Raw genomic sequence first — 57,671 nt, forward strand, 5'->3', positions numbered from 1 at the left:
AGACCTCAATTTACTAATTTATTTAGTTATTTCACCCCCCTATCTCTTATTTGTAAATGTTCTACCTAATCCTAAAAATAAATTAAAATATTTAATCTAATGATTTAAATAAATACTGTAAAATCCAACCGGTGAATGAATTGTGTTGAAATGGTTCATGATTTCAAAACATTAATAAAAAATTAAAGCATCAAAAATAAATGCTTTAAAAGGGTTTAATCAACATCAAAAACATTCATAACATAAAATTCATGTGTGGCGGGGTTGAAAGCAGGGGAATATTAAGATTTTAAACTTTTTTCTTAAAAAAACATTGCAACAGCAAGGCAATGCTTATCTTAACAAACTAAACTACTGTCTATGCGAAATTTTGCGCTTTACATCCTATTCTGTTCCTTATTTTTTGCAGGCATTCAACAAACCCTATTCGCTCAAAACACCAACAAAGTGCAAATTAAACTCACTAAAAAGCAGGCTCGTATGCAGGCTAAATTTGAGAAATTAGCCATTCATCCATACATACAAAGCAGCTTATGGACGGGTGTTATTCCTGTAAAAGACATTACAGAAAACATTGATGTAAATATGCCTTATAAACTTTTATTCAACGTAACGGTTGGCCCAAACGATTCGCTAACTGCAAAAACTGAAAACCCCGGTTTTACCGAAGTGGGCAGGATAATGAACCTGCATGTGGCTTCCGGTGTACCTGCTAAAAATTTAGAAGTAGTGGTATTGGTGCATGGGCCTGCATTGTTTTCCCTTTTGAAGAATAATAATTATAGGTTAATGTATAAAGTTTCCAACAGCAATCTGCCTTTGATAGAAGAATTACAAAATAAAGGAGTAAAATTTATTGCCTGTGGCCAGGCATTAACCATGTTAAACCTGAACATGGATGAATTGATACCGAATATTGGGTTGGCTTTATCAGCACAAACCATGTTATCCTACTACCAGTTGAAAGGCTATATTTTGTATAATGAAGATAAGGCGGAATAGCATTTTGAAATAAATAATATAGCAAATAAACGAACTGTTCACCTTGAAATTGAGGGTAGTGGAAGGGCTTCTATAAAAAATATTCTATCATTAAAAAATGGTTAGAATTTGAAACCTTCATTCCCTTACCTTTGCCGCAAATTTTAAAAAACTGTCTATTTATGGCCGCTACAGGTAATATTAAGCAAATTATTGGAGCCGTTGTGGATGTTCATTTCCCCAACCTGAACGATTTGCCCGAAATTTACAATGCATTAGAAATAAAAAAGCCCAATGGAGATACCCTTGTTTTGGAAGTACAACAACATTTGGGTGAAGATAGTGTACGTACCATTGCAATGGATGGTACCGAAGGTTTGGTACGGGGTATGGAAGTGATTGATACCGGAAAAGCCATTTCAATGCCCGTTGGCGAAGGTATTAATGGTCGTTTATTCAACGTTACCGGCGATGCCATTGATGGTTTGCCGCAGTTATCAAAAACAAATGGCCGCCCCATTCACAACAAACCACCATTGTTTGAGAATTTAAGTACTGCAACTGAAGTTTTATATACCGGTATTAAAGTAATTGACCTGATTGAACCCTATGCAAAAGGTGGTAAAATTGGTTTATTTGGTGGTGCTGGTGTAGGTAAAACCGTGTTAATTCAGGAGCTGATTAACAATATTGCCAAAGGCCACGGCGGTTTATCTGTATTTGCCGGTGTAGGCGAAAGAACCCGTGAAGGAAATGATTTGTTGCGTGAAATGATTGAAGCAGGCATTATGAAATATGGTGATGCTTTTAAACATAGTATGGAAGAAGGTGGTTGGGATTTAAGCAAAGTGAATCTGGAAGAATTGAAAGACTCAAAAGCCACTTTCGTATTCGGACAAATGAATGAACCCCCCGGGGCCCGTGCACGTGTGGCTTTAAGCGGATTAACCATTGCTGAATATTTCCGCGATGGTGATGGTACCGGAAAAGGAAGAGATATCCTATTTTTCGTTGATAATATCTTTCGTTTTACACAAGCAGGTTCAGAAGTATCAGCTTTATTAGGACGTATGCCTTCTGCGGTAGGTTATCAACCCACTTTGGCCACTGAAATGGGTTTAATGCAGGAAAGAATTACTTCTACCAAAAACGGTTCTATTACTTCTGTTCAGGCAGTATATGTACCTGCGGATGACTTAACCGATCCGGCTCCTGCCACTACTTTTGCGCACTTAGATGCTACAACTGTATTAAGCCGTAAAATTGCCGACTTAGGTATTTATCCTGCGGTAGATCCGTTGGATTCTACTTCCCGTATTTTAACCCCTGCAATTGTGGGCGATGCACACTATGATTGTGCCAACCGGGTAAAATTAATTTTGCAACGTTATAAAGAGTTACAGGATATTATTGCCATTTTGGGTATGGATGAGCTGAGTGATGAAGATAAATTAGTAGTAGCCCGTGCAAGAAGGGTACAACGTTTCTTATCACAACCTTTCCATGTGGCTGAACAATTTACCGGTTTAAAAGGGGTATTTGTTGATATTAATGATACCATTAAAGGCTTTAATATGATTATGGATGGCGAAGTTGATGAATATCCTGAAGCTGCATTTAACTTAGTAGGTACTATTGAGGATGCCATTGAAAAAGGTAAAAAATTACTGGCACAGGCCCGAAGTTAAATTGTATACCTTGTTATAATTGAAAATTTATGATGTTAGAAATATTAACACCCGAGAAAAAAGTGTACAGTGGCAATGTATATGGTGTTCAGTTACCCGGCATTTCAGGCTTATTTGAAATTCTTGAAAAGCATGCACCGCTGGTAAGTGCCTTGTCTAAAGGTAATATTAAAGTGTTGGTTGATAAACAAAAAACCGAACATTATACCATTACCGGTGGTTTTGCCGAAGTTTTCAATAATAAAGTAACTGTACTGGTAGAAGGTGTACATTAAGCTTAACTATAAAATAAAAAAATAATTTTTAGCACCCAATCGGGTGCTTTTTTTTGTTACCTGCATCCTGTTAATGTCAATAAAATCATAAAAAAGTATTTTACGTTTAACTATTAACAATCAAAATTATCTAAAGCATCAACTACAAACTAATTTTATATCATAAAAAAAATTTCTGTATGAAATACAATATTAAACTGACCTCCGGTTTTTTGGCGCTTGCTATTTTTGGTTTGGTAAGTTGTACCAAAAACAGCGCAGTAAATAATTTAAGTAATCCCGATACCCGAATTTACATTACACAAAGAGACTCAACAGTAAATTTTAGCAGTTACAAAACTTTTAGTATAGATGATTCAGTAACGGTGGTAGACAATGGGCAATCATCTAAATCGCTTACACCCACCGGTCAGGCTTTTATTGATGCCATTACTAAATACATGCAGCAGGCCGGCTATACCTTGGTGCCTAAATCTGCCAGCCCTGATTTAGGAATAAATGTAACCTATATTAACACCACCACTACCGGAATAATTGATTACAGTAGTTATTATGATTATTACGGGGGATATTATGATCCTACTTATTGGGGCTATGGCGGATATGGTTATTATTCTCCTTATATGTATGGTACCTACCAAATTAATTCCGGCGCACTTTCTATTGATATGTTAGATTTAAAAAATGCAGCGGCGAATGGAAAAATAAAGATTATTTGGAATGGCTTAATAAGAGGGGAAGGTATTGCTGATGCTACTACCGCCGACAGTCAGGTGTATGCTTTATTTAGCCAGTCGTCTTATTTAAAAGCCAATTAATACCATTCATTATGTTATTGTATTATTCAACCATTAAAAAAAATATATGAAAAAATATATAATATTAACGCTGTTATTGTTTAGTTTGTTGCCTGCCTCATCTTTATTGGCGCAAAGAGGCATTGTAAAATTGAATGCTGCTTATGATTTAGGATTACCATTAGGCAATTTTAAATCGAACTATGTTTCCAATATATCACCACGGGGTTTAATGGGCGATGTCTCATTAGGACTAAACAATAAATGGGCAGTTGGACTTGGATTTGGTTATCAGGATTTTTATCAGAAATACCCGAGAACGGTGTATAATCTGGCACCCAATCAACAGATATCAGCCGTTCTTTCTAATTCTATTCAGGCAGTACCGGTTATGGCAAAAGTTACTTTTACACCTTTTTTGGGAACTACAAAACTAATACAGCCTTATGTTGCAGCCGGAGCAGGCATTAGTTTTATAACCTATAATCAATATCTGGGTGAGTTTTCTTCCAATAATACTTCCAATGGTAAGTTTACCGCGATGGCCGATGCCGGTGTGCAATTACCATTTAGCCGTTACAATTCAAATACCGCTTTTCAATTTGGAGTATCTTATAATTACACCAAATTTGGCATGAGCGATGCCATGAATATGAATATGGTGGGTATACATGCCGGACTTATATTCCAGTTGCATTAGACTTTTTAAAAATATTTTTGGTAAGCAAAATAAAAGCCATTTCTTTCGGGAAATGGCTTTTTTATTTTACTATCATGTAGCACTTAGGGATTGTGCGATAACTGCGGCTTTTTTCTCGGTTTTACCGTTCTGTGCGAATAGTTTTTTGATAGTACACTAATGTTACCATCTACTTCTAAAATAGCGAGGTCAACATCTTCAATTTTATCTACACCATGTTCGCGAATAGCCCTTTCCAATTCATCTATATTAAACATAGATTTTTCCATTCCCTCTTTTAATACAATGCCATCATGTATCAGTAATATTTTTTCACCCTGCACCATTTTACTAAATATGCTATAGCGTTTTAAAAAGAGCTTTAAAATATAGTTACTAATGAATAATCCGGAAGCTGCAGCAAATCCACCAGATAGGGTAGTATTATTGCCCACCATTGCATTTTGTACACTATTACTAATGAGTAAAATAAAAACTAAATCAATTACCGATAATTGCGCCAATTCTTTTTTCCCGAAAATGCGTATGGCTACAATAATAAATAAATAAACAGCCGTAGATTTTACAGCAATAAGCAGGTAGGGGGGTAGCGTGGAGAGCATAAGTGAATAAGGTATTAAATATTTATAAAATAATGTATTTAAACTATTTGAATTTTTAAGCGACTATTCAATAACGACTGATTAAATGTAGTTCTAAATTCTATACTCTATGGGTTTTAGTTGAAATAGTAACCCGCTTTTACTGCCCCACTGAAATGAACGTATAATATTAGCCTCGATTAAAGCGTATCTGCTTTTTCAAATAAATTGAACTAAATTGTTAAACTTAGCCCACAAAAAAATGCAGTTTTAATGATTGAAGGTATTAAAACGCATCGTTTAAATAAATGTATTTTCGGTGTATCATTGATAAATAAACTACCATGCAAAAAATTTTCTACGCTTTCATTTCCTTCTTTTTTGTTTTATATGCCGAATCGCAAACGGCAAAGCAAAAAAATGTATTGATTCATACCATCGATAGCATCCTTCAATCACAAGTAAAACAGCAATTCATACCGGGTGCAGTGGTGTTGATTAAGAAAGATGGTAAAGTAGTGTACCAACAGGCATATGGTTATGCAAGGATGTACAGTAATGACCATCAACTATTGGCAAAACCTGAAAAAATGCAGTTGAATACAATGTTCGATCTGGCCTCACTTACCAAAGTTATTGGCACTACTACGGCCATTATGTACCTGGCTGATCGGCATTTATTATCGGTAAATGACCCGGTTTCAAAATACGTTGCTGATTTTAATACTCCCGACAAAAAAAATATTACCATCCGTAACCTGCTTACCCATACCTCGGGCATTGATGAATGGTACCCCTTATTTTATCGTGCCCATAACCGCCAACAGGTATTTTCGCTCATTGCTCAATTACCCTTACGGTACCCAATTGGTGCACAAAGAAAATACAGCGATTTGGGCTTTACCATTCTTGGCGAAATTATTCAGGTGGTTTCCGGTATGCCCTTTGAGCAGTTTGAACAAGAAAAAATATTTCATCCCCTTAACATGTATCATACTACTTATAATCCTCTAAAAACCGGCAAGTTCAAAAACTTTGCTGCCACTTCTTTTGGTAATCCTTATGAAAAAAGAATGGTGTACGATAATACGCTTGGTTTTACGTACAAAGAAATTAATCCGCAATCGTGGAATGGCTGGCGCCATTATGTTTTAAATGGTGAAGTGAATGATGGGAATGCATGGTATGCCAATGGTGGGGTATCAGGCGCAGCCGGTATATTTTCAACAGCCGATGACGTGCAAAAACTGATAGATATACTCATGAATGATGGCAAAGTAAATGGAAAGGATTTTATTAGTGCCAATACCTTAAAAACATTCTTTACGAAAGATGCTTTTCAAAATGGATTGGGTTGGATGATGGATACCAACGATTCATTTATGAAACATGCACCCGAAGGTAGCTTTGGACATACCGGCTTTACGGGAACCAGTATTGTAGTGGTTCCACAATACCATACTTCTATTATATTGCTTATTAACCGCCAGCACATGGGCTTTTTACCCAATGGAAAATATTATGATGTTACGCCCATTCGCCAACAAATATTTGAAGCCGTACTGAATTTTTGTAGATAGTGATGTGGGGGTAATAATATGTTTGTTTAACATAGTAATCCGAACTCATCCCGCTTCGATACAAATTCGACTCAACAGCGTTGCGCAACGCTGTAAATAGGTAGAAGGGTAGGTGCCGTATGGTAATTAATTACTGCTAAAATTGTGCATTTTTCGCTAAAAAGAATTTGGAAACCCCCTATTGAAAGTTGTATATTGAAAACACAAAAAATCAATATGCCATGGTAACTGTTTCTTCGTTTTATATTAGTGCAACTTACGGCGGACTTACTTTTTATACGGTAAAAGGCCGCCAGTTGGTGCGTAGTAAAACTTCCATCAATAAAAAACGTTTTCAGCAGGATCCTGCATTTGTTGCACAGCGCCAATAAAGCGAATGGCTAAAAATAGCATCTCCCATTACCAGTAAAAATTACCGGCAATTACAATTACCCAGGCAAAAGGGTTTACAACAAAAAATGACGGGCATGGTTATGCGTTGGTTAAAACAAGGATGGAGTGAACTAGCCGCAACCGAAAATTTGATTGCTATATACTTAAAGCCGAAGGCTGATGAAAGTGTACAATAATGCATGTATAGCAAACAACTGCTTTTTCCGGACGATGCTGTTGGGAAGATGCAACAACGCATACATCCTGTTGCTTTTGCCAACTTTTACAGTATACCATTACGCATTTAGGAATGCATCCATTCCATGTGTTATTGCATGAATGGCTATTGGTTGATTAGTCCATCTGTGTAGAAAATGCTTACCATAGTGGGGTTGATGCAATTCATGCCATGACAGGAAATGCCGGCATGAAAAAAAACAAAAATGAGGCTTTCTAATCATTACTATTTTTTGGGAGGCGCTCCTGCAGCTTTAAACTGATAGAATAAATCAACTTTTCCGTCTTTATTAAATCGCCAGGTTTCCTGAATATAGGCAGAGTCTTTTTTTCCTTTTTTATCTGTATCTACTTCCTTGCCCCATATCAAAGCCCAGTTTTCATTTTTATCAACGCTTTTTACGGGCATAATGGCATTAATAGAACTAACTGAAGATGCCAGATTGTTTCTTTCGCGCTGGGCATGTGCCAAAGCACTATCATTACTGGTATGGATAGTATTCCCATCTGCAAATACCATGGTTACTGAATCAGCGAAAAAGTGTTTATGCGCTGCTAAATTACCATCATCCCAGTCTTTCCAAAGTATCAATAAGTTTTCAGCGTTTTTGGGATTGCCCATGGTGAAATTAGATGAATAAAGAATGGGATAGGGTGATTGAATGACCAGTCCCGTAGAATCTTTTGCCAATGTGGTGGTAACCTCTTTTGAGGCATCTTTTGGATTGCAGGAAATTAAAAAGGCCAAAATGGCCAATGTAAGCATTGTTTTCATGGTTGTTGTTGTATTAAAGGTTAAAAAAAATAAGAATAAAAATGGCGAAAGGCTTCGTGGGATATGAGATGTGCTGTTCGTTGGTTAAGATAGCTAAATAATTGAATAATACAAACCTTTTAGCTATTTTTTTTATGAATAATATTTTTTATTTAATAAGGTACATTTCTATGGGGTTCATGAAGCGTTGGCCCATTCATGACTAAAATGCTCCAATATATCTGTTTCGTCGCAACATTTTCTAATATGGTCGCAATTCAATTTTATTGGTTGAGTGGGTGAATAGTTTTGTGTATTATATCAAAAGATTATGAAACAACTTTTAATTTTTATTATCGCTGTTACACTCAGTTTTTCTGGTTTTAGCCAAATGCCGGGTATGGGTAAAGCGCAAGCTGCTGCAAACATTGGGCATATTTATGGCCGGGTGTTAGATAGTGCCGGAAAAACTATTCATGATGCTACCGTTTTGTTATTACATACCCGAATGGATGCTGCCACCAAAAAAATGAAAGAAGTGTTGTTTAAGGGTATTACTACAAAAGCCAATGGCGACTTTAGTTTTGAAGAGCTGCCCATAATAGGCACTTTGAAATTAAAGATTTCAGCAACAGGCTTTAAATCAATAGAACAAAATGTAAGTTTTAGTATGCCCAAACCGGCAACGCAACCTGCAATGGGCGATATGAGCCAGGCATTGAATGCTTTTGATAAAGATTTGGGTAATATTAAATTGGCTGAAGATGTGAATCAGTTGCAGGGTGTAGTGGTAACCGCCATCACAAAGCCTACTTTGAAAATGGATATTGACAAAAAAGTGTACAATGTAGAGAAAGATATTGTAAATGCAGGTGGTACTGCTTTAGATGTAATGAAGAATGTGCCTTCTGTAAATGTTGATATTGATGGGAATGTAACACTGCGTAATGCCACACCGCAAATATATATTGAAGGAAGGCCTACTACTTTAACCCTTGATCAAATACCGGCCGATGCTATTGAAAGTGTGGAAGTGATTACTAATCCTTCGGCTAAATACGATGCATCGGGTGGCGGTGCAGGCATTCTGAATATTATTTTAAAAAAGAATAGAAAAACCGGCTATAATGGCAATCTGCGTGTCGGTGTTGATAGTTATGGTGCTATCAATGGAGGTGCCGATTTTAATATTCGTCAGGGAAAATTCAATTTTAATGCCTCGGTATTTGTAAACCAAAACAAAGGTAAAACTTTTGGAACAACTTACCGTAACAACTTTGGCGATACAAGTACTGCCGTGCATCAAATATCAACCGATAAAGACAATGGGGGCTTTATATTTGGAAGAGTAGGCTTGGATTATTTTATGACCAACCGAACATCTTTTTCGGCCGGCATGGTTCGGGTGCATGCAGATATGAGCCCTTATCAGTTCTTAACTACAAACATTGATAGTTTACTCAATACAGGTACTACTACACAATATAGCGAACGATATGCTAATACCAAACGAATTTTTAATGGAACCGGTGCGCAGTTTGGGTTTAAGCAGTTATTTAAAAAAGAAGGTGAAACCCTAACTGCCGATATGAATTATTTCTCGGGTAATAATTCTAATAACGTATTGTACAACACCAATTATTATTTGAATGGAGCAGGAAGTGCAATCAATAATAACTCACAACAACAAACCATTGGTACGGGCTACAATCAGTTTCTTACTGCACAAACCGATTATGTAAAACCATTTGGTAAAAAATCGAAAATAGAAACCGGTTTGCGTTTTCAACAGCAAAAGTTGACCAACGGAACTGATAATTATTATATGGATAATACAAGTAAAAATTTTATATTATCTAATGCAGCCTCTATTAATTATAAAAACACCAATAATGTATATGCGGCTTATGCATCGGTTACCAGTGCCATTAAAAATTTTGGTTACCAGATAGGGTTGCGTGCTGAACGTTCAGATTATTCGGGCGATTTATTGAACACACAGCAGCATTTTAGTAATAGCTATCCCATTAGTTTATTCCCTTCTGTTTTTTTAAGTCAGAAGTTTAAAGGTAATAATGAAGTGCAATTCAGCTATACACGCCGTATTAACAGGCCCAACTTTTTTCAGCTTATTCCGTATACCGACTATTCAGACAGCTTAAACATTACCAGAGGTAATCCTAACCTGGTGCCTGAGTTTACCAGCTCATTTGAACTATCCTATTTAAAAACATTACCTCATAATAATACTTTCCTGGCTTCTTTATATTATAAACATACCGAGGGCTTGATAACAAGATACCTGGATACTGCACAAAACTATTTAACCGGTAAGCAGGATATTATTAACACCTATGTAAATGCCAATTCAAGTTATACAGTAGGTGCTGAATTAACAGGTGTAACCAAGTTAACCAAGTGGTGGGATATGACGATGAATGTAAACATTTACAACTCTCAAATCAATACCAATAACATTATTGGTAATTCGCAAGCTGCATTATGGAGTTGGTTTGGTAAGATGAATAATAATTTTAAATTACCCGGTAAATTCAAATTGCAATTAACCGGATTGTATCAATCAAAAACAAATTTACCGGTAAATAACAATGGCGGTCAGCAAATGGGACCACCTATGATGCAATCTCAGAGTGCTTCACAAGGGTATATCCGTTCTTTTTATAGTGTAGATGCTGCTATTAGCCGTAGTTTTTTAAAGAACGATGCGGCTACAATTAGCTTGAGTATGAGCGATATTTTCCGTACAAGATATTCTGATCAATATTCTGTAAGTAACTTTTTTGTACAGGATTATAATAGGCTGCGTAACCCGCAAATGTTGCGTTTAAACTTTACTTATCGGTTTGGTAAAATGGATGTATCCTTATTTAAAAGAAAAAATACTAATACCTCGGGTATGGATGCTTTACAGGGAGTTCAATAATCTGGAGGATTGTTTCAAGCAAAAACCGCCTTTCCATTTTTGGAGGCGGTTTGTTGTTAGTTTGATGTATATTTTTTTCAATAAAATAACAAAGCAGGCATTTGTAAGCGTACTTGCTAAATGATAGTTTGTTGAATGAAGAAAAAAGTTAGGATGTTTTGCCGGTTAAAGCCGTAACAACTTCTTTGTAATTATCACCAACTGGAAGTTCAATGCTGCCAATAAATACACTACTTTTTTTGATGGCAGTAATATGTTCAATAGATACAAAGTAAGATTTATGAATTCTGATGAATAGTGAAGCAGGCAATTGCTCTTCCATTGTTTTCATGCTCATTCTGGTAATAACCGGTTTTGATGAGCTATGCAGGTGTATTTTAATGTAATCTTTTAACCCTTCTATCCAAATAATGTCGGTAAATGTAATTTTCAGAAGTGTATAATCAACATTTACAAAAAAATAGTTAGGCGTATTGGCTGCAGGTGTAGGCGTATTTTTGAGTTGGTATAACTCCCATGCTTTGTTACAAGCTTTCACAAATCTTTCTAACGATACCGGCTTTACGAGATAATCTACCACATCCAGATTAAAACCTTCCAGTGCAAATTTTTCATAAGCAGTTACCAATATAATCATTGGTTTTTTGGGTAGGCTTTGAATAAATTGAAGGCCGGTAAGTCCCGGCATTTGTATATCTAAAAAAATAAGGTCAATAGGCTTCTCTTGTAATACTTTCATGGCTTCCATGGCATTATTGCAGGAAGCTTCTAATTGTAAATAGGGCAATTGGCTAATATTATCTGCCAAAAGCTCAAGTGCTAAGGGTTCATCATCAACAGCAATACAGTGTATCATCAATGAAAGTTTAATTGTAATGACACCATAAACCAATCGTCATTTTTTTTAATCAAAAGTGAATGACTTCCACCATATAACAAGTTCAATCTTCTTTCAACATTCGTTAATCCAATACCGGAGGTTTTATCTTTTATTTCATTTGAAACAGGATTGAATTTGTTGCTTACCATAAAATGAAGCAAATTGTTTTTTGCTTTTAGTTCAATATTTATCGTAGCGTTATCAACAATGCCTGTGCCATGTTTAAAAGCATTTTCAACAAATGGAATTAAAAGCATTGGTTCTATAGTATAACTTTTATCAGGCACTTCCGTATAAAAATTAACGGCCACATTATTTCCAAAGCGCTGTTGCTGCAAATCAATATAGCTTTGAAGGTACTCTGTTTCTTTTTCAAGTGGTACTTTTTCTTCATCGGCTTCGTATAACATATAACGCATTAAAGAGGATAATTTAATGAGTGATGGCTCCAGCAGGTCAGACTTTTTTCTTGCCAGGGCTACCATGTTGTTCAGTACATTAAACATAAAATGAGGGCTAACCTGCGATCTTAAAAAGGAAAGCTCTGTAGTTAAATTTTCTTTTTCTTTTTGTTGGAATATATGGTCGTATTTTATTTTATCGCTAATCATTCTATATGCGGTACTGGTAGCCAAAATAAAAATATAGGGAAAGAATACGAAGAGGATGGCCGGTTTTAATTCATATGTTCTTTCTGTTAGAAAGGTTTCAAATAAAATCCAGTCAAAAATAATTTGTATAATAAAAATGATGAGTTGTAAAAGTGCAAATTCCCAATACCTTTTTTTGTAGATAAATTTGGGCATTAAGAAGTAAGCATTCAAATAAAAGAAACCTGCCCAAAGTGCACCGGTGATAATATATTTAATAAGGGAAAAGGAATCGTTATGGTTATGGGCATTTTCGTAGGAAGGACGAAGTAAAAATGGCAAAGAGAATAGGAGGGTCCATGCAGCAATATGCATCGCAATGACTACCCATTTTTTTGCATACCACTGTTGTTTCATGGTACTAAAATAATGTAGTTATGATAGAATGTTGATGTAGGTGCGACAAAAACTTGTTTTTTAGCGACCAAATGCCAAATGATAGAAAAAGGCAACCTTTTGCAAGATTGCCCCCATCTCAGTAGTTTGTTCTTTTATAACCATACTCTCACCTTATGTTTTCAACTACGCCGTACTTTTTTATAGCATTGGCTACTTTGCACACATTCAACTCGCATAAAACGAATGTACAAATTTTGTAAATCTTATATCATCATTATTTAATGTAGCATTTGCTACTAAGAAAAATGGCGTAGGCACAGCGATAAGTCTGGTAAAATTTCGTTTTATTGGAGTAAACTACGATTAGTTGGGCTGTTTCAACTACCCTGTTGCTGACCCTACTTTTCCAAATGTAAACCATGTATATTATGCGGAAGTAACAGCAACACTTCTAAAGGATGCAGAGAAATACAAATTGCTTTATAGGCGCTATCATTTAGAAGTTACTTTACTGAACTATTTCAAACTATTGAAACAAAATAATTAAAAACATCCCCTCATATGAGCAAAATCATATTCATATTGAAATAAGACGTTCACTTTTGCATCAAAATATTTTGAATTGAAGGTTACTGTATCTATATTCTTAATTGTTATTGTGTTCGTACAAACATTTAGCACTTATTTCATTAAAGCTGATTTTTACTGGTACAGAGCCTATATTGTCAAAAATTTATGTGAGAACCGGGATAAGCCTTTGATGCACTGCAATGGTAAATGTTATCTCAACAAAAAAATAAATGAGCAAGAAAAACAGGATACTCAGGCACCTGAAACTAAAAATGAGCTTGTTGAGCTTTCACCCTGTTTTGTTGCAACAATATTTACTGTACCCGACCTGATAATCCCTCTTAAAAATCATTTCTTTCTTAAAAACGACACCAGGATATTTTGTATTTCCCGGACATTCTTCCATCCACCTACAGTCTGATAATAACTACTATTCTATTGATCAGCATTTGAATTACTCAAACAGGGTAATCTATTTTTCAATTTTAATTTATTAATGAATGAAAAAGCATCTATGCTTAATTGCATTGCTATGCATGTCAGGCAGTGCAGGATATACGCAATCAACCATGTCTGGTACTGTTTTGGATGCAGTAACCAAACAGGCATTACAAGGCGCAACCATTACTGACTTTGCAAATCATCACATATACCTGACAGATGCCAATGGCAATTTTTCAATACCGACAAAAACAGATAGTATATCTGTAACCTGCATTGGTTATTACCCCAAAAAAATAAAAACAACCAATCAAGGTAGAATTTTATTAACACCCTCGTTCAGCAACCTCAATGAAATAATCATTTCCGGAAGCAGGGAAACACAAAAGCGTACGGAAGTGCCGGTAGCTATAAATGTAATTTCAAAAACACAAATTAACGACACCAAGGCTACACGTCTGGATATGCTTATCAATAAAGTACCCGGAGTGTTTATGGTAGATCTTGGCAACGAACAGCACAGCATGGCGGTGCGGCAGCCTATAGGCACCAGTAATATCTTCCTGTATCTGGAAGACGGTATTCCAATAAGGACGGTTGGAGATTTTAACCACAATGCATTAATTGAAATTAATCAGGCTTCGCTGCAACGTATTGAGGTGATAAAAGGACCGGCATCGTCCTTATACGGAAGCGATGCGGTAGGTGGCGCCCTGAATTTTATCACGCAATCGCCATCGCCATACCTTACAGGTAAAATTCAGGCTGAAATAGGAAGCTTAGGTTACAAACGCACAGATGTTGCGGTTAGCAATACATATAAAAAAATAAGCATTTATGCTGCAGGTTATTATGCCAACCAGAATCAAAGTGTAAATGAACATAATGACTTTTACAAAGCAGCCTTTACTGTAAGGGGTGATTATACTTTTAATAAAAAATCAAAATTAATCAACGTTTTGGATCTGATTCATTACAAAACCGATCAAAAAGGAGGTCTGGACAGTCAGCATTTTTACCGGAAAGATTATTCCAGTTTTTATAGGTTTACCTATCGCAAAGTAGATGCATTAAGGTTTCGGAGCACCTTAAATCAGGAATGGAATGACAACAACCAAACCAGCTTCACCATCTTTTATCGTAATTCCTCTATAGGGCAAAATCCATTTTATGCTATTAAAAATGTGACCGGAAATTCCTTAAAAGCAAATGGACAAATTAATGTCGATGCCTTTCAAAGTTTTGGAACCCTGGTGCAGCATACTACCCAAATACCATCAGTGCAAATTAAATGGATTTCCGGTATTGGCGCAGATTACAGCCCTGCTATCTATCTTGCTAAATACATAAATATAGACAAAGATGCTAACGGTGTATTTTATCAATATCATTTGAGCGACAGTGTGCTAACTGATTATAAGATCGGGTTATTCAATACAGCTCTTTACACACAGATAGAATACCAGCCTGTACATACGCTGCGTCTTGTAGCCGCTGCACGATATGACAGGCTTGATTACAATTTTGACAATCATTTACCTCCAGGGGCATATTCAGGAGCGCCGGATGCTGTTAACCACTTCGATCATTTCTCTCCGAAGCTGGGCCTCACTTACAATTTTGGGAACCAAAAAGGAATTTATTTAAATTATAGTGTAGGTTTTGCGCCACCTAATATAACCGATTTATACAGTGGAGTACTGATACCCACTTTACAACCTTCCTCTTACAATAATTATGAAATAGGCGGATGGCTTGGATTTGCCGGTTCAAAAGGATCTGTTGAAGCATCTCTATACAAATTGAATGGAAAGAACGAAATTGTAAGTGTACGCCTTCAGGATGGAAGTTACCAAAAACAAAATACAGGTATAACCAGTCACAAAGGAATAGAATTGAATATAAAATATGCACCCACGCAGGAGTTGATGTTTCGCATAGGTGGTACCGTTGCCAAACACAAATACATCAATTACCTGCAGCAGGGAAAAGATTTTTCCGGGAACGATATGCCCCAGGCACCTGCTTATATTATAAATGGCGAAATAACCTACAAGCCATTATTTGTAAGAGGTTTCAGGATTGCTGCAGAATGCCAGAGTCTTGGTTCCTATTTTACAGACCCGCAAAACACTTCGAAATATAATGGGTTTACAGCTTTCAACATCAGGATGGGATACCGCTTAAAAAACTATGAAACATGGATGAATTGCCTGAATGTTGCGAATGGAAATTATGCTGTAACGGTGGAGAAAAGCGCCTATGGTACTTCGTACAGATCAGGGCAATTGAGAACCCTGCAGGTAGGGGTTGCTTACCATTTTGATAAAAACAAAAATTAACCTTAAGAATATTTCTAAACAATGATTTATACAGGCAGATAAATAACAGCATTGTTACTTCAACCAAAAAATTAAAAAATGAAAAAAATTATATATATTATATATTACAGTTTGTCCGGGATTATCCTTTCCTGTAATCAAACAAACCATGCTTCCAACCTTGTTGTTTCAAACGAAATGAATACAGATACTACTGAAGGCTCCTGCCCATACCTTACAAAAGATATCAATGGAAACCTGGTGATGAGTTGGATAAAAAAAACGAGTGATTCCACCCGGGTAGTGTGCTATGCCATTTCAAGTGACCATGGAAAAACGTTTGGTAAAGAAACCATCATTCCACAAAGTGCAAATGTTTTTCCACATGGAGAAAATATGCCTAAAATAATTTTTATGCCCGCAGGGGAGGTTATTGCAGTTTGGGGAGCTGCTAATCCCAATCCTATAAATTCTTATGCAGGCATCGTTTATTATTCCCAATCGTTCGATGGAGGCAAAACATGGAATGGAGCAGTAAAACTGGTTAAGGATTCTTCGGGTATTGATCAACGTTATTTTGATGTAGCACTGTTACCGGATGGATCGGCAGCCATTACGTGGTTAGACAATAGAAAAAAGGGCACAGGAGATGGATCTTCTCTTTTCTTTGCAAGTTCTCATGGTACTTCAGGATTTGAAAATGAGAAAAGAATTGAAGGGCCCTGCTGCCCCTGTTGCAGAACGGGTATTTTTATGGATCATAACCATAATATTCATATCATATACAGGGCTATCTTAAATGACAGCATTCGCGATATGGTACATATTTTTTCTACAGATATGGGTAAAACTTTTTCACCACCACACAGAATTAGTAATGATAACTGGGTGATCAACGGCTGTCCGCATAGCGGGCCGGCCATGACGGAAAATAACAATGGATTGCAATTTTCCTGGTTTACCGCCGGGGGACAGGCGGGTATATATTATTGCCACGCAGATATGGATGGAAAAAACTTTTCTCAGCGAGCATTAGTCAGCGGGCCTTCGGGCCGACATCCTCAAATGACTTCTATTGGCAATCGTGTTATAATGGTTTGGAATGAAAATATAATCAAAGGACAAAATGTTGCCACACGAATTGGTCTGGAGATAAGAAATCCTCAGGGAACTAATCCTGAAAAACAATTTATAACGGATGATATCGGCCTGGCCACCTTTCCGGTTATTAAAACAATAGATGAAACCACAGTCTTAATTGCTTATACTAAAAGCATCGGCAATAAAGATTTCGTAAAATATAAATTGATACATATTAAGTAGCTGTAAGGTAAATTTAAGTAACCACTTAAATTTAATAGAATCTCTCTTCAGCATAGTTTATTCTTATCTAAACAAACACTCGGTGTATGTTTTCAACTACTGTTGTCCGGTAAAAGAATTAAGAAAAGCAAAAGTATTAATGCTGCCTTATTTACTATACTAAAACAGATGTTTTATATGGCAGTTTGATTTTACAGGACAACAGTAGACACAGACATACGCCAGGATAATCTTGTTTTTGCACAAACAAATGATGATGCGATGCCCATCACCACTGCATTACAGCACAAAATAAAAAAAGCAATCCTTGTTAATGGATTGCCTTTTTGAAGCTTCTGTCGGGAGGACAGGATTCGAACCTGCGACCCCCTGGTCCCAAACCAGGTATTCTACCGGGCTGAACTACCTCCCGAGCCCTATGGATAAAAAAACGCACTTTGTTTGTGCGTATATTTTGCGGTGAGGGAGGGATTCGAACCCTCGGTACAGTTTAACCCGTACGGCAGTTTAGCAAACTACTGGTTTGAGCCACTCACCCACCTCACCATTCCCATTCTTTCGTTTGGGGTTGCAAAAATAGGAACACCAGTTGTAAAATCCTAAAATCAGCTTTGCTAATTCTTAAAATATTTTTTGGCCTTTATTTTTTTTGACCCATTACATAGCAGCTAACTGCACTTTTTGCGTTAATTCCATTACATTTTCTCTGAATATGGTATCGGTATCCATTAAATCTTTTACCGTTTGGCAGGAGTGAATAACGGTTGTATGATCTCTTCCGCCAAAATGTTCTCCAATGGTTTTTAATGAGTTTTTGGTAAAAGCTTTGGCTAAGTACATGGTAATTTGCCGGGCCTGTACTATTTCACGCTTTCTGGTTTTATGTAATAAACGTTCATAAGGTACATCAAAATATTCGCATACCATTTTCTGAATGGCTTCTATGGTAATTTCTTTACTGCTGGTTTTTACAAAATTGCGTAGTACCTTTTTAGCCAACTCTAAATCAATCTCTTTCTTGTTTAAAGACGATTGTGCCAATAACGATATTAAGGCTCCTTCTAATTCTCTCACATTGGTATTAATATTGTAGGCCACATATTTTACTACCTCTTTACTCATGTCCAACCCGTCGTTCTTCATTTTATGTTCTAAAATTTCAATACGGGTATCATAATCGGGTAATTGCAAATCGGTGCTTAAGCCCCAGCGGAAACGGCTTAACAGGCGTTCCTGCATGCCGTCTAAATCTTTCGGCGATTTATCGGAAGTAAGTACCAATTGTTTGCCACTTTGGTGTAAATGGTTAAAAATGGCAAAGAAGGCATCCTGCGATTTTTCAGCACGATTAAAAAATTGCACATCATCAATAATCAATACATCTATTAACTGGTAAAAATGAATGAAATCGTTGATGGCATTATTACGGCTGTGGTCCTGAAACTGATTAATAAATTTTTCACTACTTACATATAACACTACTTTACCGGGATGCAATCGTTTCACTTCATTTCCAATAGCCTGTGCCAAATGTGTTTTACCCAAACCCACGCCACCATAAATTACCAATGGATTGAATGAATTGGCGCCTGGTTTTTCAGCTACGGTTTTTCCGGCCCTGCGGGCAACACGATTACAATCGCCTTCAATAAATGAATCGAAAATATAAGATGCATTCAACTGAGGGTCTATTTGCATTTTCTTTAACCCGGGAATAATGAAAGGATTTTTTACAGGATTATCTATTACCAGCGGAAAACTCATTTCATTGTTGGCATAAATTTTCATGCCGCTGGCGGGTAAGTCCATACTGCCATTGCGACCATTGCCACTGTCTACCATAATACGGTATTCTAAACGGGCATCTTTTCCTAATTCACGCTTTAGCGTTTTTGCTAATAAATTAACGTAGTGTTCTTCTAAATATTCATAGAAAAATTGGCTGGGTACCTGAATCAGTAACACATTATTTTTAAGCTCAATAGGTTTGATGGGTTCAAACCAGGTTTTGTAATGTTGCCATTCTACAATGTCTTTAATAATTTTAAGGCAATTGTCCCAGATTGATTCAGCAGTTTTTACCATACTATTTGCAACAATTTATCAATAAGTTTAAGAAATATTTTTTTTCGAATGCCCGATATAGTACCTCAGCATCAAACTGCACAAAAAAAGTATAGACGGACTGCGAATATGTAGACTTTATGTTGAAAAAAAAATTTTTTATTCATTCTTTTTTTCCTTTAGGAAAATGTTTCGCGTTCGAATTAACTTTTTATGGGTTGTATTGGTGAATACATAATCTAATTGCCCCATTTGTATACCGCCCCATCCTGCCTGATTTACAAGTGTATGGCCACTGCTTTTGTTTTGATATACACGTGGTTGATTAAAAAATTTATGTGTATGTCCGCCAATAATTACATCAATACAATCATTATTTTTTGCCAGTACTTCATCGCTGATTCGGCCATCAGCATACCGATCACCTAAATGTGATAAACAGATGATGATATCACATTGCTGCTGTTGTAAAATGTTGGCTGTTTTATTGGCTTGTTCCACCGCATCAAGGTAAACTAAATTTTCTATCCCTGAAATAGAAATTTTGTCATGCAATGGCAGTAATACACCCAGGACTCCTATTTTCAGGTTTTCTCTATGAATAATGGTGTAAGGCTGATAATAATTTTGAAGCGCAGTATAGGTAAAATCATAATTGCAAATGGTAGGTTTCATGCCCGTGGCCTGTATTTGTGTAGCAAGATTGTCAATACCTCCTGAAAAATCTTTTTCACCTAAGGTAAAAGCATCATAACCCAATAAACGCATGGCTTCTAATTCTGCTTTTCCTTTAAAAGCATCATAAATGGGTCTGTCACCGCAAAAATCGCCTGCATCTAATAATAAAGTCGGTTGTCCTTTACTTCTTATTTGCTCAATCATTCGTTTCCTGCTTTCAATACCACCCATACCTGCGTAGTGGCCGCTGTTACTTTCAAATGGAAATATTTGGCTATGTGTATCGTTGGTATGCAGCAGGGTTAAATAGGTTTCGTTAACCATTTTTTTTGCCAATAAGCTACTGGCCGGTAATATGGAAATGCCGGTGAAAAGTCCGGCCTTGAAAGTATTTTGTATGAAGGTTCTTCTATTCATAGATATTGAAAATAGGCTCATTTTTGTTGATGGCTATTGGCACATTATTTTTAGTAAATGATAGAATATAATTTTTGCAGGTTTCTATCAGGTTAGTATGTAATGCGATGGAGGGTAGTGTTCGCAACATACCACAATTACTTCCACCATTAGCCATATAATCAGTTACCACAATGCAATATACTGCGCCGGGTACAATAGGTTGTTGTTGTATCATAATTTTTTTTGCCTTACCATGAATATCAATAGCGTATTGAACGCCGGCGGCAGGCCAACCGCCATCGGTTGCCATCCTGTCGAAAAATAATTGTAAAACATCTCCTCTTATTTGTTGCACAACTAAACGATTGGTGTAGGGAAACATAGCATATAATGTGCCAATGGTTATATTGCCTTGCGGAAGAAAACCTTTAATACCGGCAGGATGCATAAATGCGGCATCAATCTTCGTTCCGGTTTGTAAGGTTGCCTGCTGTAACATGGCTTCCGTAATAAAATTTCCCAATAGCCCTCCGCCACTTTTTTTATAAACTTTTTCTAATGAAAAGCCTATAACCTGATTCAGGTAATTGTGTACACTATCGGCATAGGGTTGTAACCATTGCTGCACAACTGTATCCTTTTCATTAGTAGAATATATGGCATGATATTGATAATTGACTTGTATGGCCTGTGCAGTAAGGCTTTGTGTGTATAATAAATAAAAAAATAGAATACTTAAAATAGAGCGCATCATAGAACAGTAGTATTGGAAAAAGTAAGGTACAAAATTTATTTTGCGAAAAGAATAAATTTTAGATAAGGTATTGCATTTGTAAAAAGCTACTTTTGCCGCAATAAATTATTTTTTATGAGTTACGAGATTACAGGAAAATTAGTGGCCCGCTTTGATATTGTGCAACGCACTGAAACTTTTAAAACACGTGAGTTTGTAATTGAAAAGTCGGAAGATATTGGTGGACGCATCATTACAAATTATGTAAAATTTCAATGTGTACAGGATAAAACTTCAATGCCCGATAGATTTACCCTTGGCGAAACTGTAAAAGTGCTGTTTAATATTAAAGGCACCAAATGGGTAAAAGATGGTAAGGAAAATTATATTACCAATTTAGATGCCTGGAGAATGGAATCGGCCAAACTATCTGAAGGTAATACTGCAACCGGCGATTATATTCCCGATGCACCGGCTGCTGATATGATAGCAGATGATTTGCCGTTCTAAAAAATGTACATGGTTTTATAGGGTAAAAACCTATCAACATGCAAAAAAGTATTTCGCTTCGTTTAACACCTGCACAGGCAGCCGATGCCTTATTTGTAGAAAATTATCTGGCAAAAGAACTGGCATTGCACCTGAACGCCTGAGTGGTTTTTTTGTTGAAAAAGAATCAATTGATGCCCGAAGCAGACAACAGGTATGGATGAATAAAACCATTCGGGTATATGTGGATGAACCTTTTATCGAAAGGCCACGCCATATTATTCAATTTCCTTCTGTACATCATGCCACAAAAAAAGTGATTATTATTGGCGCTGGCCCTGCAGGTTTATTTGCAGCGCTTTCATTAATTGAAAAAGGCATTCAACCCATTATCCTGGAACGGGGAAAAGCAGTTAGAGAAAGAAGAAGAGATTTAGCCAGGCTCAATAAAGAAGGTATTGTAAATACAGATAGTAATTATTGTTTTGGTGAAGGGGGAGCCGGTACTTACAGCGATGGTAAATTATATACCCGAAGTACGAAGCGGGGTGATGTAAACAGAATTTTACAATTGTTTGTACAATTTGGGGCAGATGAAAAAATTTTATACCAGGCCCATCCGCACATTGGTACCAATAAATTGCCACATATTATTACTGCGATGCGGCAGCAAATTATTGATGCCGGAGGCGCTTGCTATTTTGAACAGCGTGTGGTTGATTTTTTGATAGAGCACAATCAAATAAAAGGCGTTCTCACAGCAAACAATGCAGTTTGGAAAGCAGATGCGGTAATTCTGGCAACAGGCCATTCGGCCAGAGATATTTTTCATTTGTTTTTCCAAAAAAAAATAGGGATAGAAGCTAAACCGTTTGCATTGGGGGTTCGAGTAGAACACCCCCAGGCATTAATAGACGCCATTCAATACCATTGCCCCATTTCAAATGGGCATGTGGCTGAAAGTAACCGAGATCTTCATTTGCCGCCTGCCGCTTATAGTTTGGTAGAACAGGTAAATGGAAGAGGGGTATTTAGTTTTTGTATGTGTCCCGGCGGCATTATTGCACCTGCAGCAACATCACCCAACGAATTGGTGGTGAATGGGTGGAGCCCTTCTAAGCGCAATAATCCATTTGCCAATAGCGGTATGGTAGTACAGGTTGGTTTAAAAGATGCAGCGCATTGGTTGCTGCAACATGAAAATTGGTATCGGGAACAACAGGTTGCATTATCTATTCCTTCTAAAGTAATTCCACCTGAACAGCACCCATTGGCACTGTTGTATTTTCAGCAATGGGCTGAGCAATTGGCTTTTACAGCAGGTGGTGGTCATTTTGTTGCACCTGCTCAACGATTAATTGATTTTACAAATAATAAAATGTCATCCTCTTTACCCGATTGTAGTTACATACCCGGCCTGCAATCTGTAGATTTAAAAGGCGTTCTTCCTGATTTTATTCATCAATCATTACAACAAGGGTTTAAAAATTTCGGTAAAAAAATGAAAGGTTACTTAACCAATGAAGCAGTGGTGGTAGCTACTGAAAGTCGTACATCTTCACCGGTACGTATTCCCCGAAATTCCCACACATTGCAACATCCGCAAATTCAATATCTATATCCTTGTGGGGAAGGTGCCGGATACGCCGGAGGTATTGTTAGCGCCGCCATTGATGGTGAGTTGGTTGCGGCTGCTATTGCACAACGGTATGTATAAAAGGTATTGTATACCGATTGCTCAATTATTCATAACACTTAAAATATTTAATACGTTATTTCAATAAAATATATTAAAATTGCTAATGGTTGTTTATTCCAATCAATCATAAACCCAACATTAATTATTACAATGTTATGAATGCTATTTTACAATTACACCATTTAAAAAAATATTATGCTATCCAAAAAGCGGTAGATGATATTAGTTTTGAAATTGAGGCTGGCAGCATATTTGGCTTGCTGGGCCCCAATGGTGCCGGTAAAACCACTTTGCTGCGTATGATAACGGGCATCATTTATCCGGATGAAGGTGATATAACATTTGATGGCAAACCATTTAGCCCCTTAGATGATACGGTTAAAATTGGGTATATGCCGGAGGAACGGGGTTTGTATAAAAAAATGAAAATAGGAGAGCAGGCTTTATACTTGGCACAATTAAAAGGATTAAGCAGGGCAGAAGCACTTTCCAAAATTCGTTTTTGGTTTAAGAAGTTAGAAATGGAAAGCTGGTGGAATAAAAAGGTGGAAGACCTGAGTAAGGGGATGAGCCAAAAACTACAATTTGTTACCACTGTTTTACACGAACCTAAATTAATTATATTAGATGAACCTTTTAGTGGCTTAGATCCGGTGAATGCTAATTTGATAAAAGATGAAATTTACCGGCTGGCACAACAAGGCAGTACCGTTATTTTCAGTACGCATCGTATGGAGCAGGTAGAGGAAATTTGTAATCATATTGTTTTAGTTAATCTGGGTAAGAAAATTCTGGATGGTAAAGTACAGGATATTAAACAACAGTTTAAACAGCATACCTTTAATATTGCTTTTGACACTGCTCCTGCAAGTCTTATACATCCTTCTTTTGAAGTTGTGCATCAGAAAGGCAATGATTTTACCCTGATTATTCATTCCGGGTTTAGGAGCAATGATGTATTGCAGTTTTTTATTGCACAAAATGTAAATGTGGTTGCTTTCAATGAAATATTACCATCACTGAATGATATATTTATTCAGTTGGTTGAATCAACACATAGTGCTGCAAGAAGTTTTGAAACAGTACAATAATTAATTTTTATTGATTCATTACAACAAAATGATTCAACCGTATTTTCAAAAGTTTATGCATCATCTCATCTATTCCATTTAAAACGATTTAAATTAACAGTATGAATAAAACTTTTTTAATAGCCCGCCGCGAATTTTTAAGCCGGGTGCAAAAGAAAACTTTTTTATTAACCACAATTCTATTGCCGTTGTTTATTTTTGGTTTTTATGCATTGATAATCTATTTCTCTGTAAAAACCAGCGATAATATTCAAATTGCAATTGTAGACCGTGCACATATTATGGATGATATTTCGACCAAACAAAGTGGTGATGTGCAGTTCAGTATCTTGAAAGATGCATCGGTAAACGATTTGGATAAACAAATACAACAAAAAAAGATTACCGGCTATATTGTTGTACCTGAGCATTATAATATTATGGGGTTTGATACCCTCTCATTAAAATCAGATAAATCAATTGGATTGCTGACACGTGATAAAATTCAAAAAAAATTTTCTGATTTATTGGAAGAAAAAAGGTTAATAGCATTGAACCTGAATAAAAGACAAATTGATAGCATACAAAATGCAAATACTTTACAGTTTACAAGTCTGGAAGGGAAAAAAGACTCTGATGCCAAAGCCGGCGTTAGTTATGGAGTAGGCTATTTTAGTGGGTTCTTAATATATATTATTCTGTTTATTTATGGAACAATGGTTATGCGTGGTGTAATGGAAGAAAAAATGAATCGCATTGCAGAGGTAATTGTAAGCAGTGTTAAACCATTTAAATTAATGATGGGAAAAATAACCGGTATTGGTGCCGTAGGTCTGGTTCAATTTATTATTTGGATTGTGTTAATTCTCGGATTAACCATGTTACTTCCTTTTATTTTTCCGCAGATTGGTCAACAGACAAGTGAGCTACCTATGCAACCGGGTGCTATGCAGGCTGCTGCTTCCATGAAAAATAGTGGCGGGTTACAGGAAGTAATGGCCGGATTAAGTACCATTAATTTTCCTTTCATTATTGGCACATTCATATTTTATTTTCTTGGTGGTTATTTACTGTATGCTTCATTATTTGCGGCTGTGGGTAGTGCCGTGAATGAAGATCCGCAGGATGCACAAAGTTTGTTATTGCCGATTACAATGCCCATTATTTTTGCAATGGTTATTATGACAAAAGCAGTGAATGAGCCCAACAGTTCATTGGCGGTATTTGGCAGCATGTTTCCACTTACATCGCCCATAGTTATGATGGCCCGTATTGCACATGGTGTGCCTGATGGTGTTCCACTTTGGCAATTATTGATGAGCATGGCATTATTGATTGGAGGCTTTTTGGCCACTACCTGGCTGGCTGCAAAAATTTACAGAGTGGGTATTTTAATGTATGGTAAAAAACCTACATGGAAAGAGATGTGGAAATGGGCATTTATCAAGAATTAAAAATATTTTGTAATGATGAATCAGGCAGCTTTTGGGCTGCCTGTTTTTTATATAATATTATCGGAAAATACCAGTGGCTGTTGTAATGCAACATTAAATTCGTTCCATATTTCATGGACAATATCAGCGGCTGGTTTTATATCGTCAATTAAAGCACTTACCTGGCCAATTTCTAATTCACCTTCTTCCATATCGCCTTCAAACATACCTTTTTTAGCACGTCCTTTACCTAGTAGTTGCTGTAATGTGGCAGCATCGGCTCCATTCATTTCTGCTTCATGAATTTGTTGGTAGAACGGGTTTTTTAATAGTCGGACAGGTACGTGTTTTTTCAGGCTTAAAACAGTATCACCCTCTTTTGCTGCTATTATTTTTTGCTTGAAGTTGATGTGTGAGGAGGCTTCAGGTGTGCATACAAACCTACTTCCAATCTGTACTCCATCGGCGCCCAATACCATGGCAGCAAGCATTTGTCTTCCAGTAGCAATGCCTCCTGCAGCAATTACCGGAATGTTGATTGCTCTACGAACCAAAGGGATTAAAACAAAGGTGGTTGTTTCTTCTCTTCCATTGTGCCCACCTGCTTCAAAACCTTCTGCAACTACCGCATCAACACCTGCAGCTACTGCTTTTTGTGCAAACAAACTGCTGCTTACCACATGAACAACGGTAATGCCTTTACTTTTTAAAAGTGGGGTAAAGGTTTTTGGATTTCCTGCACTGGTAAAAACAATGGGTACCTGCGCTTCAATAATGGTAGCAATATGCTGGTCAATATCCGGATACATTAAAGGCAAATTCACTGCAAAAGGTTTTCCGGTTGCTTTTTTGCATTGTTGTATATGTTCTTTTAAAACTTCAGGATACATGCTGCCTGCGCCAATAATTCCTAATCCACCTGCATTGCTTACGGCAGCTGCTAATTTCCACCCACTGGCCCATACCATACCTGCCTGAATGATGGGATACTCAATGGAGAAAAGCTTTGTAATCCTGTTCGAAAACATAGCATACATTAATTCATTATATAAAATATCGGATAAATATTAATTATCATATTGTCGTTATCCGAAATCAATTTCAGTATTATCGCCAATATTTAAACTTCGGCTTAAACCTTTTACTGAAGCATCGCTTCCAATCAGCGAATTATCGAGTACTACTTCAAATAAATGTGTATAAGAGCCAATAATGCTATCACGCAAAATAGAAAATTGAATATGGGTATTGGCACCAATCGCTACATGCGGGCCTACAATGGCATTTTTTAAGGTACAACCTGCACCAATACTAACCGGTGGAATAATAATGGTATTTTCTAATTTAGCTGTATCATCAGTTTTGCCGCCAAATTTTTTTAATAATGTGGCATTACTTTCTAAAAGTGTTTCTTTTTTACCACAATCGAACCAATTTTTTACTTTAAAAGATTGAAATTTTGCACCCCTTGCAATCATACATTCCAATGCATCAGTTAAATTATATTCACCTAAGGTTCGGATGTTTTGTGTAAAAATGTGATGCAGACATTCATACAAAAAATTGGTTTCTTTAATTTTATAAAGACCCACCAATGCCATATTGCTTTTAGGGATAGCAGGTTTTTCTACCACTTGCTCAATAAATCCATTTTCATCAATTGCTGCTACACCAAAATGTCTGGGATCATCTACTTTTTTTACACCCAACATGCTATAAGGGCTGTTTAAAACTTCTTTTACATCAAATTCGCAAATTGTATCTCCCAGGGTTACAAACACTTCATCATCACCTACAATATTTTTAGTTAATTCAATGGCATGTCCGGTTCCCTGTCTTTCATTCTGGTAAACAAAGTGTGTGATTAAATGAGGGTAGGTTTGGGCAACATATTCTTGAATTTTTTCCCCTAAATAACCTACTATAAAAATAAATTCATTGATGCCGGCTTCATGTAATTGGTCAACAATAAAACTTAATATGGTTTTACCTGCAATGGGTATTAATGCTTTGGGTTGTGTATAGGTGTGGGGCCTTAATTTAGTACCAGCACCAGCAACAGGTATGATTGCTTTCATTACTAAAGAGTCGGTTTTGTTTCGTTGATTAAACGATTCTGCTCATTAAAACTATGCATTCGAATTGGTTTCGTAAAAATTTGTTTGGAATGCGGGATGCTGAATTACAGGGTAGTTGCATCTTTACAAACCTTTCCAACCAATATTTTGGGGTGTGAAAATAGGGAAAACTTTTTTTTATCAGCAAATCATCTTTTTTTACAGTGTTATAAACAAGTTATGGCAAGCTAAATATGAAGAACTATTTTTGCAGGAAATATTATTTGTTTCATCATTTTACCCCTTATTTTAAATACGCCAATTTATGCAAAGAGATACCTTGGTTTTTAACCTTATACAGCAGGAATTAGAAAGACAGCGCAGAGGCATTGAATTAATTGCTTCAGAAAATTTTACCAGTTTACAGGTAATGCAGGCCATGGGTGGGGTAATGACAAATAAATATGCCGAAGGATACCCAGGCAGAAGGTATTATGGTGGTTGTGAAATAGTTGACCAAACTGAACAATTGGCTATTGACCGTTTAAAGCAAATATTTAATATTGAGTATGCAAACGTACAACCACATAGCGGCGCACAGGCCAATGCTGCATTAATGCTGGCTGTTTTGCAACCTGGCGATGCTATTTTAGGATTGGATTTAAGTATGGGCGGCCACTTAACCCATGGTGCGGCCGTGAATTTTAGCGGTAAGTTATACCAACCTCATTTTTATGGAGTTACCAAAGAAGAAGGCTTATTAGATTATGCCATGCTGGAAGAAAAAGCCCGCAGCGTTAAACCTAAACTCATTATTTGTGGTGCCAGTGCCTATAGCAGAGATATTGATTATGCCCGTATTAGAAAAGTGGCCGATGAAGTAGGTGCTTTTGTAATGGCAGATATTGCACATCCGGCAGGATTAATTGCCAAAGGTTTGTTAGGAAACCCATTTGAGCATTGCCATTTTGTAACATCAACAACCCACAAAACTTTAAGAGGTCCGAGAGGTGGTGTGATTATGATGGGAAAAGATTTTGAGAATCCGTTTGGATTAAAAGATATGAAAGGAAATATTAGAATGATGAGCCATTTAATTGATATGGCGGTATTTCCAGGCACACAAGGCGGTCCGTTGGAACATGTTATTGCAGCCAAAGCAGTGGCTTTTGGTGAAATACTTTCAGACGAATTTACACAATATGCCAAACAAGTACAATTGAATGCACAAGCCATGGCAAAGGCTTTTGTGGACAAAGAATACAAGATTATAAGTGGCGGAACCGATAATCATCTAATGCTCATTGACTTGCGTAATAAAAATATCAGCGGAAAAAAAGCAGAACAGGTACTGGGCCGGGCTGATATTACAGCCAATAAAAATATGGTACCCTATGATGATAAAAGTGCTTTTGTAACTTCCGGTATTCGTTTTGGCGTGCCTGCTATTACAACCAGAGGGTGCAAGGAAGAGCACATGCAATTTGTGGTAAATGCCATCGATACGGTATTAATGAATGCTGATGATACATCCACTGTTGAAAAGGTGAAAAAACAGGTGAATGATTGGATGCTGCAGTTCCCATTATATCCTGAATTGGGTTAAAGGAGTTTATATAATCATTTCTGAATGAATCAATTACTGTTTTATGATACAACGTATTCAATCTTTTTGGTTACTGTTAACCGCTGTTTGTGCTTTTGCCACTTTAAAACTGCCATTTTACAGTGGAAATAAAATTGCTGACCAGGCCGGCAGTTATCAATCAGTTACCGGCAATACAACCATATTGTTGAATATTATTACGGTAGCAATTGGAATAATAGCCTTGGTATTTATTTTTCTATACAAAAACCGTAAGCAACAATTGTGGTTAACGCTACTATTGTTTCTGGTATCACTTTTACAGCTATTTCTGCTCTACCTTCAAACCAAACAATTTGTGCAAGGCGCTTATGAAATTTCGGTACTGGTTTATATCGCTATGCCTGCTTGGTTAATATTGGCCATGCGTGGCATGTATAAGGATGAACAATTGGTGAAAAGTGTAGACAGATTGAGATAAACGTTAGTAGAATACTTATTTAATTTCCTAATTAGTTGACTATTTAAAGGTGGATTGGTGATAAAGAACCTTTTTATATTTGCAAATAAAAATATTTGATTGATAAATTTGTTACATTTCAGTTTCAATACTGTTTAAAATTTTATAGTATTAATTTAAAAACAATTGTAAGAATACTACTACAAATTCTTCAATTTAACTTTAAATTATTATTTATCAATAATTTATATATTTATATTAAATTTATTTTGTTTTTCTTTTAAATCAGACTAAATTCCTTTTAAAATCTTTCCATTAATGTATTACTAATTTTGTTTAGTTATTTTTTACCTGCAATTGATAAAATGGAATAAATCCGAGTTCGCTTATTAGTGTTATTTGCTTTATTATTAACTATTTTTAATTAATTAAAAATTTGAATACTATTTTGACAATACAAATGAATTGTCAGAGAAAATTTAAATAAAGTTTTAGTGATTGAATTTTATTTAATATAAAATAATTAAATCATGAATTAAATGAGGTTATTAATTCGCCATCTTAATTCAATATCTTAATCCTGCAATATGCCTAATAGATGTATTTACAATTTCATAATGTGGATTATACTAATATTAGCTGGAGCCGTTAACAGTGCCAATGCACAAGATCCGCATTTTTCGCAATACTTTACTTCACCCATGACTATTAATCCATCCCTAATGGGAAAAGATGTGGAAGATTGGCGTTTAACCAGCACATTACGGCGCCAATGGTGGGGAGGAACCGTAGCACCTTATAATACCTATACTGCTTCCATTGAAAAACGGGTAGCCACGAATAGCACCGGCGATAATCAGTTAGGTATTGGCATGATGGTATTCAGTGATGAGTCGAATAACGGTTTATTGAAAGATACTTATCTAAGTTTGGGTGCAGCTTATAATATAACATTGGATGGAGCAGGCCATCATCATTTAGGTGCCGGTTTAACCGCCAATTATGCAGGCCGATTGGTTGACCCCAGTAAGTTTGAGTTTCAGTCGCAGTTTGGTAGCATGGGTTTTCAAAGAAGTGTTCCTTCTAACGATCCGGTAACCATACAAAGCAACCATTACTTAGAAGTGAATGCCGGTTTAAACTACAATTATACAGATACGAAGTGGGGTTTTAATGTAGGTGCAGCAGTATTTCATGCATCCAAACCCAAAGATGGCGTGTATTTAAACTCAACCTATACTGTTGAAGCAAGGTATAGTATACAGGGAAGCGTGTATTTTAATTTAGCGAACCACAACCAGTTGTTGTTTAGTGAAATATCGGAGATGCAGGGTCAGAACAGCATTCATTCCTTAGGAGCTGTTTATAAAATTAGCGTGAAGGACAAAACATTAAGGAGTTTTAATGTGGGATTATGGGATCGGTTTGGCGATGCAGTGTATCCATACATTGGATTAGAATCAGAAAGATGGATAGCGGGTTTAACGTATGACGTGGTTACTTCAGGCGTAAAAACAGCATCCAACAGTGTACAGAGTATGGAGTTGAGTTTTGCCTGGCAGTTCTTTTCTGCCAAACACCAACCAAGGCCCGTTAAGAAGATTATACAGTATTAAACAATGCTGCTAATAACAAATATATGCAACTAAACAAATTACAGGGGAGTATAACATAATTATAAACCGCTTGAAACCAAAACAAATGCCGGTATGCATCATGTATTTACCGGCATTTTGTTGGTACTAATGAAAGTGATCAGATTGTAATTTTATTATTTCTGTCATTTTTATTCATCTCCGAATAATAAATAAAAATATAGTATATAAATTAAGTTTTATTTTTTTGTGCTCCTGTGTATGATTGCTAATCATATGTAACATAGCATCTTTGATGCTACTGCCTGTAATAGATTGTCAAGGTGAGGTTAATTCAATGAAGCCAAATTTGAATATTACTACAAAACCTGTATTGCTTTTATTATTCTTTTGAAAAAAAGCATGGATACGCCATTTTTTTGATTGAATTCAATTTCTTTCAAATAAAATCCATTAACTAATTTGAAATAATAAATAATAGAAGCCAAAATTTTTACTGCATTCCACTATTATTATTACTACACAATATTATCAAAAGATACGACTTTTCTTTACTTCCCTTTGTTACAATGTCTTTGAATATGCATAACTACTTTCATTAGAGTGAACGATGTTCCCTGTCTGATTTCCATGAAAACCGTGAAAAACCATATAATTTTTCAAAGACTACCATTCCTGTTGAAGTATATGATGAGCTTCATGGGAATGGTGGTTTTTTTTAGTGCAGGCGCACAGTCTTTTCAGTTTGAAAAAGGGTTTGCTGATTTTCCTTTTACCTATAACAACATTACAGTTACATCTTTTGGTTCCGGTTCTTTTGTTGATTATGGTGCTGCCTGGAGCAGTTGTGGTGTGGCAATCAAACCGGGCAGTATATGGCTGGGTGCTTATGGGCCTGCTTCTTTTACCAATACATTTTCACAAGGGGTAAATGATATGGTGTACAATATCAATGCTGCTGATACTACTGAAACCTTTACTTTTTCAGTAAACAGAGGGAACGTTCAAATTAGCATACTTTCCGGTTGTGCTGATAAATGGACGATTGCCGGTAATCAATTAATTTGTAAAGGAATAAATGCGGGTGCACGTATACAAGTGCATGCATCAGAACCTTTTACCAATGTTACAATAGAACACAACGGATTAATGGATGGTTCTTTAATTATAATGGTATTCGATGAGGCTTTAGAATATGCCGAGAGCCATGCCGCTATCAGGGTACAACCCATCCTTTCACAAAAAATTTGTTTGGGGGATGCTATCTCTGATATTCCCATTCCCATTACCGGAGATGCAAATGAATTAGCAGATATTGTTTGCAGCGTAACTTCTTCAAATCAAACTTTTTTACCCGATAATGCTATTCAAATAATTGAAAAAAATAGTAACAAACTGCTTCATTTTACCGCTATTCCTGCATATGTAGGGATGGTACAGTTGCAATTAACCATCAGCAATAAAGATGGATTATTCATGCAAGTGCCCATTGTATTAGAAGTAATAGGCATGAAAGGAAAAGTTACTATTGATGCGAAAAGTAGTATCTGTAAAGGTGAAAAAATTGCGTTGAAAGGCACTCCATCTAATGGCGTTTGGGGCATAAATAATCCAACCTTTTCAGACGCTGTTAGCAATAATTTGCTTGCTAATATAAATACTGATGGTACATTAGTAGCCAATTATCCGGGTATACTTCAAGTCTTCTATACAGTAAAAGACAGTAGTGGTTGTACCGGTACTACCACAGCTAAAATACAGGTGCATGATATTCCGGTAAACAAAGTAATATCTCCTAAGGGAACTTTGCTGTGTGAAGGTAGTCAGCTACAATTAATGGCACCACAAGCTGAATCCTATCAATGGTTTAAAAATCAACAACCTTTGCAAGAAAAATCAAACATACTACAGGTAAATACTGCCGGTAATTATGGTGTACAATTAACCGATTCTAATGGTTGTAGTAATCCTGCTATTGTGCAGGTAACCATTGCCGGCATTGCAAAACCTAAAGCTGCTTTTAACTTTACAACTTATTGTACCAATTTACCGGTACATTTTCAAAACTTATCAGAGGTAAGTAATAGTGGTCCTGTAAACTTTGAGTGGACAGATAATAGGGGGAATATCAGTTATGAAGCCAGTCCTGCATTTACTTATAACGTAGCCGGTGAAGTGAAAGTGCAACTAAAAATTACTTCTCAGGTTTGTATAGCATTAACAACTGAAGCTATTAAAACCATTCAAATTGAACGCCCGGATGCAGGAAAGCTATTGCCTGTTATAGAAACAGAACAAACTGCCATCCGTTTACAGACCGGCAGAGTAGGGGTTCAGTACCAATGGCAACCTGCTACAGCTTTTGTAAATGCCAATACTGCTAATCCGTTATTGAATGTAACTGCCGGCCGTCAGCAATATACCGTTATGGTAACTGCCGCATCCGGTTGTACTGTTACTGATACAGTAGCAGTAAATGCCACAGCCAATGCCGGCATTTATGTGGCCAATGTATTTTCACCCAATGGCGATGGGCAAAATGATAGATTGTTGGTGAATTTAATTGGCTACAACCGTTTGAATTTCTTTAGAGTATACGATCGTAAAGGCAGGCTATTGTTTCAAACAGCCGATGAAGGCAATGGATGGGATGGCACCGTAAATGGTACTTTACAGCCTCTTGATACCTATGTTTGGGTAGCCGAAGCTTCTAATGAAAAAGGCCAAAGAATTTACAGGGAAGGAAGCACTACTTTATTACGATAAAAAATCTATTGGTTTTAAATTTTATTGATTTTAAGAACATCTCATAGTGGTTCCGTATTTGTGTAGTTTAAAACATAATTTACAGCCTGCCGAACGCTTATTAAATTCTAACACCCAATCCAAAGGTAATGTAAAACAAATTTTTACCATATTCCCCCGGAATAAGATTCATGGGTATGGTATAGGAGGGAGTAATATTAATATTAAATTTTCCTGCTACAAAAACAATCGGCACTGAAAATTCATATGAAAGTAAATTAAATTTTACACTATTATCTGTAACAGTTTGTTGAGAAATGGGGATAAATAATATTGAACTTTTTTCAAGATAAGTTCTTGAAAAATTTTGAGTACCAAAATATGCATAGGCTGTTGGATCAATTGCAAGTGCCATTGGAATTTTATTTCTTATTTTTAGAATAAATATATGGTCTAAACCTGGAGAAATTCCAATATCAGTTTTGTTACTAAATTTTAAATCTGCACCGAAATTAAAATTAATTATCTTGTTTGTATAAGCCGCGTTTAATCCACTCTGGTATTGTAAAGCCGATTGTACTAAAGTGCTATTTTCATTGTAGAATAATTTAGTAAAAAAAATATTGCCACTAAAATTTTTGGTAGATTGGAATCTATAACCAATTTCTCCCAATGCTCCTGTATAGTTTAAACTGGTGGTAGAATTTTCTAAAAATATAAAGCTTCCCTGTGCATATAAGCCACATTTGAGTTGATAACCTATATAAGGTACCATACCGCTGCTCTGTAAACTATCTGTTCTTCCAAAATATTGGAATCTGGAAACACCATTTATTCCGAAAGAGAATTCATTAGAACGTGTGGTATCATTCTGTGCATAAAGTTGCACAATTGATAAAATAAAGCTGAAAGTACCCAACATTGTTATTGCAATTTTATTAATCATATAAATATTTATTAAAATTAATAAAATAAAACACTTTTATAGAACAGATTGCCTGAAAACCGTTGAAAACCTAAAAATTTGTATGCGCATTATATTAAGGAAAAGAGGCTATTCATTTTTTTAAGTAGCCTCTTTTCTTTGAAATTAATTTAATTATGGATGGAAGTTTCTGAGTTGGCTTTAGCAGCAACTTTAATTTTTGCTTCTTTCTTTTCTTGGGAAGATTTATCTCCTACCTTTTGAATAGTCTGATTAGCCTCGTTTTCTTTAGATTTCACATACTTTTTTGCTGGTTTAGTATTAAGATCTGCATTAACATGAGCAGAATTGTCTGCATTTAAATTATTTTGTAGAGAACCTTTATCAGAACCACTCTTAAAGGCAGCATTTTCATTTGCATTTGTTTGAGCACTTGCATTGGCATGTGCTGAAGACTCTATAATGCCCTTAATATTGGTAGCTTCTTTTGTAGCATCGCTTTTGATTGTATTTGCACTGCCTGCCATATTTTTGTGTAATTCGCTATTCCCTGATACCCCGGTGTTACTTTCTATTGAAGCATTCATATTGGTATTGCTGCCTTGATGTTCAGTATTCAAATAGCTATTTGAATTTGTACTTCCTGAAACATTATTGCTTGATTCTGCTTTCAGTTGTTTTGAAGTACGTCTGGCTGCACTTTTTGATTCTTTTGTTGCAGCTTTACTTTCTGTATTGACTGCATTAGAAGTATTGATAACGGCTCTTGAAGCAGCAGTTGTTACTCTTTCGGCATTAACAGTTGCAGCAGTAGTGCTTCTTATAGTTCCTCCTACATTAATAATTTGTGCATCTGTTCTGATACAAAAAAACAGGGCAGTCATGAAAATGGTTGATTGAATCATTGTTTTCATAATTGTAATTTTTAAAGTTTGAAAATAGAATTGAATGAATATTTATTCCAAAGACAATTTTTATGCCAGAAATAATTTTTATATTGCTGTTTCCTCAGCCAAACCGGTCAGGTGATAAATACGAATAATTTGGAAATTTAGATGGAAATGCAAATAAATAGTGGCATAGAGCCTGATTTTATTATAAATTAGATGGCTTAGGTGTTGATTTTTAAAATTTAAAATTGTATTTAGAGTAAATTCAGTAAGATTAATTTAAAAGTTTTTTTAGTACTTTTTTTCACATATTTCGATGAAAGAATTAAAAATTAAAGCGAAAAAATGTTTCATTTTCATTTTTCAACCCATCATAAAGTATTAATTATCTGCATCGCCATCTGTTTGTTTACAGGTTTTCTGAATTATTTTTTACTGCAGCCCAATATTTTTCTGTTTCATGTGTTGCATCTTTCCATTCATCCTGTTTTTGTGATTCATTCCACTTTTATCAGGAATTTTTTGCTTGGTTACTTTGCAGACGGGTTGTGGTGTCTTGCCCTATGCCTCCTAACCTTGCTATTAAAAGAATTAAATTATTTGAAGAAAGCCGGAATAATAACTATATTAGTAGTACCATTTTTAACGGAAATATTACAATACTTTGGCATTATTGGCGGTACGTTTGATTGGTTGGATATACTGACTTACCTGCTCATTATTTTGGCCTTTCTGCTTTTTTCAACCTTGCTAAAAAAACAATAACATGAAAAGGTTTACCTCGCTTATTGCACCAATGCTGGTCATTGCTCTATTTTTGTGTATGGCTATAGCCAGCACCCCTCCGAAAGCACCTTCCCCGGTTGTTTTTGACGGTATTTTTAGTTACAAAGCTGATAGGGATGAAGTAGTAAAAAATGCCGCCAAAGTGGGCTTTATTAAAAATAGTGTTAGTCCGAGTATTGTATTAAGGGTTCCACATGCCAACCAGCAGATTCTGGAACAGGATAAAAATACAAATGCCAATAACATTAGCTCTTCCGGAATCTTTGATCCGAATAACAATTTGTATGATTTAAATGTATATAATACTATTGAAAAGGAGTTGCTAAAAGGGGGCTTTACGGTTCGCGACAGGGCATTGTTTGATAAAGTGCTGGGCGACAAAAGTGTGAGTGATTATTCTAAAATAAAGGAATTAACAGAAACGGATTTGATACTGGAATTAAGCAATATTCAGTATGTGCCTTATGCCTTTAATGCATTCAGTTACCATACCAAAGGCCGGCATGGTGTTATCAATACCAACATACACAACTGTGCCCATACCATTTATTTATATGGGTTAAAACTTGAGTTTAAGTTAATCAGGGTAAAAGATAACGATTATATTGGTTCTTTTACCTATAACTATTCACCCTGTAATAATGCACCCTGCGATTATTTGGTGAGTTGTTTGGGTGATGATTGCAGTGAGCCTTATGTTCAACAGGGAGATGTAAAAATTACTGCACAAAGATTAATTACCCGTGAAATAATTACCCGGTTTGTGAAAGAGTCATCACAAAATTTGGTAAAACAAATTTTAGAATAATAAGTAAATTAAGAGGGGAAAGTACTTAAAACTTTCCCCTCTTTTAAGTGTAGAATAATGTTTGATTTTATCTATAAGTTTACACCTGCCAGTTCTAAACTTCTTTTTTTCAATTTTACAATTTCTACATTTTCAATAATGGGTTCGGGCATTACAATCAAAGAGGTTTCATTTTCCTTCCACCATGTTTGGCCATATAAATGACTGGCATGAATAACGCCAATCAAATATTTTCTTTCTTCGCCGGCATGCCATTCTTCTATCCACTCAAAATCATCTTTTTGAATAAAGTGCCAATCGGTAAAACTAAGGTATACTTTCAGGTAAAAATCATGCGTAAGGGTATGCGGCTGGTGGTGGTATAGTTTCTTATATTCATATTTGTACTGGTAGCGCAGAGCGGCAATATCGCTCAAAACAGCCGATGCTGTTGGGAAGCTGCCTGCTCCTTTTCCATAAAAAAACTGTTTGTCGGCAAAGCCGCTTTCAATGACTACACCATTGTATTCATTTTTAACAAATGAAAGAGGTTCGTCTGTTTTTGTAAATTGAGGTAACACAAATGCGGATACGTTACCATCTTTTAATTTCTTGGCTTGTGCTACTAATTTTATTTCATATTTTTTTTCCTGGGCTACCTGTGCATCTGCAGTTTGTATGCTTTGAATGCCTGTAAACAGAATATTTTTAGGATGCTCTACAATTCCGTAAGCATGATTTAATAAAAGCGACCATTTGTTTACCGCATCATATCCTTCCACATCCAACACAGGATTGCTTTCTGCAAAACCCGATTGTTGCGCCAGTAAAAGTGCTTCCGAAAAACTCAGTTGATCTTCAAACATTTTGGTTAAAATAAAATTGGTAGATCCGTTGACTATAGCTTTAATGGCATGCAACAAATCATTATCGTAGTATTCCTCTAGATTTCTGATTACAGGTATCGATGCACAGGCAGCACTCTCATACAATAAGGAGCAACCGGTTTCCAATTGTATCTGCAGCAGCTCAGGTAAATGTTCTGCCAGCATTTTTTTATTGGCACTTACCACTGCCTTTCCATTGCGCAATGCAGTAGCAACAATTTCAAATGCGGCTTCAGCATCATCGGTTACTTCTACAATTACGTTGATGTGTTCATCAAATAATAAACTGTTTTTATCGGTTGTAAATAACTGGTCGGGCGCATTTCTTTTTTTCTGCAGGTGTTTAATACACACTTTTGTTAACTCGGCCTTTAATGAGGGGGTTTGCTGCAATACTTTGTATAAACCTTCTCCTACTACCCCAAAGCCAAATAAACCAATGTGTAATGATTGATGTTGCATAATAAATTCTAGTTATAATTAATTAAAAATCATCTGGACAAAAGAACCGGTAACAAAAAAGCCCGCCATTGATAAATCAGGCAGGCTTTATATAATACATCTATATATTAGGGGGATGTAAATAAAAATTGACTGACTTATCTTTCCCATTGGTATGGGATGGAGTTGGCACCTTCATGTTATAAAAACATGGGTTGCCAAGGCTTCATTGGGCCAATTCCCTCTGCCTTTCTTGATAAGTGATAAAAAAGAACTGGCGCAAAAGTACAATAAGTGGTTTCAAATCTCCAAATATTTTTTTAATCGGGTGGAATTAGCTTTCTATGCTGTTGCAAAACGTGTCAACAATTCCTTCAAAGGCTTGTTCCTATCTTTGATACAATTTTATGGCAAAAAAAATGAAGAATAAGATAGTGACAGATGGTGCCGGTGTTACCGATGCTATTGAAATAATGGGTGCAAGGGAACATAATTTAAAAAATATAGATGTTTCTATTCCTAAAAATAAATTGGTAGTTATTACCGGTGTAAGTGGCAGTGGTAAATCATCCCTGGCTTTTGATACCATTTATAATGAAGGCCAACGCCGTTACATGGAGAGTTTTAGCGCCTATGCCCGCCAGTTTATTGGCGATATGGAGCGGCCTGAAGTTGATAAAATTACCGGTTTATCGCCCGTTATTTCTATAGAACAAAAAACTACTAATAAAAATCCGCGCTCAACAGTAGGTACGGTAACTGAGGTGTATGATTTTCTACGTTTGTTGTATGCACGTGTAGCAGATGCCTACAGTTATGAAACCGGGAAAAAGATGGTAAAATTCTCTGAAAAAGAAATCATTGATCATATTTATACTTCATTTCCCAATCAAAAAATTTCTATTCTTGCGCCATTGGTAAGAGGCCGCAAGGGGCACTATCGCGAATTATTTGAAGAAATAAGAAAAAAAGGTTTTTTAAAGGTACGAATTGATGGTGAGATAAAAGATTTAACGGCTAAACTGCAGGTTGACCGGTATAAAGTGCATGATATTGAAGTGGTAATTGACCGTATGCCGGTTTCAACGGATATGCACTTGCGTATTACAAAAAGTGTGGAGCAGGCTTTAAAAATGGGTAAAGATCTGATGTTTTTATTGATAAATGATACCAATAAATTAGTGCAATACAGCAGCAGGCTTATGTGTATGGATACCGGTATTAGCTATGAAGAGCCATCGCCCAATGCATTTTCTTTTAATTCGCCTTATGGTGCCTGCCCGGTATGTAAGGGCCTGGGTTCCATTTATTCAGTTAGTTTAACGCAAATTATTCCTGATAAAAATGTTTCAGTGAAAAATGGTGGAATTGCCCCCCTGGGTCAGGAGCGAAACACCCAATTGTTTCAGCAAATGGCTGCATTTGCAAAAAAACATAAAATCAATATTGATAAACCTATTGCCACCCTCAGTAACACTGAACTGAATTTATTGTTATACGGTACCGAATTGCCGGACGATGCCGATACTTTATTGAATGCCTCAGACGATGCATTCATAGCAAGCCAGGGATATACCGGATCTTTTGAAGGTATAATTCCTATGTTGAAGAGATGGTTTACTTCTTCTGGTAGTACTGAAACTACCAGAGAATGGGTGGAGCAATTTATGGAGCTGAAAACCTGCCCCTCCTGCAATGGTGCCCGTTTAAAAAAAGAAAGTTTATGGTTTAAAATTGATGGTAAAAATATTGCAGAATTGGGTGATATGAGTTTGGATTTATTAACCCAATGGTTTCAGCAACTACCCAAAAAATTAAGCGAAAAGCAAAGCGTTATTGCCAAAGATGTTTTAAAAGAAATTAATGATCGTTTAGGGTTTTTAACCAACGTAGGCTTAACTTATTTGCATTTAAACCGACCATCCCGATCATTGAGTGGAGGAGAAAGCCAACGGATACGGCTTGCTACACAAATCGGTTCACAACTGCAGGGTATTACCTATATTTTAGATGAACCATCTATCGGATTACATCAGCGGGATAATCACAGACTCATACAGGCTTTGCAAAATTTAAGAGATATAGGTAATAGTGTGCTGGTAGTGGAACATGATAAAGACATTATGCTGGCTGCCGACTATTTAATAGATATTGGACCGCGTGCCGGTAAAATGGGTGGTAGTGTGGTTGCTGCAGGCACACCTGCAGAAGTAATGCAGTTACAAACACCCACAGCCGGTTATTTAAATGGAAGCATTCATATTCCTATACCGGCGGCAAGACGAAAAGGGACTGGCCAATTGATTGAATTGAAAGGTGCATCGGGTAATAATTTAAAGAATGTTTCGGTACATTTTCCTTTAGGTACTTTAATATTGGTTACCGGTGTTAGTGGTAGTGGTAAATCTAGCCTGATTAATGAAACGCTTTATCCGCTATTGGCGGCACATGCTTACCAGTCGCGCATAAAACCCATGCCCTTCAAAGCCATTAAAGGGTTGGAATATATAGACAAGGTAATTGAAATTGACCAATCGCCCATTGGTCGCACACCACGCAGTAACCCTGCTACTTATTGTGGATTTTTTACAGATATACGTACCTTGTTTGCATCGGTACCGGAGGCAAAAATACGCGGCTATAATGCCGGACGATTTTCTTTTAATGTAAAAACAGGCCGTTGTGAGGTATGTGAGGGCGGCGGGATGCGTGTAATTGAAATGAATTTTTTACCTGATGTATATGTGCCCTGCGAAAAATGCAATGGCAAGCGGTACAACCGCGAAACACTTGAAATAAGATATAAAGGCAAATCTATTAGCGATGTGTTGGATATGTCGGTAGATGAGGCCTGTGATTTTTTTCAACCTGTTCCCTGGATTTATCGTAAAATAAAAATACTACAAGAAGTAGGGCTGGGTTATATTACTTTAGGGCAAAGTGCTGTAACATTGAGTGGGGGTGAGGCACAACGGGTAAAATTAGCAACCGAGTTAGGAAAAAAAGATACCGGTAAAACCTTTTATATTTTAGATGAACCTACTACCGGTCTCCATCTTCAAGATATTATGTTGTTAATGGATGTATTACAAAAATTAGTGAACCGGGGTAATACTGTATTGGTGATTGAACATAATCTGGATGTAATTAAACAAGCAGATCATGTTATTGATTTAGGTCCGGAAGGTGGTGCAGGTGGCGGAAAAGTATTATTTGAAGGAACGCCAGAGGGTTTGTGTACTGTAAAAGACAGCCATACGGGACATTTTCTGGCATTAGAATTAAAACAATTTATTCAAACTACTTCAAAGAAAACAAATAAAAGAGTAGGCGGATAATACTTACAACTGTTTGTATTGGCTGTGTTTTCATCTATAATCAGATGCAATATGCTGCAATTTAAAAATTCTAATCCACTTCTAATCTATTCTTTGCATTTCTAACAAAAAATTTTATTGTTCCTGTTTAGCTTTGCAGTAAAAATAGCAGTAACCCATGCATCGCTTTTACAAAGCATATAATTTAATTGTTAAGTTACTTTTTTTTATCCTGTACATACTTTTTTTTGGGGTACAGTTGCTATTTAATTTTGATGCAGTACCTGAAGATCAAATTATTTATACACAGCTTCATTTACATGAAACTTATCAGCCGCATCAATATTTTAAAAAAGCAGTTTACACGCACAATAGTTCTCAACGGGGAGATAATATTCGTTTAAACAAACGTTATCAGCCCGAAACTGTAGCAGCTTCTACTTTCTTTGTATTAGCCATTATTCCGCTATTATTTATTTGCATTCCCTATTGCAAATATAGGGAATCTTTTGTATCTTACTTTCAGCATACTCTGGCGCTGAGAGGGCCACCCGTAGGTATGTAAACCAATCATTTCTTTTATTTCATTTTAAAAACCAACAGGTTATATGTTTGTATTAAACAGAAAGTCAATAATTGGCTGTATGCTAATTGTTGTATGGATAGGTAGTAGTGTAACTGTTACCGGCCAAACAATCCAGCCATTTTACTCATTACCTCAATTAACAGATTCTGCATTGCAGTATTATCCATCTATTATGAGTAAGCAGGCTTTAATAGCCAGTGCTAAAGCGGGTATTATGGATGCCAAACATGCTGCATTGCCATCACTTCAGGTACATGATCAGATAACAATGGCCACTGCCAATGGTGTTACCGGAACATTTCTTCCTTTGGGAATTGCTATTCCAACAGCAGGTGGCATAACCGCCGATAATAATTCACAAGCTGCTTCAGGCAATCTGGGTATGATATACAGCCAGTATGAGTTGTATAATTTTGGATTGAATAAAGCACGTGTAGAAGATGCAAAGGCCAATGAAAAATTTAGTGAAGCAGATTATGCAAAAGAATCATATCTGCTGAAACTAAATGTTGCGAATTATTATCTGGCCTTATTAAAAAATATACAACAGTTAGGTGTAGAACAAGATAATGTTCGGCGTTATGAAACCTTATTTAGTGTAATTAGAGCACAAACTGCCAGTGGGTTAAAGCCCGGTGTAGATTCTTCTTTAGCTAAGGCAGAATTAGCCAAAGCGCGTATTAATTTAAATAATCAGTCAGATGTGGTGCTTCGCTTACGCGAACAACTCTCTATGTTAACCGGCATACCCATGCAACGGTTAAATATAGATACGGCAGTAGATCGTTTTAATACCTTGATTAATCAAAATAATTTTACCAATCAGATAGATACCTTAGGTAATCCATTGATAGATTATTATCAGCAGATTAAGAACAGGTATATTTCTCAGGGACGTTTGATTCAAAAAACCTATCAGCCTAAAATTTATCTGGCAAGTGGTTTTTGGGGTCGCGGTTCCAGCATCGATTATCAGGATCAATACAAAGCTATCGGTACCGGATTTGGGTACCAACGGTATAACTACGCACTGGGTTTGGCATTTACCTATAATTTATTTGATGGTATTCATCGCAAAGATCAGATGGCTGTGAACAAGTTTGCTACACAATCCAGCGACTATGATTTGCAACAGCAAAAATTATATTTATCGAATGCCTATCAAAAGTCATTGGCTTCTATTGACATCATTCAGAAAAATTTGCAGGAAATACCCATTCAGTTACAATCGGCTCGCGATGCCTATCATCAAAAAGTTGCGCAATACAATGCCGGTTTAATTAATCTGATTGATTTAACCAACTCTGCTTTTGTATTATACCGCAGCCAAACAGACTATATTCAAACCATTACCAACTGGTTGCAGGCTAACTTAGATAAATCTGCCGCAGCCGGAACAATTGATTCATTCATCCAAACAATAAAATAATTTATATGGTACGAGCAGCCCTTAAAAGGCCCATTACGGTAATTGTATTGTTTGCAGGGTTATTGCTGTTTGCAGTAATGGCTTTACGAACCATACCTATTGATATATTCCCTAAACTAAATTCTCCTACCATTTATGTAATTGAACAATATGGCGGTATGTCTGCCGCACAAATGGAAGGTTTTTTTGCCACCCGTATGGCCGACCAGTTTTTGTATATAGATGGTGTCAAGAATATTGAAAGCAAAAATATTCAGGGTTTAACTTTAATTAAACTTACCTTTTATGAGGATGCAAATATGGCGGAAGCCTCAGCACAGGTTGCTTTGCAGGTAAATAGAACCATGGCATTCTTTCCACCAAGTGCCTTACCACCTACCGTTATTCGGTTTGATGCCTCTTCATTGCCGGTTGGTGAGTTAGTGTTTAGCAGCAAGACACGTCCGTTAAAAGACATCTTCGATCTGGCTGTTACGCGGATACGCCCTTTGTTTGCAACGGTACCGGGCTTGTCTGCACCACCACCTTTTGGTTCTAATGCACGTACCGTATTAATTAATATTGATCCTACTAAACTAAGTTCATTTAACCTATCTGCTGATCAGGTGGTAGAAGCCATTGCTAAAAACAATGCCATTTCACCATCAGGCAACATACGGATAGATAGTACCATGTATGTTACTTCGGTAAACTCATTGGAAACCAAAGTAAAAGATTTTGAAAATATACCTATTGTAAGTAATAATGCTACTTCCATTTTTGTAAAAGATGTAGCAAAAGTTACCGATGGGGCGGATATTACGGTAGACTATGCATTAATTAATGGCAAACGTTCGGTTTATATACCGGTAGTAAAAACAGCCAGTGCATCAACCTGGGGTGTGGTGCAAGACCTGCGTTCAAAATTACCTGAAATGCAAAGTTTGTTGCCCAGCGATGTACATATTCAATATGCATTTGACCAATCGGTGTTTGTAATTAACTCGGCCAAAAGTTTAATGACAGAAGGCATATTGGGCGCCATACTTACCGGGTTAATGGTACTACTATTTTTACAAGATTGGCGCAGTAGCGTGGTGGTAATTATTACCATTCCGGTAGCTATTTTGAGTGCTGTTTTCTTCTTAAAAATCGCAGGGCAAACCATTAATATCATGACACTAAGTGGTTTGGCTTTGGCCATAGGAATATTGGTAGACCAGGCAACGGTTACCATTGAAAATATACACCAGCACTTAGAAATGGGTAAGCCGAAAAAACAAGCCATTTTAGATGCCTGTCAGGAAATATCGTTCCCGCTTTTATTAATTTTATTATGTATCCTGGCGGTGTTTGCCCCTGCATTTGTAATGTCGGGTGTACCAAGAGCCATGTTCCTTCCTTTATCATTGTCCATTGCTTTTGCAATGATAGTATCTTATGTAGGTGCTCAAACTTTGGTGCCGGTTATTTCAAACTGGTTGTTGAAAGAAGATATGTTCAACAAATACAGCCATACCAAACAACATGCACATGCAGGTTTGGCATTAGACCAGCAGGAAGATGCCGAAGTAATTGAGCATACCAAAGAAGACGAAGAACACCAGGAAGAAGACAACTTCTTTCAACGGATTAAAGTGGCATTAGCCAGCCGCTTAACCAAGTGGATACCCAAGCGTAAACTGATTGTAATTGTTTATTTGATATTGGCATTTGGAGCAGCCGGATTTTGTTTTGTGATTATAGGTAAAGATTTATTGCCTAAAACCAACACCGGAGAATTGCAACTTCGGTTAAGAGAACCCGATGGAACCCGTTTAGAAGTTACAGAGCGGGCTACCAAAGGTGTTTTGAATATTATTGATTCAACAGTTGATAATAATGTTGAAATATCTTCTGCTTACGTAGGTTTGGTACCCAGTAATTTTGGTACCAGTAATTTATATATTTTTAATAGTGGTACGCATGAAGCCGTTATTCAAATTAATTTGAATGAAAAGTATAAGGTGAATATGGAAAACTTAAAAGAAAAATTACGGTATGCCATTGCCAAAGCATATCCTGATATTAAAATTTCTTTTGAGCCCATTGAATTAACCGAGAAAATTATGGCACAAGGTGCATCAACACCCATTGAGGTTCGCGTAGCGGGTAAGAATATGACCGATATTGAGAATTATGCCAATCGGGTAATGGGAAATATGAAGGCAATTCCTTTTCTGCGCGATGTGCAAATTGCAGAGCCTTTAAAATATCCTACCATCAATATAAAAGTAGATCGTGAAAAATTGGCGTTAATGGGTTTAACCATTGATAATGTTTCGCGAAGTATTACTGCCAGTACATCTTCCAGTCGTTATACCAATAAAAATTTCTGGTTAGATCCCAATAACTCTTATACCTATCAAACACAGGTACAAATTCCGGAATATGCCATGAATTCATTGGAAGAATTACAGGCTACTCCGCTGGTAAAAGGACAGGCCAGACCGGTGCTATCAGATGTAGCTACGCTTTCAGTAGATAGTTTACCGGGTGAATATGACAGAAGTGGCCCCAGACGTTTTGTTGTAATTAGTGCCAACATTTATAAAAAAGATTTAGGAGCTGCTACTACTGCAGTGCAGGCAGCGATTCATCAATCTGGCACACCGCCATCCGGATTAGTTACACAGGTAAAAGGAATGTCTTCGCTGCTGGTTGAAACATTAGATTCATTGCAAAGTGGATTGTTAGCAGCCATTATTGTAATATTGTTGTTATTGGCAGCAAATTATCAATCATTTGGTTTAGCAGTATCAGTATTGGCAACTGTACCTGCAGTATTGCTGGGTTCCATGCTCATGTTGCTGGCCACAGGTGCAACGCTGAACCTGCAATCCTATATGGGTATTATTATGTCAACGGGTGTATCGGTAGCTAATGCCATTCTTATTGTAACCAATGCTGAATCTTTACGGTTAGAATATAAAGATCCGTTTAAAGCAGCAGTAGTAGCTGCCAGTATCAGGCTAAGACCTATCTTAATGACCAGCCTTGCCATGATAGCAGGTATGATACCTATGGCAAGTGGTTTGGGTGAAGCAGGCGATGAATCAGCTCCATTAGGTCGTGCGGTGATAGGCGGATTGGCTGCATCTACAGTAGCTGCCTTATTCATAGTGCCTTTGGTATATGGATGGGTACAGCAAAAAGCTTCATTCAGGGATGTATCTCTGTTGCCTGAAGATGAGGTAAAAGATGATCATGCACCCAATCCCGCATAACATAAAATAACTATTTTATATGCAATTCATGTTATTCAATAATTAACTATAAAATTTACCACAATGAAATATTATATTGTTCTTTTCGGTACTTTATTGATGCTTGCATCCTGCTCTTCTAAAAAAGTAGAAAAGCAAAAAGACCCGCCTACAGTAGATACCACCACACATTATACGATAGCAACTGTAAAGAAAGGTGGCGTAAGTGTGGCATTAAAATTACCGGCCAAACTTGCTGCCTATCAGGAAGTAAGTATCTTTCCCAAAGTGAATGGCTATGTAAACAGTGTTTTGGTGGATATTGGTTCCAGGGTTTCAAAAGGCCAGCTTTTAATGGTATTGGAAGATCCGGAATTAGAACAAGCCATGTTACAAGCCAAAGAAAGATACGAACGATCTAAGGCAGATTTGTCTATTGACAAAGAAAATTATGTTCGTTTGTTAGAAGCAGCTAAAACACCCGGTGCTATTTCTCCATTAGATGTATCTGCAGCGCGAACCAAAGTGCAAGCCGATAGTTCATTAAGTAATGCCGAAAAAGCTAACTGGAAATACCAGGAAACCATGCTGGGCTATTTAAAAGTGTTTGCACCTTTTTCCGGAGTGATAACTGAAAGAAATGTGCATCCCGGTGCGCTGGTAAGTGCAGCCATTAAAGATCAACGTATGTTAGAACTGAAAGATATAGCACACCTGCGTTTACAAATTGATGTACCGGAAGATATTGCTGCTCATTTTAAAGATAAAGATACAATTGCCTTTTATACCAGTGCTTTTCCGGGAAAAAGGAATATTGGTTTTGTAAGCAGAAATTCTTATAATGTTAATCCTCAATTTAGAACCCAACGGATGGAAGTTGACGTATACAATAATAATTACCTGCTTTCTCCGGGTATGTTTGTAGAAGTGCAATTATTTACAAAAGGTAATCCGAACGCTATGTCTGTTCCTAAATCAGCAGTTGTTACATCTACTGAAAGAAAGTATGTAATTGTTGTCAGAAATGGAAAAGCAGTTAAAGTAGATGTACATACCGGAAATGATGATGGCACTCAGATTGAAGTGTATGGTGCAATACAACCCGGTGAAGAAATAATTAGTAATCCAAGTGATGATATTAAAGATGGAAGTACCATTCATGCATAAATAGCATTACTGATATATAAAAAGCGACCGGGAAGTAATTTTCGGTCGCTTTATGTTTTATGATACTTATCTTATTTGGTATATGATTCTATGTTAGTTTTGGTTGCAAAGCGCATGAATAAAACAGTAGCTGCATCCGGTTGTCCGTGCAGATGTATAAAAAACTGTACCCAACACAATAATCACCAATAATGCCAGTATAATGATAAATCCGTTTTTACGCATATATTTTCTTTATTTTCAACTATACAAAATTACCCGGGATTCTTGCTTTACTCATATAATATCCTTTTATGCACTATAACTGTTGGTAATCACTATGCTTATTTAGTAGGCTAATTCCCATACATTTAATCTGGCTGTTTAATCATTTCTATGTGATCTATTCCATCTTCATCATATACATCACTGCTTTGTACAAAACCAAGCGATTCATAAAACTGTTTTAAATACAATTGCGCACCAATTTGTATAGGAGCTTTTCCAAACAATTCATAGCAAGATGCAATTGAATGTAGCATTAATGCACGCCCTATTTTCTGTTTACGAAAATTTGGTGCAGTAACCACTCTTCCTATACTCATAAATCGGTATACCTTGCCCGGTGCTATTAAACGGGTATAAGCGGCCAACTGATTATTCACAAATCCCATGCAATGGTAGCTGAATTGGTCTTTATTATCCATATCTAAAAACACGCAATTTTGCTCCACTACAAATACTTCACTTCTTAGTCTTAGCAGGTTATATAATTCATCGGGTGTTAATGTATGAAATGCTTTTATCTGCCAATCAATACTTTTATTGCTATCTTCCATTCTAAAATTATTTTTTGTAGGTTTAATCGGGCATTATTTGTTGTAAAAACTGGATGCTTTTGTTGTATGTGTCAATTAAGTTTACTCCTGTCCACCCATGTCCTGCACCTGCATATTGATTATATTGATGGGTTATATTGTACTGAATCAGCCGGTTATTTAAACTATCACTTTGGCTAATGGGTATCACATCATCAGCCGTTCCGTGAAAGATAATGGTGGATGGCAGGTTGGCTGTGATAACTAAATATAACGGGTTGGAACTGATGTGGCCTGGTATGTTAGTAGCAGGTGTTCCACTCATGAAAATAGATATCAGTGCCGGATATGTTGGATTCGGCGCATTATAATACAACGCAGCTAAATCAGTGAGGTCAAATAAATCAACCACTGCTTTTATTTTATTGGGATGGGTATAACCTAATAGTAAAGCTAATTGAGCACCTGCTCTGGCGCCAAATACAGCCGATTTGCCGGTATTGATAATATACTTTGCTTGTTGCTGTTGAATGAATTGAAATGCGCTGTTGATATCTGATAATTGTGCAGGCCATACATTGGCTCCCTGAATGGTTGCCAAACGGTAATTGATATTGCACAATGCAAAATTGGGTAAACTGTTTTGTAGGGTTTGTATAGCGGTATCAAAATCAGCTTTATCTCCTGATGTCCATGCGCCTCCATGAATGAGGATTAATGCTTTGGTATGGAGGGTATTTCTTCCGGCAGGTAAGTAAACATCCATTTTTTGTAACGGGTCATTTCCATAAGATACATTCTTGATAGTTTGAGCTGTTAATGACCCATTATTGGATACCATATTTTTTTTGTTGCAGGCCATGAAACCTGTTAAGGTAAATGCAACAAAAAAAAGATAACAGCAACTATTGTTGATTTTCATGCAGCTATGTTGATGGCAATAAAATTAATTAAAACTTTGGTTGCAAATAGGCTACAGTTTTCAAAACAGTTTTCTATTATCTATTGCTGGCTGGTATTCACACGCTTTACTGGTTATAAAAGTATGCCACTGAATACTAAAATAATTAAGAAGCTTCAATGTTTATCTTCCTTCAATACCAGGCACCACAGGCAGACTTTCATTCCCAGCTTCACCAACTGATTGTACTGCAAAAAAATAATTGTCCTTAGAATATGGCAGATCAGCACTGGTAGCAGTGGTAAATAATTTCTTTTGCCAGAAAGCGCTGGTAGTTTCCCGCATTAAAATATAATATCCCTTTACGTTGCCGGTGGCGGGTTTATCCCAATGCAGGCTGGTATAATTGCTTAATTTTTTTACTTCTACAGTTACATTTTGTGGCATGGCAGGTGCTTTGGCTAAATTTGCAAGGTTGGCTAAGTTAATGGCTGTGTTTTTTCTTAGGTATTCATAGTCCATAAATTCAGGCAAATCGCCATATTGAATGCCATTTTCTTTTCTTACATCCTGATGTTGGTGGTAATAGTTTTCATTCATTTCAGTAAACCTTACTGCAGCAAAACCATTTTCAACATAGGGCAAGTGGTCGCCACCTCTTAAAAAGCGGTCGTTTCTGTAAATCATTACCACCTGAATATTGTCTACATATCTTTCGCCAATTTCTTTTACATAACGGGCTAACTGACGGGCCTTACCGTCGTTTTCCAAACCTAATGCCCGAATACGTTTGGCTTGTTTTTCTGTTTCATAAGCCGGTAATCCTTCGCTAAAAACTCTGATTCTTGTATTGTCAATAATATTGGTTTCGCTGCTGTTGTTGCTGCCCATGATATCGTTGTTTAGTACAGCTTCAATATCCCAACCTTCTTTTTTGGCTTTTTTGGCCATATAGTATGCACCTAATAAACCCTGCTCTTCTCCACTCACTGTTACAAAAATTACAGTAGCAGGAAAAGCATGTCGGCTCATAATTCTGGCACATTCAATTACAGCTGCTGAACCGCTGCCGTCGTCGTTGGCACCGGGTGCATCATTTACCCGATCCATTACATTGGTGCGCATATTATCTAAATGCCCGCTGATAATAAAAACACGATGGTCGTTCGGATCAGTGCCTTTTAAAGTAGCTATTACATTGCCTAAAATAATGGTACTATCTACTCTTTTTCCATCCGGATGATACGTAACCGTGTCAATAAAAGCAGTTAAACGGCCGTTACTGGCAGTAGCAAATTCATTGAATTTTTGTAATACCCATTTTCTGGCAGCACCAATACCTCTTTTAGGATTGGTTTGTGTGCTGAGCGTATTGCGTGTGCCAAAGTTTACTAAAGTTTTAATGTAACTGTGTAGTGAATCGGAAGATACTTCTTTTACCATTGCTGCAATTTCAGGATCGCGGTCAATAATGGTTTGGCTATAAATAGCTGAAGAGCTAACTGCTAAAAGCAGTAGGGTGCAATAAAATTTTCTCATAGCATTTGTTTATTGTTTAAAGATAAATAGAAAGATGGTTTTGAAGATTAGTAATTGTATTTGTTTTTCCAGCGTTCTTTTAAAAATTTTCTGATTTCATTTTCTCTGGTATTGTTTCCGGGTGAATAAAACGTTGTGCCAGATATTTCTTTGGGCAAATATTCCTGATTCAAAAAATTACCTTCACCCAAATGCGGATATTGGTAGTTTTTTCCATAATCTAAATTTTTCATTAAAGTAGTAGGGGCATTGCGAATGTGTAATGGAACGGAAAGATCGCCGGTAGTTCTTGCTGTTTGCAATGCTTTATTAATGGCTTCGTATGCAGCATTACTTTTTGGTGAACCTGCTAAATACGTGGCACACTGGCTTAAAATAATTCTGCTTTCCGGATATCCGATTTTATTCACTGCATCAAAAGTGGCATTGGCCAATAATAACGCATTGGGATTGGCGTTGCCAATATCTTCACTGGCAAAAATAACCATACGCCGGGCAATAAATTTAACATCTTCCCCGCCTTCTATCATACGTGCCAGCCAGTATACAGCAGCATTCGGATCGCTTCCCCGCATGCTTTTAATAAAGGCAGAAATAATATCATAGTGTTGCTCGCCATTTTTATCATACAGCGCCACTTTTTGTTGGGCAATGGCTGTTACCATTTCGTTGGTAATTGTAATATTTTTTTCTTTGGAGGATAGAATAACCAGTTCAAATAAATTGAGCAATTTTCGGGCATCACCTCCGGAAAGTTGCAATAGCGCAATGGTTTCTTTTAATTGAATGGAGTAGGTTTGCAGAGTTGCATCTTTCTCAATAGCGGTTTGCAATAGTTGCAACAAATCATTTTCCTGTAATGGTTTTAAAAGATATACCTGGCAACGGCTCAGCAAAGCTGCATTAACTTCGAAAGAAGGATTTTCGGTTGTTGCACCAATTAAGGTAATAATGCCTTGTTCAACAGCGCCTAATAATGCATCCTGTTGGCCTTTGTTGAAGCGATGAATTTCATCTATAAATAAAATGGCACGTTTGGTTTGCCTGGCTGTTTCAATGACTTCTCTTACTTCTTTTACGCCGCTGCTAATGGCGCTGAGTTGAAAGTAAGGTACCTGTAAAGTATTAGCAATAATATTGGCTAAGGTTGTTTTACCCACGCCAGGTGGTCCCCATAAAATAATGGAAGGAATATAACCTTGTATCAGCGCTTTATTGAGAATACTGTCTTTTCCGGTAAGGTGCTGTTGGCCGGATAATTCCTGTAAAGACTTTGGACGCATTCTTTCCGCCAAAGGAGGCATTGTGTTCATGCCTGAAAAGTAAAAAAAAATATTCAGGGTATGGCCAACAAAAAATTATTTTAAGAATAAAGCTGCATATTTTTTCATGAGTTGGTAGGTGGTTAAAATATGCACAAATAAAACAATAGAAAAAGGCAGCATAATTAAAATGGCATTGTGCATGGCAGCCATTAATTCGGATGAAGTGATGTTGGCAGGCAAGTTAGCTGGTTTAGATTCGTTTAATACAGCTAAAAATTTGGCATACATGTCCTTGTTGGAAAAGAAATATAAAATGGAAACACAAGATATAATGGCTAATACTGAAAAGATAATAGCTATTGCAGCATTAATTTTAATCCAATCTTTCAAGGTTGCTTTACAAGGGCTGTTTTTTAAGATGCCTTTGTATAAAAAAACAGCACTGGCAAAAATATAAATTACCACACAGGCCAATATCACAGCACTTAGCATAACAGTTGGATTGCCAATGCCGGCAAAAATGGAAATTACACTCTCAAAGCCAAACAGGGTAGCAAAGGGAAGTAAAATGATGGTAAGAATTCTATAAATACTTAATATTTTCATACTTATTTTTTACTGTTTCAATATTTCAGACTGCTGAGGTGTTGTTATTTGAATCGGTTACTGTAGGTTCAGTTTTATTTGTAACTCTTTAAATTGTTTTTCATCAATAGGGCCGGGGGCATCTAACATCACATCTCTGCCGCTGTTGTTTTTGGGGAATGCAATAAAATCGCGGATGCTTTCGCTGCCGCCTAAAATGGCGCAAAGCCGATCGAACCCAAATGCCAATCCGCCGTGTGGTGGTGCACCATATTCAAATGCACCGAGTAAAAATCCAAATTTGTGTTGTTGTTCTGCTTCATCCATACCCAGTGCATCAAACATTTTTTCCTGGAGTTGGCGTTGATAAATACGAACAGAACCACCGCCAATTTCATTGCCATTCAATACCATATCGTAGGCATTGGCTTTTATATTGGCATAGGGGTGCTCTAAATATTTTGCAGGATCAGTAATAACTGGCGAGTGTTGAATCATGGTTTCAATGTCTTCCGGTTTGGGCGAGGTGAAAGGATGGTGCCTGGCAACCCATCGGTTGTCTTCTGAATCATATTCAAACAATGGAAAATCAAGTACCCACAATAATTTAAATTCATCTTTTTTGCGTAAGCCTAAACGGTTGGCCATTTCAAGCCTCAATTCGCTCATGGCCTTACGTGTTTTTTCTTCTGTTCCGGCTAATAATACAATTAAATCGCCGGGTTGTGCATTGGCTGCGGCTGCAATGGCTTTTAGCTTATCCTCACTGTAAAACTTATCTACACTGCTTTTGAGTGTTCCATCGGTATTGTACTTAATAAATACCAAGCCTTTCATGCCAATTTGTGGTCTTTTTATCCATTCGGTTAATTCGTCGGTTTGTTTACGGGTATATTCACTACAGCCCGGAATGGCAATGGCAATAACGGTTTCGGCTTCATCAAACACTTTAAAATCGGCACCATTAATAAGATGTGCCTGATTTTGTTTACCAGAAAATGCATGTGCCGGAAATTTAATATTACACAGGGGCATATTAAAACGAATATCGGGTTTGTCGTTTCCAAATTGCCACATCGCTTCTTCCCACGACATGCGTTCAACCGGTGCTGTATAGTCAATATTTTTTACTGCTTTAAAAATGTGTTTCACCAACCCTTCAAACATGTTTAAAATATCTTCCTGTTCCACAAAACTCATTTCACAATCTATTTGTGTAAACTCGGGCTGGCGGTCGGCTCTTAAATCTTCATCTCTAAAACATTTTACAATTTGGTAGTATCGGTCGTAACCGCTTACCATTAGCAATTGCTTAAATGTTTGCGGGCTTTGCGGCAGTGCATAAAATTGTCCCGGATTCATGCGGCTGGGTACCACAAAATCTCTGGCCCCTTCGGGGGTAGATTTAATAAGGAAAGGCGTTTCTATATCCATAAAACCGTGTTCGTGCAGGTAGTTGCGGGTTGCACGGCTCACTTCGTATCGAAGCACTAAATTTTTCTTTACAGTATTTCTGCGTAAGTCGAGAAATCGGTATTTCATGCGCACATCATCACCACCATCGGTATCATCCTGAATAGTAAAAGGTGGTACAGCCGATTTATTTAGAATGCTAAATTCAGTCACCACTACTTCAATATCGCCGGTAGCTAATTGAGGGTTTTTATTGCTTCTTTCCTGCACCATGCCTTTTGCCTGAATTACAAATTCGCGGCCTAAAGGATTGGCTTCTAAAGTATCGTTCAAACTTTCATTAAAAAGCAGTTGCGTAATGCCATACCGGTCTCTGATATCTACAAAAGTGATGCTGCCAAATTTCCGAATGGTTTGCACCCAGCCTGCCAGGGTTACATTTTTTTGTACATCGTTGCTGTTTAATTCTCCACAGGTATGCGTTCTATACATGATTCTTTTTTTAATATTTGTATTTATATTGCCAAAGTATGTTTTAAAATGGGTTATTTTTTGTAAGGGTAAACCCCTGTTAGAAGGTTGCCGGGCAGTAAGGAAGGCGCTGCAGTGTGCGACGCAACGAAGCTGAACCTACTACAAAAGCCGGTAACATAACTAACTTTATGGGCTGCAAATATAGCTGAAATGCGATTTGATGGATGCAGAATTATGCCGTTAGTTGTATGGCCTTTTGCCGATAATGTTGTGTGTAAGTACGACTATTGCTGTTTTACAAACTATCCAATGCATTTTTGTGTTTGGGTTTCCAATACAAATAGTAGAAGGCCAAAATAAGAATACCAATGCTAAAGGGAATCATGGCCAGATGTTTGAATGTGATACCCGGTAAAACCATTTGTTCATCAAAATGGAGAAATTCACTAATCATCCAATAAGAGTTAGCAGTAATCCAAACGGTTATGGCCAAATTGTGGCACAACTCCGACATGAATTGCCGGGTCCGATATGCAATAACAATAGAAATAATCAGGGTTGGAAAAATCATGGCAATGCCTAAGGCGCCAAAACATGCACCAGCTAATGTCTTTAAACAGCCAGAAAACTATGTGCAGGTTTTCCATTTTTCGGTATTTTAATGGAATATTATATTGTTTTTCGGAAGTGATTGTATCGATATCCATATCTATTGGATTGGCTAAACCATTGGCAATAATTGCAGGTTGAGGCACTTTCATTCGTTTGGGTTGATGAATTAAGCAAATAGTCTGCAATATTAATTTTTTATGAACAAATCAGGGAGCTAAAATTTTATGGAAACGATGGATGGCCACCTCCGGTATAAGTGGCTGACCATACTTTAAATGTTCGCTGAATACTTTAGCAAAATAAGGTGCCAATGAACAACCTTTGGTACCCAATCCATTGAATATGCCAATTTGCGGAAAATAGGGGTGCATTCCTATAAAAGGTCTTCGTTCCAGTGTGGCAGGCCGCTCAGCAGCAACATGTGCCTTTATTTCAAAAGGCAATTGTAGCCATTGCTGTAATTGTTGCAGGGTTTTTTGACGAAAAACTTCTGTTGGATTAGCGTGTTCATAATTCCATTCATACGAAGACCCTGCCCACCACAGGTTGTTTTGACAGGGCACCAGACTAAGGCTCTGTTTATAAATGTGTTGCCTTGGTAATTGTTGTATTGCTAAAATCAATGCTTCTCCTTTATTGGGTGCAAAAGGAAGTTTTTGAAAATAAGGTAAATTGGCAGCCTGTGTACCATTACAAAAAATAATAGCTTTTGCTTGAATACCCTGATATTGAATATAAGAGGGATGGATTTGTAATGCCTCTATGCTAAAATGTTCTGCAATCAGTAATTGCTGTGTACATAATTTTTTCCGCCAGGTTTGAATGAGCAGTTGCAGGTTCACCAGCCAGGTAGGATGGGTTTCGCCAACACCGAATGGGTAGTTAAAATATTTTTTCCATTGAAGCGAATTTTCCGGAACACGTAAATATTCAGTTTCGGTGGGTAATCGATTGGTAAATGCCAGCTGCATTTGTGGCGTGGAATGAAAATCGAGTAAATTGGTTTGTTGTATCAACGAAATATTCAATTCTTTTTCTAATGCCTGATAGGCGTTTACTGCAAATGGCATAAGAGTTTCAATCATCCAGGTTCTTACAAATCTTCTGCCTGTAATAGGATTTATTACACCGCTGGCAATATTAGAAGCAGATGACGGATTGTAATTATCAATAATAGTAACGGTATTGCTTTGTTGTAATAAATAA

At 36.8% G+C, this 57,671-nt stretch carries 45 protein-coding genes, 2 tRNA genes and 1 riboswitch (1 of these 48 running past the window's edge); of the genes, 26 read left to right on the plus strand and 21 right to left on the minus strand.

The features are described 5' to 3' along the window. Positions 1–360 precede the first annotated feature (360 nt). The 5 genes from JK139_RS11865 (at position 361) to JK139_RS11885 (ending at position 4,441) form a co-directional block, all read left to right on the plus strand. Entirely contained in the window at positions 361–1,002 is a 642-nt protein-coding gene (locus JK139_RS11865) for a DsrE family protein (RefSeq protein ID WP_218331366.1), read from the plus strand. 161 nt (positions 1,003–1,163) lie between these two features. Then, positions 1,164–2,669, plus strand: coding sequence for a F0F1 ATP synthase subunit beta (gene atpD / locus JK139_RS11870; protein ID WP_074419500.1), 1,506 nt, complete (start codon positions 1,164–1,166; stop codon positions 2,667–2,669). Positions 2,670–2,698: 29 nt separating this feature from the next. Then, on the plus strand, positions 2,699–2,944 hold the full coding sequence (gene atpC / locus JK139_RS11875) for an ATP synthase F1 subunit epsilon (protein ID WP_068242796.1): 246 nt from the start codon (positions 2,699–2,701) through the stop codon (positions 2,942–2,944). Between the two features lie 179 nt (positions 2,945–3,123). Next, positions 3,124–3,762 (plus strand): DUF4136 domain-containing protein, encoded by a 639-nt coding sequence (locus JK139_RS11880; protein WP_074418622.1) that lies wholly within the window; start codon positions 3,124–3,126, stop codon positions 3,760–3,762. A 46-nt stretch (positions 3,763–3,808) separates the two neighbouring features. Further along, the gene (locus tag JK139_RS11885) at positions 3,809–4,441 is read left to right on the plus strand and encodes an outer membrane beta-barrel protein (protein WP_218331367.1); all 633 of its coding nucleotides are present in this window, start codon (positions 3,809–3,811) and stop codon (positions 4,439–4,441) included. An 83-nt stretch (positions 4,442–4,524) separates the two neighbouring features. Here JK139_RS11885 and JK139_RS11890 read toward each other — a convergent pair whose 3' ends face one another. Then, a complete protein-coding gene (locus JK139_RS11890) occupies positions 4,525–5,043 on the minus strand; it encodes a DUF421 domain-containing protein (protein WP_074418620.1) in 519 nt (172 codons plus the stop codon). Positions 5,044–5,366: 323 nt separating this feature from the next. On the opposite strand from JK139_RS11890, the gene JK139_RS11895 reads away from it, so the two are divergent. Both JK139_RS11895 and JK139_RS11900 read left to right on the plus strand, forming a co-directional pair. Continuing rightward, entirely contained in the window at positions 5,367–6,602 is a 1,236-nt protein-coding gene (locus JK139_RS11895) for a serine hydrolase domain-containing protein (RefSeq protein ID WP_218331368.1), read from the plus strand. A 221-nt stretch (positions 6,603–6,823) separates the two neighbouring features. Further along, on the plus strand, positions 6,824–6,973 hold the full coding sequence (locus tag JK139_RS11900; RefSeq protein ID WP_218331369.1) for a hypothetical protein: 150 nt from the start codon (positions 6,824–6,826) through the stop codon (positions 6,971–6,973). 464 nt (positions 6,974–7,437) lie between these two features. Here the strand turns inward: JK139_RS11900 and JK139_RS11905 are convergent, their stop codons facing one another. After that, positions 7,438–7,986: a hypothetical protein gene (locus JK139_RS11905; RefSeq protein WP_143439148.1), complete on the minus strand. Its 549-nt coding sequence runs from the start codon at positions 7,984–7,986 to the stop codon at positions 7,438–7,440. 310 nt (positions 7,987–8,296) lie between these two features. On the opposite strand from JK139_RS11905, the gene JK139_RS11910 reads away from it, so the two are divergent. Further along, positions 8,297–10,909 carry a TonB dependent receptor gene (locus JK139_RS11910; protein ID WP_228733214.1) on the plus strand — a complete coding sequence of 871 codons (2,613 nt, stop codon included), beginning with the start codon at positions 8,297–8,299 and terminating at the stop codon, positions 10,907–10,909. 148 nt (positions 10,910–11,057) lie between these two features. Here the strand turns inward: JK139_RS11910 and JK139_RS11915 are convergent, their stop codons facing one another. Then, complete coding sequence (locus JK139_RS11915) at positions 11,058–11,765, minus strand: LytR/AlgR family response regulator transcription factor (RefSeq protein ID WP_218331370.1); 708 nt, start codon at positions 11,763–11,765, stop codon at positions 11,058–11,060. Further along, positions 11,765–12,796, minus strand: coding sequence for a sensor histidine kinase (locus JK139_RS11920; RefSeq protein WP_218331371.1), 1,032 nt, complete (start codon positions 12,794–12,796; stop codon positions 11,765–11,767). The genes JK139_RS11915 and JK139_RS11920 overlap by 1 nt, the downstream gene beginning before the upstream one ends. A 1,052-nt stretch (positions 12,797–13,848) precedes the next feature. On the opposite strand from JK139_RS11920, the gene JK139_RS11925 reads away from it, so the two are divergent. Together JK139_RS11925 and JK139_RS11930 are read left to right on the plus strand one after the other, a co-directional pair. Continuing rightward, the gene (locus JK139_RS11925; protein ID WP_074419845.1) at positions 13,849–16,131 is read left to right on the plus strand and encodes a TonB-dependent receptor; all 2,283 of its coding nucleotides are present in this window, start codon (positions 13,849–13,851) and stop codon (positions 16,129–16,131) included. Positions 16,132–16,209: 78 nt separating this feature from the next. Then, complete coding sequence (locus JK139_RS11930) at positions 16,210–17,433, plus strand: sialidase family protein (protein ID WP_074419134.1); 1,224 nt, start codon at positions 16,210–16,212, stop codon at positions 17,431–17,433. A gap of 338 nt (positions 17,434–17,771) precedes the next feature. Here the strand turns inward: JK139_RS11930 and JK139_RS11935 are convergent. The 5 genes from JK139_RS11935 to JK139_RS11955 form a co-directional block, all read right to left on the minus strand. Beyond that, a tRNA-Pro gene (locus JK139_RS11935) sits at positions 17,772–17,845 on the minus strand. Positions 17,846–17,890: 45 nt separating this feature from the next. After that, positions 17,891–17,979, minus strand: a tRNA-Ser gene (locus tag JK139_RS11940). A gap of 111 nt (positions 17,980–18,090) precedes the next feature. Continuing rightward, the gene (gene dnaA, locus JK139_RS11945) at positions 18,091–19,518 is read right to left on the minus strand and encodes a chromosomal replication initiator protein DnaA (protein WP_074419135.1); all 1,428 of its coding nucleotides are present in this window, start codon (positions 19,516–19,518) and stop codon (positions 18,091–18,093) included. Between the two features lie 138 nt (positions 19,519–19,656). Continuing rightward, complete coding sequence (locus JK139_RS11950; RefSeq protein WP_179852364.1) at positions 19,657–20,592, minus strand: bifunctional metallophosphatase/5'-nucleotidase; 936 nt, start codon at positions 20,590–20,592, stop codon at positions 19,657–19,659. Next, positions 20,585–21,328 carry a 5'-nucleotidase C-terminal domain-containing protein gene (locus JK139_RS11955; RefSeq protein ID WP_074419136.1) on the minus strand — a complete coding sequence of 248 codons (744 nt, stop codon included), beginning with the start codon at positions 21,326–21,328 and terminating at the stop codon, positions 20,585–20,587. The genes JK139_RS11950 and JK139_RS11955 overlap by 8 nt, the downstream gene beginning before the upstream one ends. Before the next feature lie 114 nt (positions 21,329–21,442). Between JK139_RS11955 and JK139_RS11960 the strand changes: the two genes are divergently transcribed. The 4 genes from JK139_RS11960 to JK139_RS11975 all read left to right on the plus strand — a co-directional run bounded on the left by JK139_RS11960 (position 21,443) and on the right by JK139_RS11975 (position 26,019). Further along, complete coding sequence (locus JK139_RS11960) at positions 21,443–21,817, plus strand: DUF3127 domain-containing protein (RefSeq protein WP_074419137.1); 375 nt, start codon at positions 21,443–21,445, stop codon at positions 21,815–21,817. A 199-nt stretch (positions 21,818–22,016) separates the two neighbouring features. Beyond that, positions 22,017–23,513, plus strand: coding sequence for an NAD(P)/FAD-dependent oxidoreductase (locus JK139_RS11965; protein ID WP_228733215.1), 1,497 nt, complete (start codon positions 22,017–22,019; stop codon positions 23,511–23,513). 137 nt (positions 23,514–23,650) lie between these two features. Further along, positions 23,651–24,586, plus strand: a complete 936-nt coding sequence (locus JK139_RS11970; protein WP_074419156.1) for an ABC transporter ATP-binding protein — start codon at positions 23,651–23,653, stop codon at positions 24,584–24,586. 101 nt (positions 24,587–24,687) lie between these two features. After that, a complete protein-coding gene (locus tag JK139_RS11975) occupies positions 24,688–26,019 on the plus strand; it encodes an ABC transporter permease (RefSeq protein ID WP_074419139.1) in 1,332 nt (443 codons plus the stop codon). Positions 26,020–26,066: 47 nt separating this feature from the next. Here the strand turns inward: JK139_RS11975 and JK139_RS11980 are convergent, their stop codons facing one another. Further along, positions 26,067–27,026, minus strand: coding sequence for an NAD(P)H-dependent flavin oxidoreductase (locus JK139_RS11980; RefSeq protein ID WP_074419140.1), 960 nt, complete (start codon positions 27,024–27,026; stop codon positions 26,067–26,069). Between the two features lie 57 nt (positions 27,027–27,083). After that, the gene (locus tag JK139_RS11985; RefSeq protein WP_074419141.1) at positions 27,084–28,076 is read right to left on the minus strand and encodes a sugar phosphate nucleotidyltransferase; all 993 of its coding nucleotides are present in this window, start codon (positions 28,074–28,076) and stop codon (positions 27,084–27,086) included. A 304-nt stretch (positions 28,077–28,380) separates the two neighbouring features. Between JK139_RS11985 and JK139_RS11990 the strand changes: the two genes are divergently transcribed. The 4 genes from JK139_RS11990 to JK139_RS12005 all read left to right on the plus strand — a co-directional run bounded on the left by JK139_RS11990 (position 28,381) and on the right by JK139_RS12005 (position 34,461). After that, a complete protein-coding gene (locus JK139_RS11990; protein ID WP_007743935.1) occupies positions 28,381–29,661 on the plus strand; it encodes a serine hydroxymethyltransferase in 1,281 nt (426 codons plus the stop codon). Positions 29,662–29,704: 43 nt separating this feature from the next. Next, entirely contained in the window at positions 29,705–30,121 is a 417-nt protein-coding gene (locus JK139_RS11995; RefSeq protein ID WP_068242746.1) for a DUF4293 family protein, read from the plus strand. 596 nt (positions 30,122–30,717) lie between these two features. After that, positions 30,718–31,716, plus strand: a complete 999-nt coding sequence (locus tag JK139_RS12000) for a PorP/SprF family type IX secretion system membrane protein (RefSeq protein ID WP_179853191.1) — start codon at positions 30,718–30,720, stop codon at positions 31,714–31,716. Positions 31,717–32,382: 666 nt separating this feature from the next. Further along, complete coding sequence (locus JK139_RS12005) at positions 32,383–34,461, plus strand: T9SS type B sorting domain-containing protein (protein WP_179853192.1); 2,079 nt, start codon at positions 32,383–32,385, stop codon at positions 34,459–34,461. A gap of 100 nt (positions 34,462–34,561) precedes the next feature. Here JK139_RS12005 and JK139_RS12010 read toward each other — a convergent pair whose 3' ends face one another. Both JK139_RS12010 and JK139_RS12015 read right to left on the minus strand, forming a co-directional pair. Continuing rightward, positions 34,562–35,386, minus strand: coding sequence for a hypothetical protein (locus JK139_RS12010; RefSeq protein ID WP_081298640.1), 825 nt, complete (start codon positions 35,384–35,386; stop codon positions 34,562–34,564). 149 nt (positions 35,387–35,535) lie between these two features. Next, positions 35,536–36,279 (minus strand): hypothetical protein, encoded by a 744-nt coding sequence (locus tag JK139_RS12015; protein WP_074419145.1) that lies wholly within the window; start codon positions 36,277–36,279, stop codon positions 35,536–35,538. Positions 36,280–36,600: 321 nt separating this feature from the next. Here JK139_RS12015 and JK139_RS12020 point away from each other — a divergent pair, with 321 nt between their 5' ends. Beyond that, on the plus strand, positions 36,601–37,020 hold the full coding sequence (locus JK139_RS12020; RefSeq protein ID WP_074419146.1) for a hypothetical protein: 420 nt from the start codon (positions 36,601–36,603) through the stop codon (positions 37,018–37,020). 1 nt (position 37,021) lies between these two features. Further along, positions 37,022–37,849 carry a hypothetical protein gene (locus JK139_RS12025; RefSeq protein ID WP_074419147.1) on the plus strand — a complete coding sequence of 276 codons (828 nt, stop codon included), beginning with the start codon at positions 37,022–37,024 and terminating at the stop codon, positions 37,847–37,849. A 71-nt stretch (positions 37,850–37,920) separates the two neighbouring features. Here JK139_RS12025 and JK139_RS12030 read toward each other — a convergent pair whose 3' ends face one another. Beyond that, entirely contained in the window at positions 37,921–39,177 is a 1,257-nt protein-coding gene (locus JK139_RS12030; protein ID WP_081298641.1) for a homoserine dehydrogenase, read from the minus strand. Between the two features lie 134 nt (positions 39,178–39,311). Then, positions 39,312–39,419: riboswitch (SAM riboswitch) on the minus strand. Positions 39,420–39,575: 156 nt separating this feature from the next. On the opposite strand from JK139_RS12030, the gene uvrA reads away from it, so the two are divergent. The 5 genes from uvrA to JK139_RS12055 all read left to right on the plus strand — a co-directional run bounded on the left by uvrA (position 39,576) and on the right by JK139_RS12055 (position 48,879). Continuing rightward, a complete protein-coding gene (gene uvrA / locus JK139_RS12035; RefSeq protein WP_074419157.1) occupies positions 39,576–42,494 on the plus strand; it encodes an excinuclease ABC subunit UvrA in 2,919 nt (972 codons plus the stop codon). A 157-nt stretch (positions 42,495–42,651) separates the two neighbouring features. Further along, entirely contained in the window at positions 42,652–43,038 is a 387-nt protein-coding gene (locus JK139_RS12040) for a hypothetical protein (RefSeq protein ID WP_074419149.1), read from the plus strand. Between the two features lie 79 nt (positions 43,039–43,117). Beyond that, the gene (locus JK139_RS12045) at positions 43,118–44,488 is read left to right on the plus strand and encodes a TolC family protein (protein WP_179852345.1); all 1,371 of its coding nucleotides are present in this window, start codon (positions 43,118–43,120) and stop codon (positions 44,486–44,488) included. A 5-nt stretch (positions 44,489–44,493) separates the two neighbouring features. Next, the gene (locus tag JK139_RS12050; protein ID WP_081298643.1) at positions 44,494–47,733 is read left to right on the plus strand and encodes an efflux RND transporter permease subunit; all 3,240 of its coding nucleotides are present in this window, start codon (positions 44,494–44,496) and stop codon (positions 47,731–47,733) included. A 63-nt stretch (positions 47,734–47,796) separates the two neighbouring features. Then, a complete protein-coding gene (locus tag JK139_RS12055) occupies positions 47,797–48,879 on the plus strand; it encodes an efflux RND transporter periplasmic adaptor subunit (protein WP_074419152.1) in 1,083 nt (360 codons plus the stop codon). A 350-nt stretch (positions 48,880–49,229) separates the two neighbouring features. On the opposite strand, the gene JK139_RS12060 is transcribed toward JK139_RS12055, so the two are convergent. The 6 genes from JK139_RS12060 to aspS all read right to left on the minus strand — a co-directional run bounded on the left by JK139_RS12060 (position 49,230) and on the right by aspS (position 55,871). Next, a complete protein-coding gene (locus JK139_RS12060) occupies positions 49,230–49,697 on the minus strand; it encodes a GNAT family N-acetyltransferase (protein WP_074419153.1) in 468 nt (155 codons plus the stop codon). Positions 49,698–49,719: 22 nt separating this feature from the next. After that, the gene (locus tag JK139_RS12065) at positions 49,720–50,538 is read right to left on the minus strand and encodes an alpha/beta hydrolase (protein ID WP_218331372.1); all 819 of its coding nucleotides are present in this window, start codon (positions 50,536–50,538) and stop codon (positions 49,720–49,722) included. Between the two features lie 222 nt (positions 50,539–50,760). Beyond that, positions 50,761–52,116 carry a M20/M25/M40 family metallo-hydrolase gene (locus tag JK139_RS12070; RefSeq protein WP_218331373.1) on the minus strand — a complete coding sequence of 452 codons (1,356 nt, stop codon included), beginning with the start codon at positions 52,114–52,116 and terminating at the stop codon, positions 50,761–50,763. A 47-nt stretch (positions 52,117–52,163) separates the two neighbouring features. Beyond that, positions 52,164–53,429, minus strand: coding sequence for a replication-associated recombination protein A (locus tag JK139_RS12075; RefSeq protein ID WP_025584905.1), 1,266 nt, complete (start codon positions 53,427–53,429; stop codon positions 52,164–52,166). 45 nt (positions 53,430–53,474) lie between these two features. Beyond that, positions 53,475–53,987 (minus strand): hypothetical protein, encoded by a 513-nt coding sequence (locus JK139_RS12080; protein WP_075051534.1) that lies wholly within the window; start codon positions 53,985–53,987, stop codon positions 53,475–53,477. A gap of 57 nt (positions 53,988–54,044) precedes the next feature. After that, positions 54,045–55,871 (minus strand): aspartate--tRNA ligase, encoded by a 1,827-nt coding sequence (aspS, locus tag JK139_RS12085; RefSeq protein WP_218331374.1) that lies wholly within the window; start codon positions 55,869–55,871, stop codon positions 54,045–54,047. Between the two features lie 415 nt (positions 55,872–56,286). Between aspS and JK139_RS12090 the strand changes: the two genes are divergently transcribed. Continuing rightward, positions 56,287–56,436 carry a hypothetical protein gene (locus tag JK139_RS12090; protein WP_218331375.1) on the plus strand — a complete coding sequence of 50 codons (150 nt, stop codon included), beginning with the start codon at positions 56,287–56,289 and terminating at the stop codon, positions 56,434–56,436. Positions 56,437–56,671: 235 nt separating this feature from the next. Here JK139_RS12090 and JK139_RS12095 read toward each other — a convergent pair whose 3' ends face one another. Continuing rightward, on the minus strand, positions 56,672–57,671 hold the 3' portion of the coding sequence (locus JK139_RS12095) for an NAD(P)/FAD-dependent oxidoreductase (protein WP_075051536.1). Its footprint extends 56 nt past the window's final position; 1,000 of the gene's 1,056 nt are visible here — the last part of the coding sequence; the start codon falls outside the window, past its right edge — the gene reads right to left on this strand; the stop codon is at positions 56,672–56,674.

The organism is Hydrotalea lipotrueae, assembly GCF_019249625.1.
GTDB lineage: Bacteria > Bacteroidota > Bacteroidia > Chitinophagales > Chitinophagaceae > Hydrotalea > Hydrotalea flava.

Excerpts from the sequence above, each read along its gene's own strand:
- JK139_RS11865 (WP_218331366.1), top strand. The coding sequence starts at position 361 with ATGCGAAATTTTGCGCTTTACATCCTATTCTGTTCCTTATTTTTTGCA.
- atpD (WP_074419500.1), top strand. The coding sequence starts at position 1,164 with ATGGCCGCTACAGGTAATATTAAGCAAATTATTGGAGCCGTTGTGGAT.
- atpC (WP_068242796.1), top strand. The coding sequence starts at position 2,699 with ATGATGTTAGAAATATTAACACCCGAGAAAAAAGTGTACAGTGGCAAT.
- JK139_RS11880 (WP_074418622.1), top strand. The coding sequence starts at position 3,124 with ATGAAATACAATATTAAACTGACCTCCGGTTTTTTGGCGCTTGCTATT.
- JK139_RS11885 (WP_218331367.1), top strand. The coding sequence starts at position 3,809 with ATGAAAAAATATATAATATTAACGCTGTTATTGTTTAGTTTGTTGCCT.
- JK139_RS11890 (WP_074418620.1), bottom strand. The coding sequence starts at position 5,043 with ATGCTCTCCACGCTACCCCCCTACCTGCTTATTGCTGTAAAATCTACG.
- JK139_RS11895 (WP_218331368.1), top strand. The coding sequence starts at position 5,367 with ATGCAAAAAATTTTCTACGCTTTCATTTCCTTCTTTTTTGTTTTATAT.
- JK139_RS11900 (WP_218331369.1), top strand. The coding sequence starts at position 6,824 with ATGGTAACTGTTTCTTCGTTTTATATTAGTGCAACTTACGGCGGACTT.
- JK139_RS11905 (WP_143439148.1), bottom strand. The coding sequence starts at position 7,986 with ATGAAAACAATGCTTACATTGGCCATTTTGGCCTTTTTAATTTCCTGC.
- JK139_RS11910 (WP_228733214.1), top strand. The coding sequence starts at position 8,297 with ATGAAACAACTTTTAATTTTTATTATCGCTGTTACACTCAGTTTTTCT.
- JK139_RS11915 (WP_218331370.1), bottom strand. The coding sequence starts at position 11,765 with ATGATACACTGTATTGCTGTTGATGATGAACCCTTAGCACTTGAGCTT.
- JK139_RS11920 (WP_218331371.1), bottom strand. The coding sequence starts at position 12,796 with ATGAAACAACAGTGGTATGCAAAAAAATGGGTAGTCATTGCGATGCAT.
- JK139_RS11925 (WP_074419845.1), top strand. The coding sequence starts at position 13,849 with ATGAAAAAGCATCTATGCTTAATTGCATTGCTATGCATGTCAGGCAGT.
- JK139_RS11930 (WP_074419134.1), top strand. The coding sequence starts at position 16,210 with ATGAAAAAAATTATATATATTATATATTACAGTTTGTCCGGGATTATC.
- dnaA (WP_074419135.1), bottom strand. The coding sequence starts at position 19,518 with ATGGTAAAAACTGCTGAATCAATCTGGGACAATTGCCTTAAAATTATT.
- JK139_RS11950 (WP_179852364.1), bottom strand. The coding sequence starts at position 20,592 with ATGAATAGAAGAACCTTCATACAAAATACTTTCAAGGCCGGACTTTTC.
- JK139_RS11955 (WP_074419136.1), bottom strand. The coding sequence starts at position 21,328 with ATGATGCGCTCTATTTTAAGTATTCTATTTTTTTATTTATTATACACA.
- JK139_RS11960 (WP_074419137.1), top strand. The coding sequence starts at position 21,443 with ATGAGTTACGAGATTACAGGAAAATTAGTGGCCCGCTTTGATATTGTG.
- JK139_RS11965 (WP_228733215.1), top strand. The coding sequence starts at position 22,017 with ATGAATAAAACCATTCGGGTATATGTGGATGAACCTTTTATCGAAAGG.
- JK139_RS11970 (WP_074419156.1), top strand. The coding sequence starts at position 23,651 with ATGAATGCTATTTTACAATTACACCATTTAAAAAAATATTATGCTATC.
- JK139_RS11975 (WP_074419139.1), top strand. The coding sequence starts at position 24,688 with ATGAATAAAACTTTTTTAATAGCCCGCCGCGAATTTTTAAGCCGGGTG.
- JK139_RS11980 (WP_074419140.1), bottom strand. The coding sequence starts at position 27,026 with ATGTTTTCGAACAGGATTACAAAGCTTTTCTCCATTGAGTATCCCATC.
- JK139_RS11985 (WP_074419141.1), bottom strand. The coding sequence starts at position 28,076 with ATGAAAGCAATCATACCTGTTGCTGGTGCTGGTACTAAATTAAGGCCC.
- JK139_RS11990 (WP_007743935.1), top strand. The coding sequence starts at position 28,381 with ATGCAAAGAGATACCTTGGTTTTTAACCTTATACAGCAGGAATTAGAA.
- JK139_RS11995 (WP_068242746.1), top strand. The coding sequence starts at position 29,705 with ATGATACAACGTATTCAATCTTTTTGGTTACTGTTAACCGCTGTTTGT.
- JK139_RS12000 (WP_179853191.1), top strand. The coding sequence starts at position 30,718 with ATGTGGATTATACTAATATTAGCTGGAGCCGTTAACAGTGCCAATGCA.
- JK139_RS12005 (WP_179853192.1), top strand. The coding sequence starts at position 32,383 with ATGATGAGCTTCATGGGAATGGTGGTTTTTTTTAGTGCAGGCGCACAG.
- JK139_RS12010 (WP_081298640.1), bottom strand. The coding sequence starts at position 35,386 with ATGATTAATAAAATTGCAATAACAATGTTGGGTACTTTCAGCTTTATT.
- JK139_RS12015 (WP_074419145.1), bottom strand. The coding sequence starts at position 36,279 with ATGAAAACAATGATTCAATCAACCATTTTCATGACTGCCCTGTTTTTT.
- JK139_RS12020 (WP_074419146.1), top strand. The coding sequence starts at position 36,601 with ATGTTTCATTTTCATTTTTCAACCCATCATAAAGTATTAATTATCTGC.
- JK139_RS12025 (WP_074419147.1), top strand. The coding sequence starts at position 37,022 with ATGAAAAGGTTTACCTCGCTTATTGCACCAATGCTGGTCATTGCTCTA.
- JK139_RS12030 (WP_081298641.1), bottom strand. The coding sequence starts at position 39,177 with ATGCAACATCAATCATTACACATTGGTTTATTTGGCTTTGGGGTAGTA.
- uvrA (WP_074419157.1), top strand. The coding sequence starts at position 39,576 with ATGAAGAATAAGATAGTGACAGATGGTGCCGGTGTTACCGATGCTATT.
- JK139_RS12040 (WP_074419149.1), top strand. The coding sequence starts at position 42,652 with ATGCATCGCTTTTACAAAGCATATAATTTAATTGTTAAGTTACTTTTT.
- JK139_RS12045 (WP_179852345.1), top strand. The coding sequence starts at position 43,118 with ATGCTAATTGTTGTATGGATAGGTAGTAGTGTAACTGTTACCGGCCAA.
- JK139_RS12050 (WP_081298643.1), top strand. The coding sequence starts at position 44,494 with ATGGTACGAGCAGCCCTTAAAAGGCCCATTACGGTAATTGTATTGTTT.
- JK139_RS12055 (WP_074419152.1), top strand. The coding sequence starts at position 47,797 with ATGAAATATTATATTGTTCTTTTCGGTACTTTATTGATGCTTGCATCC.
- JK139_RS12060 (WP_074419153.1), bottom strand. The coding sequence starts at position 49,697 with ATGGAAGATAGCAATAAAAGTATTGATTGGCAGATAAAAGCATTTCAT.
- JK139_RS12065 (WP_218331372.1), bottom strand. The coding sequence starts at position 50,538 with ATGGCCTGCAACAAAAAAAATATGGTATCCAATAATGGGTCATTAACA.
- JK139_RS12070 (WP_218331373.1), bottom strand. The coding sequence starts at position 52,116 with ATGAGAAAATTTTATTGCACCCTACTGCTTTTAGCAGTTAGCTCTTCA.
- JK139_RS12075 (WP_025584905.1), bottom strand. The coding sequence starts at position 53,429 with ATGAACACAATGCCTCCTTTGGCGGAAAGAATGCGTCCAAAGTCTTTA.
- JK139_RS12080 (WP_075051534.1), bottom strand. The coding sequence starts at position 53,987 with ATGAAAATATTAAGTATTTATAGAATTCTTACCATCATTTTACTTCCC.
- aspS (WP_218331374.1), bottom strand. The coding sequence starts at position 55,871 with ATGTATAGAACGCATACCTGTGGAGAATTAAACAGCAACGATGTACAA.
- JK139_RS12090 (WP_218331375.1), top strand. The coding sequence starts at position 56,287 with ATGGAGAAATTCACTAATCATCCAATAAGAGTTAGCAGTAATCCAAAC.